We start from the raw sequence: 45,429 nt of genomic DNA on the forward strand, positions 1-45,429 counted from the left end.
GTCGGTGAGTTCGACGCGCACATCCACCATGGGGTATCCGGCCATCACGCCGCTCTCCATTGCGCCCTTGATTCCAGGCTCGATGGAGGGGATGTATTCGCGGGGAATCGAGCCGCCGGTGATCTTGTTCTGGAACTCGAAGCCCTTCCCGGGCTCGTTCGGCTCGACGTTGAGCTGGACGACGCCGAACTGGCCGGAACCACCGGTCTGTCGAACGAACTTGCCCTCGACCTTCTCGACGCGCTTCTTGATCGTCTCCCGGTATGCCACCTGCGGTTTACCGACGTTCGCCTCGACGCGGAACTCGCGCTGGAGCCGGTCAACGATGATCTCGAGGTGCAGTTCGCCCATGCCGGCGATGATCGTCTGCCCTGTCTCCTCGTCCGTGAAGGTCCGGAAGGTCGGGTCCTCCTCGGCGAGCTTCGCGAGGGCGGCCCCGAGCTTGTCCTGGTCCGACTTGGTCTTCGGCTCGATCGCCACGTTGATCACCGGCTCGGGGAACACCATCTGCTCGAGGAGGACCTGATTGTCCTTGAGACAGAGCGTGTCGCCGGTGGTCGTGTCCTTGAGGCCAACTGCCGCGGCGATCTCGCCGGCCGCTATGCCCTCGCGCTCCTCGCGCGTGTTGGCATGCATCTGGAGGATGCGCCCGATGCGTTCCTGCTTGCCCTTGGTCACGTTGATGACCTGGGTACCTGCGGTGATCTTGCCGGAGTAGACACGGAAATAGGTGAGCTTGCCGACATGCGGGTCGGTCATGACCTTGAATGCCAGGGCGGAGAAGGGCTCGTCCTCGTCGGCGCGGCGCTCGACGGGCTCGCCTGTCTTGGGGTGGGTTCCCTTGATCGCGGGCACGTCGAGTGGCGATGGCATGTAGTCGATGACCGCATCCAGCAGCGGTTGCACGCCCTTGTTCTTGAAGGCGGATCCGCACAGCACCGGGTTGAAGGCGTTAGCAATGGTACCGACGCGGATGGCGGCCTTCAGCTGGTCGACGGGGATCTCCTCGCCGCTCAGGTACAGCTCCATGATGGCTTCGTCGTGCGTAGATACTTCCTCGAGCAGCTTTTCGCGGTACTCGGCTGCGAGCTCGGCGAGGTCGTCGGGGATCGCGACCTCTTCGAATTCGGTTCCATCATCATCGTTGTAGTGGATGGCAACCATCTTCACGAGGTCGACGAGGCCCTGGTACTGGTCCTCGGCGCCCCACGGCAGCTGGATGGCAATGGGGTTGGCCCCAAGGCGATCGCGCATGGTCTGCATCGACATGTAGTAGTCGGCGCCCATGCGATCCATCTTGTTGACAAAGGCAATCCGCGGGACGTTGTACTTGTCCGCCTGGCGCCATACGGTCTCCGACTGCGGCTCGACGCCGGACACGGAGTCGAACAATGCCACGGATCCGTCGAGCACGCGAAGTGAACGCTCCACCTCGACGGTGAAGTCCACGTGGCCGGGGGTGTCGATGATATTGATGGTGTGGCCATCCCAATGCGCCGTGGTGGCTGCAGAGGTGATGGTGATGCCGCGCTCCTGCTCCTGGACCATCCAGTCCATGGTCGCGCCGCCCTCATGCACTTCGCCGGTGCGGTGGATACGGCCCGTGTAGTACAGGATGCGCTCTGTCGTGGTGGTCTTGCCGGCGTCGATGTGCGCCATGATGCCGATGTTGCGGACCTTGTTGAGGTCGGTGGTGATGTCGACAGCCACGTTGGTGTCTCAGTCCCTTGCGAATGATTGATGGGGCGCGAGTTTGTCGGAGATCGGCGGCGTACGGCGACGGGCAAGCCGTCGGCGTACGCCGCACACGATCACCAGCGGTAGTGGGCGAAGGCCTTGTTGGACTCGGCCATCTTGTGCGTGTCCTCACGCTTCTTCACAGCGGCACCGAGGCCGTTGGAGGCGTCCAGGATCTCGTTCATGAGGCGGTCGGCCATCGTCTTCTCACGACGGTCCGCGGCGTAGCCGACGAGCCAGCGCAGGGCGAGCGTGGTCTGACGGTTGGTCTTGACCTCGACCGGGACCTGGTAGGTCGCCCCACCGACACGGCGGGACTTGACCTCGATGGCCGGCTTGACGTTGTCGAGAGCGCGCTTGAGCGTGACGACCGGGTCGCTGCCGGTCTTCTCGCGGCAGCCTTCGAGGGCGGTGTAGACGATGCGCTGGGCAACAGCCTTCTTGCCGTCCTGGAGGACCTTGCTCACGAGCTGGGTGACGACCTGCGAGCCGTAGACGGGGTCGACGACGAGGGGGCGCTTGGGAGCGGGACCCTTGCGAGGCATTACTTCTCCTTCTTCGCGCCGTAGAGGCTGCGGGCCTGCTTGCGGTTCTTGACACCCTGGGTGTCGAGCGTGCCGCGAATGATCTTGTAGCGGACACCGGGAAGGTCCTTCACCCGGCCGCCGCGCACGAGCACGATCGAGTGCTCCTGCAGGTTGTGACCGACGCCCGGGATGTAGGCCGTGACCTCGACGCCGCTGCTGAGTCGCACGCGGGCGACCTTGCGGAGGGCGGAGTTCGGCTTCTTCGGGGTGGTCGTGTAGACCCGGGTGCAGACGCCGCGGCGCTGCGGGGATCCCTTGAGGGCAGGCGTCTTGCTCTTGGACACCTTGTCCTGGCGGCCCTTGCGGACCAACTGATTGATGGTGGGCACCGAGTGGTTCCCTTTCTTTTCTGTGATCTCTCGCAACGACGCTCTGTCGAGGCGGGGTCTTCGGGAACATCCTCCGTGAGGTGGTGGTGCCCGACTGCGCACTGCGCAGGTCTGTGTCTGGCTGGTTTCGGGGCAGGCCTGAAGGCAGGCCAAACACGAGGAGTCAATCTACCGGGGGGCCCACGGACGGTCAAAACGCCGAGACAGCAGCCACCCGCTCGCTCACACCGGGGTCTCCTGCGCGGACGGATGTGGATAGAGCTGCGCGAAGGTCACCCCACGGGCCCGGGCGAACAGCAGGCTCGCCAGGGCGATCCCCGCGATCGTGAGGAGGCCGCCGAGGACCAGGGTCCAGCGGGCACCGAAGGCCTCACCGATCCAACCGATGACGGGCGCCCCGACGGGCGTGCCCCCCATGAAGATCATCATGTAGAGCGCCATCACCCGGCCGCGGACCCCGGCATCGGTGTTGAGCTGCATGTAGGCGTTGGCGCTGGTGATCAGGGTCAGCGCCGAGATGCCGATCAAGGGCGTCACCAGCGCGAAGGTCAGGTAGGACGGCATCAGCCCCGAGATCGCCACCAGGGCACCGAAGACCAGCCCGGAGATGATCACGAGTCGTTGCCGGACGTGCTCGCGTCGGGCGGCCAGCAGGGCGCCGCTGAGCGAGCCGACCGCCAGGAAGGAGCCAAGGAGGCCGTACTCCCGCGGGCCCTTGTCGAAGATCTCGGTGGCCATCAGGGCGCTCGTCATCTGGAAGTTGAGGCCGAAGGTCCCTGCGCTGAACACGATCGCGAGGATCAGCAGCAGGTCGGGCCTGGCTCGCACGTAGGCGAAGCCTTCCCGGATCGCGCCCGGGCCGCGATGGGTCAGCGCCGGGGAGTCCAGGCGACTGGAGTCCATGCCCCGCAGCGTCAGGATCGGCGCGGCGTAGGAGACCGCGTTGAGCAGGATCACCCACCCCGTCGCCACGGCTCCCCCACCGAAGGCCGCGATCAGCAGGCCAGCGACAGCGGGTCCGACCAGGCGGGCGGCGTTGAAGCTGGCCGAGTTGAGTCCCACGGCGTTGGTGAGGTCGTCGGTGTCGACGATCTCGGAGACGAACGACTGCCGGGCCGGGGCGTCGAAGGCGGCGGCGACACCGAGGGTGAACGCGAGGACGTAGACGTGCCAGATCTGCGCCGACCCGGTCACGGCGAGCACCCCCAGGATGCCGGCCGGGACGGCCATGCCGAGGTTGGTGAGCTGGAGCAGTCGCTGCTTGGGCACCCGGTCGGCGATGAGCCCGGAGAACGGACCGAGCAGCAGGAACGGCAGGAACTGGAGCCCGGTGGTGATGCCCAGGGCCGAGCCGGAGTTGGCAGTGAGCTGGAGCACCAGCCAGTCCTGGGCGACGCGCTGCATCCACGTGCCCGTGTTGGACACGAGCCCGCCTGCGGCGTACAGGCGGTAGTTGGGGTTGCGCAGCGAGCGGAAGGTCGGACTCAAGTCTTGGTCAGTGCTCCTGGGTTCAGTCGGCCTGGGACAGGCGATCGAGGATGGGGGCGGCGCGGCGCAGGGTGGCGCGCTCGTCGGGGGTCAGGTGGGCGAGCTGGACCGCCAGCCAGGCGTCCCGGCGCGAGCGGTCGGCAAGGACCACCTCACGACCGCGCTCGGTCAGAGTGACGACGACCACGCGTCCGTCGGTCTCGTGGGGGCCGCGGGCGACGTGGCCCAGCTGCTCGAGGCACGACACCGTGCGCGTCATCGAGGGCGGCTGGACGCGCTCGAGACGTGCGAGCTCGCCGATGGTCAGCTCGCCTCGACGGAGCAGCAAACCGAGCACGGCCATCTGGCCGAGGCTCAGGTCGTTCTCGGGGTGCCGTTCCAGCGCGAGGCGCCGGCGCAGGCGCATGACACCGACCCGGAGCTCGGCGGCGAGGCCCGCGTTGGTGCGTACAACTGCTTCTGTGGTCGGCATGTCACTGACCGTAACTCGTTAGCCCCGCTAAGCATTCCCACCTGTGCGCTGCGAAATCACTAGGGTGAAGCGTTTCGTACCTACCAGCATGGAGGCCCCATGTCCCCGCAAGACCCGTCCCCTGATCACTCGCCGACCGGTGAGCCCGAACCCACGCCTGCCAGCGGGTCTGCCGCGAAGCCCCACGGCCCCACCGGCTCCTTCGACGCCTCCTCGGTCGAGCGCAGCGACTGGATCGTCCTGGGGCTCGCCTTCGCGCTGCTCGTCTGCAGCTTCCTGCCCTGGTACACCGTCAGCGTCGAGGTCCTCGGCTTCGACGGTGGGTCGTCGTCCTTCAACGGCTGGAACGAATGGTGGGTGTTGATCCAGCTGCTCGTGCTCGCCGTCCTGGGCCTGAAGGCCTACGAGGTGTTCGCCAAGCAGACGCTGCCCGTGCCGCCCATCGTCCTGCCCGCTGCGGGCGCGGCCATCGTGGTCCTGACGCTCATCGCGCTGATCGACGGGCTGACGAGCGGGAGCGGGGTGGACGGTGTCGACGCCGGCCCCGGCTTCGGGTTGTGGCTCGCTCTCCCGCTGTCGCTGGCACTGACCTACTTCCTCGCGCTGGACGCGCAGAAGAAGGGCGCCAAGCTGCCCGTGCGACTGCCCGGAGCCGGTGCCTGACCGCTCCGCAACCACAGGACACCACGATCCCGTCACCCTCAGGGTGGCGGGATCGTGTCGTCCGGGGTGTCAGCTCAACTGGTCAGCAGGCGGGAGATGGGGCTGATAGCGAAGTAGAGGACGAACATCGCCGCCACCACCCACATGAGGACGTGGACGTCGCGAACCTTGCCGCGCACGACCTTGATCAGCACGTAGGCGATGAACCCGGCGCCGATGCCCGCCGAGATCGAGTAGGTGAACGGCATCAGCACGATCGTCAGGAAAGCCGGGATGGCGATCTCGAGGTCGTCCCAGTCGATGCCGCGCACCTGCTGCATCATCAGGAAGCCGACCAGCACGAGGGCCGGGACCGCCGCCTCGTTGGGGACGATCACGACCAGCGGTGCGAGCAAGGTGGTCAGCAGGAACAGCACGCCGGTGACGACCGAGGCGAGACCGGTGCGCGCGCCTTCACCGACGCCGGCGGCGCTCTCGATGTACGACGTGTTGCTGGAGACGCTGGCGGCGCCGCCCGCCGCCGCGGCGATGGAGTCGACGATCAGGATGCGCTTGGTGTTGGGGGGGTTGCCGTCCTTGTCGAGCAGACCCGCCTCGGCGCCGATCGCAGTCATCGTGCCCATGGTGTCGAAGAAGTCGGCCAGCAGCAGGGTGAAGACGAGCAGCACGACGGTGACGACGCCGGCGTTCTCCCAGGAGCCCAGCAGGTCGAAGTTGCCGAGAAGGCTGAAGTCGGGGACGTCGGCGACCTGGTCGGGGAGTGCGGGGACGTTGAGGTTCCAGCCCTTGGGATTGACACCGTCCTCGGTGAACGTCGGGCCGACCTGGGCGAGCTTCTCCACGATGATCGCCACGATGGTGGTGACGACGATCGAGATCAGGATGGCGCCCTTGACATGGCGCGCGTAGAGGGCGATGACGAGGACCAGCCCGAACACGAAGACGAGGGTCGGCCAGCCGGCGAGCTGGCCGGCGATCCCGAGCTCGACGGGGACGGGCCCGACTCCGGTGCGGCGTACGAAACCTGCGTCGACGAGACCGATGAGGGCGATGAACAGCCCGATCCCGACCGAGATGGCGATCTTGAGCTGCGCCGGCACGGCGTGGAAGACCGCCTCGCGGAAGCCGGTGAGCACGAGCAGCAGGATGATGAGGCCCTCGATGACGACGAGGCCCATCGCGTCGGCCCACGTCATCTGACTGGCGACCGAGAAGGTGACGAAGGCGTTGAGGCCGAGACCCGTGGCAAGGGCGAGCGGGTAGTTGGCCACCACGCCCATCAGGATCGTCAGCAGACCTGCGACGAGGGCCGTGGCTGCGGCGATCTGCGGGAAGGTGCCGAGGACGTCGCCGTTCATGTCCTTGCCCTGGAGCAGGATGATCGGGTTGAGGACGATGATGTAGGCCATCGTCAGGAAGGTCACCACCCCGCCGCGGATCTCGCGCGCCGGGGTGGAACCCCGCTCGCTGATCTTAAAGAACCCGTCGATGCCGCCGTGGGTCGAGGACGTGGGGGCAGTGGTCTTGTTCGTCACGCGCGTGATTGTGACAGATTTCGGACCCGCGGGTCTTCGGTGGAGCCGACCGGACCAGACGGGTAGCGTGGCGGCATGGAGCTGAGGGACGACCAGACGACCCAGCACGCGATCGGCAACCGGACCTACATCGTCGCCAACGTCGAGCCGTTGGATGTCGACGGGGTGCGCACCAGCGAGGTCGGCGCCGCCATCTGGCTGGTCGCCTTCCTCGCCCTGCTGCCCTTCTACGGCGCCCTCGAGGACAGCGGGCGGACGTGGTGGCTGTGGACCTGCCTGGCCGGGTTCGGCATCGGCCTCTTCGGGGTCGAGTACTGCCGGCGCCGCCGCAAGGCCCGCGCCGAGCGCGAAGCCGCGTGACGCTGCCACCGACCCGGTGGGAGCTCGCCGGTGAACGCAACCGCGCCTATGCCGAGAGCTTCGCGACGCGGGTCGCCGACGGCTCCGACATCGACGGGGAGGCCCGGCTCGCCGACGCGATGGCCCCCCGTGGTGCCCGCATCCTGGACGTGGGCTCCGGCATGGGCCGGGTCGCGGCCGCGCTGGCGGCCCGGGGTCACGACGTCGTCGCCACCGAGCCGGACGCGGCTCTTCGTGAGCAGTCGCGGGCGACGTACCCCGATCTCGAGGTCTTGTCCCATCAGGCGCTGGACATCCCGGAGCTCCCCGGCTTCGACCTGGTCCTGCTCATCGGCAACGTGCTCATCTACCTCGGTCAGGACACCGAGCGCGACGTGCTCGCCCACCTGAGGTCCCTCCTGGCCCCGGGCGGACGCGTGCTGGCCGGGTTCCACCTGCACGGCACCAGGAACGGCAGCCGGGTCTACCCGGCTGACGAGTTCGTCGCGGACGTCGAGGCGGCAGGACTCAGGGTCGACTCACGGTTCGGGAGCTATGAGCTGCACCCGCCCAACGACGAGTACGCCGTCTGGGTGCTCTCCGCGGCTGCCGCAGAACAGGCCTAGAGCGACACGAACTCGTCGTCGGTCAGCGTGTCGAAGGCGTGGTCGGGGACCGGGATGGGCTGCTGCTTGCGAGCAAGCTTGACCTCGGAGTGCGCCCCGCAGCCGTGGTCGAAGGACACGACCCGGCCGTCGTCGTTGGCGTTGCCGTTGGCGCAGACACCGAACGTGTCGGCGAGGTGGCCGGAGATGCGCACCAGGAAGCCGCACGACCAGCAGGACTCAGGCGCGTTCTTCGCCAAGGGAGACTCGGGGCCACCGTCGCCGTCGTACCAGCGTTCGGCCGCCATGTCGGTGCCCTCCGTCGAGAGGGTGCGGACGCGACCGAGGCCGAGGTCCTGGGCGACCTGGCGCACCTGCGCCTTGGCGTCGCTGTCGAGCGGATCGTCGCCGAACGAGTAGGTCGGGACCAGGCGAGGGTCCTCGTCCTCGACCGGGAGCAGGTCGCCGGGCGAGAGGTCACCCGGCTGGAGCCGCTCCTTGTAGGGCACCCACGACGGCGCCACGATGGCTTCCTCGCCGGGCAGCAGCACGGCCTCGTTGACGGTCGGCACGTCCGAGTCGGCCGCGCGGCTCAGGGTCACCGACCAGCGCCACCCGAGGTAGCCGAGTCGGGTGCAGGCGAAGAGATGGGTGGCGACGAGCTCACCCTCGCCCTCGACACCGAGGTGAGCGCCCACGTCGGCGGCACCCGCCAGGTCGAGCGCGGCGGCGCGCGCGAGATCGGCTGCCCCGGCCAGGACGGGGTCGGGCGAGGTCTGCGCTGCGTCGATCACACCGCCATCATCACAAACCCGAGTGGCCGTTGTCAGGTCGCCCTCACATCCGGCGCGACCGGAGCCGCCCTGCTGCGCGCCCTGGGCCCACCCACACGGCAGGATTGACCCATGACCTCCGAGCGTCCGCCGAGTGCCACCCATGCGCGCGACCGGCTGACCGGCGCCGGCCGTGGCGTGCGGGCTGCCGGTCGTGGCGCGGGTCGGGGAGCCAAGGCCGCCGGCCGCGGCGTCGGTCGCGGGGTGTCCGGCGCGACGCGCGTCACGGGACGGGCCGGTCGCTACACCGTGCACCAGGCCGTGCGAGCCGCCCGGGCCGAGGGGGCAGGCGACTCCGGCCTCTCCCGCTTGATCGGACTCCACGCCATCAACGCGGCCGGTGACGCAGCCATCGCGATCTCGCTCGCCGGGACCCTCTTCTTCCAGGTCCCGACCGGCGAGGCCCGTGGTCAGGTGGCGCTCTTCCTCGGCCTGACGATGCTGCCGTTCGCGATCGTCGCGCCCCTGATCGGCCCATTCCTGGACCGCTTCAGCCACGGACGCAGGTGGGCCATCGGCTCCACGATGGCCACTCGAGCGTTCCTCTGCTGGGTGCTGGCCACCGCCGTCGCCACCGAGTCCCGGTGGTTGTTCCCCGCCGCCCTGGGCTGCCTGGTGGCTTCCAAGGCGTACGGCGTGACGCGGGCCGCGGCCGTACCCCGCCTGCTTCCCCCGTCGCTGACGCTGGTCAAGGCCAACGCGCGGGTATCGCTGGCGGGGGTGGTGGGTGCCGCGGTGTCGGCGCCGATCGCCGTCCTCGCCTCGACCGCGGGCTCGGACTGGTCCCTGCGCTACGCGTTCGTGGTCTTCGTGCTGGCCACCGTCTGGGCGATCCGGCTGCCCGCGCGGGTCGACTCGAGCGTCGGCGAGGGCACCTTGGTCCTGATGCCGGCCGCCCGGGACCGTCGCCCCGACACACCCGGCAAGCGACCCAGGACCCGGATCCCGGCTGCTGTCGCCTTCGCTCTGCGGGCCAACTGCGGGCCACGGTGGCTGTCGGGCTTCCTCACGATGTTCATGGCGTTCCTGCTGCGTGACAACCCGATCGGCGACTGGCAACCGGAGGTCCTGCTCGGGCTCGTCATCGGAGCGGCGGGCCTCGGCAACACACTCGGCATCACGCTCGGCTCGGTGCTCAGACGCATCGACCCGGCCATGACGGTCGTCCTGGCGCTGGTGGCGGACGCGGTGGTGGTGCTCGTCGCGGCCCTCTTCTACGGCCTGGTCCCGCTCATCGTGCTCGGCCTGACGGCCGGGCTCGCCCAGTCGCTGGCCAAGCTGTCCCTGGACTCCACGATCCAGCGCGACGTCCCCGAGCGCATCCAGGCCAGCGCCTTCGCGCGATCCGACACCACCCTCCAGCTGGCGTGGGTGATCGGCGGGTTCGTGGGCATCGCGATGCCGTTGATGCCGCGACTGGGGCTCGGGATCGCCTGCGGCGTGCTCGCAGCGTGGGCGATCTACGTCTTCCTCAGCCGACCCTCCCGGATCGGCGCGTCGCCGGGCGGCGCCTGACCAGGCAGCGTCGGGCTCCCGCTCAGAGCTCGAGCTCGTCGGCCAGCGCGCGCAGGAGCTTGGCCGTCGGTGCGGCGGTCTTGGGCTCCGGGTGGCGGCCGTGCCGATAGGTCTCGCCGACGCCGTCGAGCAGGCGGATGAGGTCCTCGACGATGGCCGTCATGGTCTCGGGGTCCTTGCGCTGCGAGTTGCGTTGGTTGCGAGCGACCGACGCCGGTGCGTCGACCACACGGACCTGGAGTGCCTGGTCACCGCGACGCCCCTGGGCGATCCCGAACTCGACGCGGGTGCCGTTCTTGATCGTGGTCATCCCGTCGGGCAACGCGTCGGCGTGCAGGTAGACGTCCGGCCCGCTGTCCTGGGACAGGAACCCGAATCCCTTGTCGGCGTCGAACCACTTCACCTTGCCAGTGGGCACGGTCTGACCTCTTCTTCTACAACGTCTCGGTGCGACGGCGTTCGCGATCGCGGGCAAACTCTAGGCCGCCCGGACATCCCCTAGCCAACCGATTGGCTCCGGTGGACCTCACTCGGTGGGCCTACTCGGCGGACGGGGCCTCGTTGAGCGAGCCCGACCGGAAGCCTCGGGGGTCCACCGCCGCGCGGTCGAACCCGGAGGCGAGCACAGCGCGGCGTACGGCCTCAGCGTTCGGCGAGCCCGGTGCCAGAGGCCCGTCGAGCAGCGCAGCATCCACCTCGATCGAGGCCTGCTCGCCCAGGTCTCGGACACGGAGGTCCCGCACCGGGATGGCGGACTCCGCCAGGACGGCGCGTACGGCGACTTCCGCGCGCTCCACCCGTCCCAACCGGTGCGGCGTCACCTCCAGGCCGTAGGCGATCCGCGAGGATAGGCAGGCCGCCGCCGGCTTGTCCCAGGTCGGCAGTCCCCAGCGCCTGGACGCGCGGCGCACGTCGTCCTTGGTGAGGCCGGCGTCCAGCAGGGGCGTGACCGCCCCCCGTTCGGCCGCGGCCCGGATGCCGGGCCGGAACCCGGCGACGGCGTCGTCGGCGTTGGTGCCGGTGGCAACGTGGTCGATGCCGCGTCCGGCGGCGAGCGGCCCCAGCGTCTCGATCAGCTCGGCCTTGCAGAAGTAGCAGCGCTCCCCCGAGTTGGCGCGGTATCCCGCACGCTCCATCTCGTGGGTCCGCGGCGTGAGCAGCTCGACACCGAGCGAGGCCGCGAAGTCGCGCCCCGGGTCACGCTCGACGGCAGGAAGGGACTCGGAGTAGCCGGTGGCCGCCACGACCTTGTCGGAGCCCAGAGCGCGTACGGCGGCCGCGAGCAGCAAGGCACTGTCCGCACCGCCGCTGAAGGCGACCATGACCGAGCCCAGCTGGCGCAGCCTCGTCTCGAGCGCGTCGAGCCGCAGGTCGAGGACGTGCTCGTCGAGCCACGCGGGGAACTCGAGCAACGAGTCGAGGACGACGTGGGTGCCGGCGTCGAGGAGCTGCTCGCGACTGGAGCCCCCGGTGAGCACCGAGACGCTGAGGACGCCTGCGGCAAGTGCGCCGTCGACGTCGTGGACGTGGTCGCCGACGTAGACCGATGCGCCCTCGCTGCGCAGGACGTCGGCCTTGCCGAGGCCCCAGACCTTGCCCTCGAGGTGGTCGATGTCGAGGCCCAGGTGGTCGACGTGGCGCTGGGCGTTGGGCCCGAACTTCCCGGTCACGACCACGACGCGGCCGCCGTGGCGGCGTACGGCAGCGATCGCCTCGTGGGCGCCGGTCAGGGCGGACACCGGGATGATCGAGTGGTCCACGTAGAGCTCGCGGAACCGGTCGATCGCCGGGGCGACGGCTTCAGGGGCGAGGTGCGGGGTGAGCATCAGGTCGAGCGGCGGGCCCAGGTTGTTCGCCAGCTCGAGCACCGGGAAGCTGACCCCGAGCTCGAGGCCGAGAGCCTCCAGGGTGGCAGTGAACCCCGGCACGGTGTCGATCAACGTCATGTCGAGGTCGAAGCCCACCACGAGCGCGGGGGCAAGAGAGGACATGCGGAACAGCCTAGGTCCCCGCGGCCAGCCCTTTGATTCCTCGGGTCCGCCTGACACCATGGACGGTTGGGCATCACTGAGCGACAATGACCGGCCCTGCCCCGCGAACCGCGCACCACACCGAGGAGCGATCGTGACGACGACCCGCACCGTGCACCGAGCGGCCCGCGTCATGCTGCCCGGAGTGGTCGCCGGGGTCCTCGCAGCGAGCGCGCTCGTCAGCTCGCCAGCGCTCGCCGCCGACGAAGAGGTGCCGGGGCTGCACCTCATCACGTTGACCGGTCCAGGCACGTCGGCGACGCCACCGGGGACCGGCGCCCCGGACGCGCATGCCGTGCTGCTGGCGCGCCAGGATGCTGTGCTGGCCAGCATCGGCGCCCCTGCCACGACCTATCGCTGGACCACCGCCCTCAACGGGTTCGCCGTCGAGCTCACCGCCGATCAGGTGAGCGCACTGGAGACCAACGCCGACGTCGCCGCTGTCGAGGCCAACACGGTGCGACCGATGGCGGGACATGTCGACCTCTCGGACGTCCAGTTCAGCCGGTCCTCGGACCGACGTGCACCCGAGGGAGCGGGCGGCGCCGGGGTCGTCATCGGAATCGTCGACTCGGGCATTGCACCCGACTCCCCGCTCTTCAGCGACGTGCGCGGACTGGGTGCGACAAGCGCTGGTTTCGCCGGCAGCTGCGCGCCCGGCGAGGGGTGGCCCGCATCCACGTGCAACCGCAAGGTCGTCGGTGCCGGCTGGTGGGTCGAGGGCTTCGGGTCCGACCGCATCCGGTCGTCGGAGAGTCTCTCGGCGCTCGACGTCGTCGGCCATGGCACCCAGGTCGCCTCGGTGGCGGCCGGCAACTCCGACGTCTCGGTCCTGATGGACGGTCGGACGATGACGAGCTTCAGCGGCGTGGCACCCCAGGCGAAGGTCGCGCCCTACAAGGCCTGTTGGGCGGCCCCCGACCCTGCCGACGACGGCTGTTCGACGGCCGACCTGGTGTCCGCGATCGACCAGGCCACCGCTGACCGCGTCGACGTCCTCAACGTGGCCGTGGCGGGCCCGACCGAGACAGACACCGTGGAGCGCGCGCTGCTCGGCGCGGCCGAGGCAGACATCGTCGTCATCGGCGCCGCAGGCAACGGTCGCTCCGCCTTCGCCGCGCACGCGTCGCCCTGGGTGACCACGGTCGGCGCCGCCCGGGGCAACACGCTGCGCGGACGGGTGTCGGTCGTCGGCGGTCCCGCCTACACCGGTGCCAGCCGTTCGCGCCGTCAGCTCGGACCGGTGCGGCTGGTGCTCGCCTCCGACGTCGCCGCCGCCGAGGCCCAGCCCCAGGACGCCCGCCGGTGCCTGCCCGGTTCCCTCGATGCCAGCCAGGTCGCCGAGCGTGCGGTGGTCTGCCTCCGTGGCGGGATCGGTCGTGTCGACAAGTCCGAGGCCGTCGCCCAGGCCGACGGGGTCGCGATGGTGCTGCTCAACGACCGTCCCGGTGCCCTGAGCGATGACTTCCACACCGTGCCGACGGTCCAGCTGTCCGTCGCCGACGGGACCCGCCTGACTCGGTGGATGCGCCGCCACGACCGCACCACGGTGCGCCTCGCAGGCGTCGGTGTCGAGAAGGATGCCTCGGAGGCGGCGCGGTGGTCAGCGCCGGGCGACGACCGCGCGACCCTCCTCAAGCCGGACGTCGTGGCTCTCGGCGAGGGCGTCCTCGGCGCCGTACCCGACGCCTGGGCGTTGTTCTCGGGGACCTCTGCAGCCAGTGCCCGCGCGAGTGGCGTGGCGGCGCTGTTGCGCGCCAAGCACGACGACTGGTCCGCCTCGGTGGTCCGGTCCGTCCTCACGACCACGGCCAGGCCGCTTGCCGACACCTCCACCCTCGTCCAGGGGGCGGGTCGGGTCAGGGCGTCCCTGCCCAGGCCGGGGCTGGCCCTCGACATCGCGCCGACTCGCTATCGGGACGCCCTCGAGGACCTGTCGTGGGAGGACCTCAACGTCTCCTCCATCATCATGCGGGGCGGCGGCACGACGACCCGGCGGGTCACCAACCTGGGCACCCGCGCTGAGTACTTCTCGGTCCGCAGCCTGGGCTTCGGCAGGCACCGCGTCAGGACGACTCCGGTGGCACTTCGCCTCGGACCCGGCGAGTCGGCGGCCGTGCGCATCACGATCACAGGGGGCGGCAATCCCGGCCGCTTCGACGACGGCTGGATCGTGTGGCGCGGGGCCCGAGGTTCGCACACCCGGATCCCGGTCGCGATCAGTCGTTGAGCCGCCTCAGGACTCGCGGCTGACCGTCATCTGTCGGTCACCGAACGACACGGTGTCGCCCTCGACCAGGGTCGCCGGCTTGCCTGGGGCCAGCGGCTTCGTCACGCCCTGGCGGATCAGGACCGACCCGTTGGTCGACCCGCGGTCCATCACGACCAGCACACCGTCGGTCGCCGGTCCGAACTGCGCGTGCGTCTTGGAGACCGACATGTCGGCCGATGCCAGGGGCACCAGGTGGTGGACCTGCTCACCCGACCGCGGCTCGGGTCGTCGGCCCACCAGGGCCAGGCCCTCGACCACGAAGGTCTCGCCGTTGTCGAAGGTGACCCGCCATCGCGGCCCCGCCGGGACCCCGGGCTTGGGACGGACGACCGTGCGACCGTCGTCGGCACGCGGTCGTTGCGAGTGCGCAGGCGGAGGCGGAGGCGGAGGCGGGGGCTGGAACTGGGGTTGGGGCTGGGACTGTGGGTGGGGCTGAGTGGGCGGCGGCGGCACGACAGGCTGGGGGGCGACTGGTCGAGCCGGCGGAGCCTGCGGCACGTGTGCGCCGGATCCGTTCTGGGGGTCGGGCGGGACGACGGTCCTTCGCACCGACTGCTCCGTGGTCGTACGGCGCGACGGAGTCGGAGCCTCCACGGGCGGCGCCGGGATGAGTCGCATCGCCGTCAGGTTGACGACGTGCCGAGGGGAGTCGTCCACCTCTTCGACGTCCAGGTCCACGGGGCGTACGTCCACCACCACGGAGTGGGCGAGGTGGTCGTGCCAGCCCCGGCGTTGCCGGCCGCGGTCCTCGACAGCGGTCCAGGCCAGGGTCACCAGACCCAGGGCGAACGTCGGCAGGGTCGCCAGGGCCAGCACGGTCGATCGCAGCAGGGCGCGCCCGACCCCGATCGGCGTCCCGGTGCCGTGGTGGACGATGCGGAGGCCGGTCATCAACTTGCCGGGCGTGCTGCCCGTGAGCCCCACGAGGACCGCGAGGGCCAACCACAGGACCACCATGACGACCGCGGCGACGCCCATCGCCTGCCAGGCATCCTCGAGCAGGAACCAGCCCCCGACGCCCGCCAGGGCCACCAGCAGCGAGGTCAGCAGCCGGTCGATCGCCAACGCGTAGAAGCGCCGTTCGAGCTCGGCGACGGGATAGGTCGTCGCAGCAATCGGGGCGTGGCTCACCTGCTGACCTGCTGCACTCACGGGTTGGTCGTCTGGATGGTCACACCGTCGCCGAGGTCCAGGATCGCCCCCGGGATCAGGGCAACTGCCATGCCCGCCTGGAGGTCCTCGGGCGGGAGGCCGGGCTGCACCAGGACGGTGCCGTTGGTCGAACCCATGTCGGTGACCACGGCCATCCCGTGGTCGGCGCCCGCGCCGGGTCGGATCTCGAGGTGCGTGGACGAGATCTCGTGGTGGGGGCTCGCCACCGTCACCAGCCGCGGCTGGTCGCTCGAGGCGAAGGCGCGAGCCTCGGGGGCACGACCGAAGAGGATCACCCGGTCCACGTCGATCACCTCGCCGGTGGACACCATCAGCTTGGCGACAGGGTGGGCCACGACCGACGGAGCCAGTTCTTGTCCCGGGACGCCAGCGACCGGTCGAGCGAAGTCCTCGACCGGGGTGCCCACGGTGGTCTGGCCGTCGTGGTCGGGCGCGGTGTACGGCGAGGCGTCGACCACCGCCGGCTGCTCCCCTGTCGTGGCCGGGTCATCGGCCAGCGGCGAGCCGAACGACAACGGTTCGGAGTCGACACGCTCGGTCGCAGGCGCGGGATCCGGCGCGGGGGCAGGTGCGGGCTCCGGGTCCGGCTGTGCGGGTGCGGGGGCTGGTGCGGGCTCCGGGTCCGGCTGTGCGGGTGCGGGCTCCGGGTCCGGCTGTGCTGGTGCGGGCTCCGGGTCCGGCTGTACGGGTGCGGGCTCAGCCACCTGTGCGGGCCACGGCGCCGACTCCGGCGCCTCCTCGTCGGTCGGCTCCGGCTCGTGCAGGGGGGCCACGTGTGCTGGCTCGAGCGTCTGTGCCCCGTCGGCCCCGAGTGCCCGCTCGCCGAACTGGACCGCGCCGGCGCGAGCCACGCCGGCCACCAGGGCAAGGTCGGCCTCGAGGACGGCGTCACCCACGGTGATCCGGCCACCCGTCACGCCGTCGAGGGTGCGGTCGGCCCACATCGAGTCGGCCTCGTGGGCCATCGCGACCTCTCCGTGGGCTGTGCTGAAGGTGGCAGCGACGTCGCCGCGGACCAGCACCCGGGTGCGCTCGCCGTGACCGACGAGCGCGAAGCCCTCGAGGCTGCTCAGGCCACCAGCGAGGAGGCCGTCGAGGACCGCGTCGAAGGACCCGCCACGGTCCGCGATGTCCCAGAGCTCAGCCACCCGGGATCGCGCCCCCGGCGGCACCAGCACGGTGACGTCCTCGCCCACGACGGCATACCAGTCGCCGGCAGCGAAGGTCCTCTTGTGCGCGGCCTTGTCACTCACGGTCGAGCCCCCAGCTTGTCTTCGAGACTCGCCCGCTGGCGCGCGGAGTCATAGGAATCATCGTGAACCAATCCCACCACATCGACGACCACGGCGGTCGCGTTGTCGACGCCACCGGCATCGAGGGCGGCCTGCACGAGGGCGTCGGCGGCATCACGAGGGTCGTGGACGCGGTCGAGGATCTCGGCGATCGTCGCGTCGTCGATCATGCCGGTGATCCCGTCGCTGCAGAGCAGAAGACGCTCCGCGGCAGTCAGGGGCAGCAGGAAGAAGTCGGGGCTGACCCCCTCCGGGCTGCCGAGCGCTCGGGTGATGACATGGCGCTCGGGATGGGTCGTCGCCTCCAGCGCCGTGATCTCGCCGGAATCGATCAGCTCCTGCACCACCGAGTGGTCCACGCTGACCTGGTGGAGCTCCCCGCCGTTGAAGCGGTAGATCCGGGAGTCGCCGAGGTTGACCAGCAGCCACGACGTGTCCTCCTGGTCGGCGACCAGCACCGCGGCCACGCAGGTAGTCCCCGCGTGCCAGCGCGGGTGCTCGCCGCGCTGCGCCTCGCCGTAGTCGATGATCCGGGCCTGAGCCCGTGAGAAGGCCCCCGCGACGTGCTCCGCTCCACGGCGCGGGTCGTAGCCCTCCTCGGCGAGCCGGCCGAACTCCTCGACCACGATCCGGCTGGCGACGTCGCCGCCCGCGTGGCCACCCATGCCGTCGGCGACGACGAAGACCGGCGGCGCGACCAGGAAGGAGTCCTCGTTGACCTTGCGCACGTGGCCGATCTCGGAGGCGGCACCATGGTGCAGATCAACCGGCTTCATGTGCCTGCCTCGTGTCCGTCGACGATGAGCCACGGCGTGGGCCCGGCGAGTAGCGTAGAAGGGATGTCGAGCAACGAACAGGCGCCCCCGCGGACGCTGGCAGACCAATTGCGCCGCTGGCCGGATGACCGCCTCGCGGCGCTGCTCGGCATGCGTCCGGATCTGGCCACTCCTGCACCTCATGACTCGGCGCAGCTGGCGTCGCGTGCTGCAACTCGTTCCTCTGTCCTCCGGGCGCTCGACGACCTCACTCGGCTCGAGCTCTCAGTGCTTGATGCCCTCGTGGTCGCAAACCAAACCAGCGAGGCCGAACTCGTCGAGATCGTGCATGCCGACGCCGGCGCCACGCGAGCCGCGATCGAGCGCCTGACGGACCTGGCCCTCGTCTGGGAGTCACCCGGCGGGCTCCGTGCCCTCAGCGGCGTCGCCGACGCGCTACGCGGCGACGAGTCCGCGGGAGTGAGCGGGCTGCGGCCGATGTCGCTCGACCCGGCCCCGGCCGTGGAGGGCCGGCTGGCCGCGATCAGCCCCCGGGCACGAGCGCTGCTCGACCACGTCCTGGCCAACGGCGGCGAGGGCACGACCGGGACAGCCAGGCGGACGGTGTCGCCCGCCGACGCCACCACTCCGGTCGAGGAGCTCATCGCCCGTCGCCTCCTCGTCCCCCGTGACGGCGGCCTGCTCGTGCTCCCGGGCGAGGTCGGGATCGCGCTGCGGGGCGGGCACACCACGACGACCCCACGCGACCAGGTCCCCTCCCTCGCCACGACCGCACGCGAGCAGTCGCTGGTCGACCGCACCGCAGGCGGTGCAGCGTTCGATGCCGTACGCCGCACAGAGCTCCTGCTCGACCACTGGGGCCTGCAACCACCCAGCATGCTGCGCGGTGGCGGACTCGGCGTCCGCGACCTCAAGGCGGCCGCGGCCGAGCTCCAGGTCTCCTTGCCCGAGGCGGGGCTGATCATCGAGGTGGCTACTGCTGCCGGCCTCCTCACCTCGGCGACCGATCCCGAGGGCAGCGAGGTCTGGTTGCCGACCGACTCGTTCGACACCTGGGCCGCCGGCTCGACCGCCGAGCGGTGGGTCGCCCTCGCGCTGGCCTGGCTCGACACCACCCGGTTGCCCAGCCTGATCGGCACGCGTGACCCGGCAGGCAAGTCGTGGAACGCCCTCGCACCCGACCTGTCGAGCACGATGGCGCCCGACGCCAGGTCACTCGCGCTCGCGCAGCTCGTGGGACTGGCCGAGGGCTCGGTGCTTGCGGCCGGCACCGGCGTGCCCTCCCTCGTCGAGCGGGTCGCCTGGCTCCGTCCCCGACGCCCGTCCGTCCACCGGGACCTCGTGGCCGCCGCCGCGCACGAGGCCGGGTTGCTCGGACTCGTCGGAGCCGGTGGCTTGTCCAGCGCGGGCAGGGCGATCGTGGCCCACGACCACGACGCCGCCCTGGTCGCCATCACCCCGCACCTCCCGCACCCGGTCGACCACGTGCTCCTGCAGGCTGACCTGACGGCCGTGGCGCCGGGCCCCTTGGAGACCGAGCTCGCTCGCACGCTCCACCTGCTGGCCGACGTGGAGTCCCGCGGTGGCGCCACCGTCTATCGCTTCACCAACGGGTCGGTGCGACGAGCCTTCGACGCCGGCTGGTCGGCGCTGGAGGTCCACGACTTCATCGGCTCGGTCTCGCGCACGCCGGTCCCGCAGCCGCTCACCTATCTGGTCGACGACGTCGCCAGGACCTTCGGCACGATCCGGGTCGGGCACGCCGAGTCGTTCCTGCGGGCCGACGACGAGTCCGCCCTCACGGAGCTGATGCACCACCCGAAGGCGACCAGCCTCGGTCTCCGCCGGATCGCGCCAACGGTGCTGATCTCCACCGTGCCCCTCGACGTGCTCCTGCCCAGGCTGCGTGAGCTGGGGACCGCCCCCGTGGTCGAGGCTCCGGACGGCAGCGTGCGGGTCGCACGCCGGGACCTGCTCCGGGCGCGCCGGCCGCGCACGTCGCGCACCCGAGGAGCGGCACAGGCCCGCGCCCAGGCAGGAGTCGCCTCGGTCGTCACCGCCATCCGCAGCGGCGATCGTGCAGAGGCCAACCGACCCGCCTCACCGGCGATCGCGACCACCCCCTCCAGTGCCCTCGCAGCGCTCCGCGAGGCCATCGAGGGCGGCGAGACGGTGGTCATCGGCTACGTCGACAACCACGGCGCCAGCTCCGACCGGGTCGTCGAGCCGCTGCGACTCGAGGGTGGCCAGCTCAGCGCGCACGACCACCGTAGTGACGACGAGCGGCTGTTCGCCGTACACCGCATCACCACCGTCACTCCACTCGCATCGCCCCAAACGTAAGGTGGCCAGGTGGACTTCATCCGGTATGCCGAGTCGTCGGCGGCGCTGCTCAACACCGAGCTGCCCGACGTCGACGCGCTGCTGAGCCACCTCACCCCGCGCTCGTGGCTCCAGACGCAGGTCACGGAGCAGGACCTGTCGGCGCTACAGGCCTTCCAGTCCCAGCTGCGTCCGGTCTTCGAGGCCTCGGACCGAGGCGACGTCCGAGCGGTGGTCACCACTCTCAACGACCTCCTCATCCAGCACCCGGTCACGCCGATGATCAGCGACCACGACCCGGACGACCTCCACATGCACGTGGCCAACCGCGCTGCGTCGGTCTCCGAGCTGCTGATCAGCGAGGCGCTGATGGGTCTGGCCAACCTGGTGTGCGACCTGGGGGCGACCCGCCTCGGGACCTGTCAGGCGGTGAAGTGCGACCACGTGTTCGTCGACACCTCCCCCAACCAGTCGCGGCGCTACTGCTCGGACCGCTGCTCATCTCGGGCCAACGTCGCTGCCTATCGCGCCCGACAGAAGGCTGCGGCGGCGAGCTAGACGCGTACGCAGCTCTGAGGTGCTCGGAACGCAGACGCTCGCTACGCGGGGTCATCGGCGTGAGGATGCTCCAAGCAACCGTCGCCCTCGTAGTGGACCATGCGCAGGTTGGTCGCGAGGTCGTTGATGGCGCGGTGGAGCGGGATCTGCGCTTGCTCGCCCTCATCACCGAAGGCCAACCATCCCTGCACCGCGGCTTCGTGGGTCACTTCGTGTGCCAGTCGCTCCACCAGGCGAAGGTAGTCGAGTTCGGACAGACGCTCTCGGCCCCGCATGGAGGTCACGCTACGCGGGCCGGCCGCCGCGTCCGGATGCCGGCGCTCTCAACGGATCAGCATCTTTGCGTCCCGCGCCTCGACGAACGAGGTCAGCGATAGCCCTCCTCCCAGCGATACGGCTCGCCTGCGTCCCGTTGGGCCATGAAGTCACTGAACGACGCCGCCTGGGGCAGCCCTTCGTGCCAGCCCGAGCAGACCATGTTGACCATGACCACAGGCGATTGCGACTGGCGGAAGTCAAGCGCAAGCGACTCGCCGCCGCCGTCAGACCCAATCGCGACGTAACCCGGCAGGCGCTCCTCGGGCTCGGATGCTCGCGTCAAGGCGACGACGTCTTCGAGCGAGTACAACATCAAGAAGACCTCGCCGAAGGACGCCTCGATGCCGTTGACCGACAGGAGCCACTCGCGATAGTCCTCTGGGAACGCCACCCCAAGTTCCAGCTCGGCAGCGTGGATGTCGTCAGGACTCGATGCTTCTGCGCCTGCCACGCTTTCCATCATGCTCGATCAGGTCTGGGAACTCACGCACATCCCGCAATGCGCTCGCCTTACTGCGATCAGCTCGCAACATAGAGTGGGCGCATGGCCACTGGTCCGATCCGCGGCGGATACGTCGGCCACGACTTCTATTGTGACGTGGCGATACCCGATCTATCGGCGCTGGATGTGGTGTACGACGACGAATCGGTCCTCGCCTTCCACCACACGCGGCCATTCTGGGAAACACACATCGTGGTGGTGCCCAAGAAGCATGTGGACTCGCTGACCACCGTCGGAGCAGATGACGCAGACCTCATGCGTCGACTTTTCGTCGTTGTCCAAGCGATCGCGCGAGACGTCGAAGAGCGCGCTGGAGCTGCCGCAGTCCTTACCAACTTGGGTCGCTATCAAGACTCGAAGCACTTGCACATCCACGTTCACAGCGGTGGCCGTCTGACGACTGAGTGAGCGCCGCGGCCGCGCACGCACCCGCCGCTGATGGCGCGCGGAACAGGCACGATCCCTGCGGGGCGCACCGGAGTGAGCCGCACGGTCGCGTCCCGAAGAACACCAATCACTCGAACTGATCCTCGGCGGCCTAGGTGCGCCTGGTGAAGCGGTAGTCACCGTTGGGCAGTCGTTGCGTCAGGTAGCGGGCGTCGTGGGCCCGATGGTGGTGATGGCTGCAGAGGAGGGCGGCGGTGACCAGATCGGTCTTCCCGCCCTGACTCCACGGGTGGTCATGATGGGTCTCGCACCAGGCTGCCGGGACGGTGCACCCGTCTCCTTGGCACTGACGGTGTAGCAGCCTGATCGCCTTTCGTTGCGCCGCGCTGTGGAACCGGCGGGCGCGCCCGAGGTCGAGGAGCTCGGACTTCCCGCCGAGGACGGCGGGCAGGATCTTGGCCTGGCAGGCGAGGCGCCGGGCCTGGCCGGCGGTGATGACGTCGCCGGTCTCGAGAATCGCGACCCCGGCCTCGGCGAGGTCAGATGTGAGCTGGCCGAGGTCGAGGTGCACAGTCACGGTGGTCGCGGTCCCGCCGTGGGCGGGAAGGACGTCGGCAGGCAGGGCTTCCAGGAGGTCGGCGAGAGCCAAGCCGTGGAGTCTCGGGGTGGGGATGCGTTCTCCGTCCGACTCGATGGCGGTACGGCGAGGAGAGGCGAACGCTTCGAGGTACGTCCGGAGCCGTGCTGCGGACGCGTCTGGAAGGCGGCCGCTGAGGCGGGTGGTGCCGGTCCCCGAGCGGTGTGAGCGTCAGCCTCGTGTGTTCGGCTGCGAGCTGTTCCTCGCGTTCGAGGGCTTTGCGTTCTGCTTCGTCGCTGACCTCGGGTGCGACCACCTCGAGGACCTTCCGCGCGAGACGTCTCAGTGGGGTGGGCGCCCAGTCGTCAGCAAGGTCGATCAGGTGGAGCTCGGCCCGCTCGCGGACCGCCAGCGTGATGTCGTCGGCGGGGAGGTCGTCGAGGGCGTGCGCGATGACGTGCGCCTGGTCGAGGTTGACCCGCCCGTCTAGGACGGCCGCCCTCAAGTGCGGGTAGTGCTGGTCGAGGGACCGAGCGAGGCGGTCGAGGCCCTTGGCGGGCTTGTGGTCGAGGCGGGTCGCTGCGGCATACCAGTCACCGGCAGACCTGGCACCCGCCTCGTCGGCGACGTCACCGGACACGGCCAGCACGGAAACGAGCAGGCCTTGGGCCCGGGTGACGATGGCAGAGAGCTCACGGAGGGCCACTGCCTTGTCGGTGGTCGGCACAAAGGTCGGGTTGAAGGTGGCCGCCTTGTCGAGCTCACCGGCGATGTTCGCGACGGCGTCCAGCAGCGGGTGCTGGTGGCTGTCGCGGGTGATCTCCATGGCCAAATTCTACGGCTTCAGAAGGCATATAGGAACACATGTTCGAGATATCCACAGGTTGATTCCAGACTCCTATCAGCGCTGGTCGCAAGGGGTCTACGCGCCATGCTGATCACGTCGTGGTGGAGACGAGCGTGGACGCAAACGGCTCACGTCGGGTCAGGCGAGATGTCGCAGCGGGCGAGAGCGTGAGGCGCTGTCCCCATGGTCTACTGCACGTGTTTGCGAAGTAGGGATGGCAACTCAGGCTTGGACAGGGCCAGCGGTTCAGACGGCGCGAGAACGAGGCTTCGAACAGATTGACCTCGACGACCTGGTCGGAGAACCTCCATCGGCTGTCCGGGTCGGTCTCGATTGCGTGCAATCCGTTGCCACCCTGATGAGTGTTGAGGACCGAGCCCTCCTGCGAGCGTCCTTGATCATCCCGATGGACGTCAGGGAGCGCTTGGACCTCACACGCCCGGATATGTCGCTGCTCCTCGACCAACCATGGGCCTACGGGCCAGGACGTTCGGTTCCAGGGGTATACGTCACTCGGATGGACCATCTGCACTGGGACGAGGTGGATGAGGAGTACCGCTGCCAGGTACGAATGCCCATCGCTGGTTGGTATGCCGAGTACCGCACCTGGCGGAGACAAGACGAAGCTACAGCGGGTTGGGAGTTCGATCGCGCCATGTACGTCTGGCCGAACGATTGATGCCGCGAGGTCGCTCTTTCCATGCGGAGCGCCGACGTGTGACCAAGGGTCGGCGCAGCTCTCGAAGGCAGAAGCCTGCCCCCGAGGCCCCGCCCGTAGGCTGGGTCGGTGAATGACGGCCCCCTGATCGTCCAGAGCGACAAGACGCTGCTGCTGGAGATCGACCACCCGCTCGCCAGCGACGCCCGCAAGGCGATCGCGCCCTTCGCCGAGCTCGAGCGTTCCCCCGAGCACATCCACACCTACCGCCTGACCCCGCTGGGGCTCTGGAACGCGCGAGCCGCGGGCCACGACGCCGAACAGGTCGTGGACGCGCTGCTGACCTTCAGCCGCTACGCCGTGCCACACGCACTGCTCGTCGACATCGCCGAGACGATGGGTCGCTACGGCCGCCTGCGCCTCGAGAAGCACCCGACCCACGGCCTCGTCCTCTCCTCCACCGACCGGCCGGTCCTCGAGGAGGTGCTGCGCGCCAAGAAGATCGCCGGCATGCTCGGGATGCGCCTAGACGACGACTCCGTGGTGGTGCACGCCAGCGAGCGCGGCAACCTCAAGCAGGCGCTGCTCAAGCTCGGGTGGCCGGCCGAGGACTTCGCCGGCTACGTCGACGGGGAGGCCCACCCGATCGCGCTGCACGAGGACGGGTGGGCGATCCGGAAGTACCAGCAGGAAGCGGTCGAGTCGTTCTGGCACGGCGGCTCTGGCGTGGTGGTGCTCCCCTGCGGCGCGGGCAAGACCATCGTCGGCGCAGCGGCCATGGCGCAGGTGCAGGCCACCACCCTGATCCTGGTCACCAACACCGTGAGCGCGCGCCAGTGGAAGGACGAGCTGGTCAAGCGGACCTCGCTGACCGAGGACGAGATCGGCGAATACTCCGGATCCGTCAAGGAGGTCCGGCCGGTCACCATTGCGACGTACCAAGTGCTGACGACGCGGCGCAAGGGCGTCTACACGCACCTCGAGCTGCTCGACGCCCGCGACTGGGGCCTCATCGTCTACGACGAGGTCCACCTGCTGCCCGCGCCGATCTTCCGGATGACGGCCAACCTCCAGGCACGCCGGCGGATCGGACTGACCGCGACGCTGGTGCGCGAGGACGGCCGCGAGGGCGAGGTCTTCTCCCTCATCGGGCCCAAGCGCTACGACGCCCCCTGGAAGGACATCGAGGCGCAGGGCTGGATCGCCCCCGCCGACTGCGTCGAGGTCCGGGTCACCCTGCCCGAGGGGCAGCGGATCGCCTACGCCACCGCCGAACCCGAGGAGCGCTACCGTCTCGCCTCCTGCACCCACGCCAAGATCGATGTCGTACGCCGCCTCGTCGAGCAGCACCACGGGCAACCCACCCTCGTGATCGGTCAGTACATCGACCAGATCGACGAGCTCGCAGAGCTGCTCGACGCGCCCGTCATCAAGGGCGAGACACCGGTGAAGGAACGGCAGCGACTCTTCGAGGCCTTCCGGTCCGGGGAGCTGTCGCTGCTCGTCGTGTCCAAGGTCGCCAACTTCTCCATCGACCTGCCCTCGGCCGAGGTGGCGATCCAGGTGAGCGGGTCCTTCGGGTCCCGCCAGGAGGAGGCGCAGCGGCTCGGCCGACTGCTGCGACCCAAGGCGGAGGGCAAGACGGCGCACTTCTACACCGTCGTCTCCCGCGACACCGTCGACGCCGACTTCGCCCAGAACCGCCAGCGGTTCCTCGCGGAGCAGGGCTACGCGTATCGCATCATCGACGCCGCTGACCTCGACGTCGCTCCCTGACCGCTCGGCCGCGGCTCAGCGGCGGCGGCGGAGATAGCTCGCGAGCTCGTCGTACGAGCCGGACTCGTTGCCGTACAACGCGTAGTTCTTGGCCATCTCCATCCACTCGCCGATGCTGGGCCGGACCGAACGTGCCGCGTCGACCAGCTGGCGCTGGGTGATCGGACGCAGGTCGCCGGAGTCGAGGGAGCTCATCATCGCCGACTCGGTCGCCTGCTCGCAGACCAGCGCGAGGTCGGCCCCCGAGTAGCCGTCGGTGCTCTTCGCGACCTTCGCCAGATCGAGACCCTCCTGCGGCCTCCCCGCCAGGTGATGGGCCAGGATCGCCGCACGCGCGGTCACGTCGGGCGGCAGGACGAGGAGCCGCCGGTCGAAGCGTCCCGGACGCAGGAGCGCGGAGTCGATGTCCCACGGGTGGTTGCTGGCGGCCAGCACGAACAGGCCCTCGTTGTCGGAGCTGGCGCCGTCCAGCTCGGTGAGCATCTGGTTGACCACCCCACGCATGGCCCCGCTGTGACGCAGCTGCGAGCGCTTCTGCCCGAGGGCGTCGATCTCGTCGAAGAACAGCAGACAGGGGCGGCTGCGCCTTGCCGTGTCGAAGATCGACTGGAGGTTGCGCTCACTGTTGCCGACGTACATGTCCAGGACGTCGGAGAGCCCCACCTCGTAGAAGTCGGCCCCGAGCTCGCCGGCGAGCGCTCGGGCGATGAACGTCTTGCCGCAGCCCGGGGGTCCCCAGAGCAGGAGCCCGCCCCGCAGGGACTTCTTGAACTGCATCGTCAGCTCGGGATTGCGCATCGGCGTGAGGAACGAGGTCGTCAGGCGCTGCTTCACCTCAGCCAGTCCGCCGACGTCGGCCAGGGTCATCGTGGGACGGCTCAGGTTGCCGATCTCGGGCTCCGCGGGCGCGTCGGTGTCGGCCCACCCGCCGATGAGCTCCTCGGCAGTCTCGGGAACAGTCCCCGAGGAGGTTGCGGCGAGACGAGCCTCCGGCTCCAGCGACGCTGCGAGTCGTGCGTACGCCGCAGCGCGACCCACCTCGCCCGCGGCCATGGAGGCACGCTCGGCCAACCGCAGGGCGGCGAGGTCGTCCGGAGCGACGGCGAGCACCTGCACGAGCTCGTCGAGAGCCTCCTGCGGCCGGTCGGCGTCGAGCAGCACGCTCGCGAGGTGCCGGCGAAGACCGAGGTCTCCGGGGTTGGCGACGAGAGCCGCTCGAAGGGCATCGATCACGCTGTCCGTCGCCATCCGCGCGACGCTACCCGACATTCGACGGCTCGGCCCGGAGCCCGAACCAGCCACTAGGGTGGCGTCACCTTCGGAGAGGAGCGGGAATGTCGCAGGCATCCCCATCGGTCGCGCGGGGCGTCGCCCTGCTCGACCTCGGCCGCGCCAAGGAAGCCGAGCAGTCCTTCCGCGACGCGCTTGCGGCCGACCCCTCCGACGACCAGGCGCTGGCCTACCTCGCCCATGCCCTGCTGGAGCAGGACCGATTCGTGGACGCGCGCTCCGCCGCCCGCAACGCCTTGGCTGCCGACCCCCACAATCTGACCGCGCTGACGGCGCTGGCCTCTGCTCACGCAGGGGTGGAGGAGTGGAAGGAGGCACTGGAGACGATCGACAACGCGCTGGCCCTCGCGCCGGAGTTCGGCGGGCTGCATCGCCAGGCCGGTGCCATCCTGTCCATGCAGAAGAGGCACCCCGAGGCCATTGCCGCACTGCAGCAGGCGGTCCGTCTCGATCCCGAGAGCTCCTCGACCTGGTCCACCCTGGCCCGCGCCCTCCACGCAGCGCGCCGGCAGCCCGAGGCCGAGGCCGCGCTCGAGCGCGCGCTGCAGCTGGACCCGCAGAGTGCCGACGCCCACCAGGTGCGCAGCGTGTTCCTGCTGAAGCAGGGCGGCGGCGCCCGGGCGGTCAGCACCAGCCGTGAGTCGCTCAGGCTCGATCCGACGAGCGAGGCAAACCGCGAGATCTACGCGTTGGCACGCAAGTCCCGCAACCCGTTGTACGGCCTGTTGCTGCGATTCAGCTTCTTCCTGGAGAGCAAGCCTCCCGGGGTCCGCCTGGCCCTGCTCCTGCTTCCCTTCTTCGCGAGTCGCCTCCTGCGGCCCTATGACGACGCCCTGTGGGCCCGGGTGCTGATCGGCGCCCTCATCGCGATCGTGGTGCTCACGTGGGTCCTCGAGCCGTTGATGAACACGTTGCTCCTGACGACGCGGGCGGGGCGCGGCCTGCTGTCACCCCTGACCAAGCGCGCGACGTACGCCTTCCTGATCTACGCGGCCGCGGCACTCGGCTTCGGGGTCGCCACCGCCGTGGACGCTGCGGCCGGCTTCGGACTGCTGGCGCTCGGTCTGGCTCTGTGGGCCGTGACGGCGGGTCACATCCACGGCGTGGACGCCCACCGGCTCCGGACCAACCTGGGGCTTCACGCCGGTGGTGCGGCACTGTCGGTCGCCGCCGTCGGTACGGCGCTGACGGGAGCCGGCGCCGCCGATGGCTTTGCCGCGCTGCTCGTCCTCAGCGGGGTTGCCATGACGTGGTTGAGCGCCCTGACCTGAGCACGACCGGGACTAGGGTCGAGACGTGACGTCGCTTCAGGACCGCTGGCCCTTGGGGGCGCTGCACGACGTCCGCGACGAGCTGCTCGTCGCCTGGGACCGGCCGGGCTACCACGACCTCAGGCACCTGGGCGAGGTCCTCGACCGTCTCGACGACCTCGATCGCGACGGTGCGGTCTTCGACCGTGTCCCGGTGGTGCTCGCAGCCTGGTTCCACGACGCCGTCTACGACGGGCAGGCCGACGCCGAGGACAGGTCGGCCCAGCTCGCCGAGGCACGACTCCCCGATCCTCCTGCCTCGGAGGTGGCCCGGCTGGTGCGCATCACCGCGCACCACCAGGCCTTCCCGGACGACCTCAACGCAGCAGCACTCAGCGACGCCGACCTGGCCATCCTGGCGGCGGGCCCGTCGCGATACGCGAGCTACACCCGCGACGTACGCCGCGAATATGCCCACGTCCCCGACGCCGACTTCCGCGCCGGGCGAGCCAAGGTGCTCACCGACCTCATGGACGGCCCGTCGCTCTTCCGTACGCCGCAGGGCCGGGCTGCGTGGGAGGAGCAGGCCCGCGCCAACGTCAGCGACGAGATCGCTCGTCTCGTCGGAGGCTAGACGTGATGACCAGGCCTCGGGCGTCAGACAGGGTCGCCGAGCTGGACGTGCATGATGAACCGGTCGTGCCGGAAGGTGCTTCGAGAGACCTCGACGACCATGTCGCCGCACAGCGCGCGACGCGAGAGGTGCAGCACGGGGGCGCCGGGCTCGATCTCGAGCTGCGCGGCCTCCTCGAGCGTGGCGGCGTCTGCCGAGATGGCGTCCTCGGCCCAGGTCGGGCGGAGCCCGCGCTCTCGGAGCGCCTCGTAGAGACTGGTGGGCATCCCGGTCTGCAGGAAGCCCGGGAGAAGCACCTCGTTGAGGTAGGCGTCCTCCACGCAGACGACCTGCTGGTCACCCCGGCGCAAGCGCTTCCAGTGGATGACGGCGTCACCGGGTGAGATGCCGAGGGCGCGAGCGACCCCAGGGCCTGCCTGCTCGCGGCGCGCGAGGAGGGTCTGCGACTCGGGCAGCTGTCCGCGCCGCTTCATGTCCTCGGTGAAGGACGAGAGCAGACCGACGCTGCGCCGGGGCTGCGTCACAAAGGTGCCACGACCCGGGATCCGCTCGAGCAGGCCGTCGCCGACCAAGGCGTCGAGCGCCTGGCGCACGGTCATGCGGGCCACGCCGAAGCGCGCGACGAGCTCGCGCTCGGAGGGTGCAGCGGAACCGGGAACGGCCTCGGCGATGAGCCCCCGGACGTATTCGCGGACCTGCACGTGCTTGAGCTCGCTCTCGGCGCGCTTCGCGATCACGGTGTCCACCACAGGAGAAGATTAGGCCCCAAACGCGCGCCCGTGTTGATTTTCTCGAAGCGCATGGTAAAGGAAATATTGTCGTGGTTTGAACTACTCGGCGCCGATCGCCCTGAGGACGTCCAACTTGGCAGCACGACGCGCCGGCAGGATGGCCGCCAGCACCCCGATCACGACGGAGACGACCAGGAAGGTCACGAGCTGGCCGAAGGGCACGGAGATCACCTCGAGGCCCTCCTCGCGGAGAGCATGCATGAGGGCGATCCCGAACCCGATGCCCAGCACGACCCCCAGCACGGCACCCAGCACGGCGATGACCACCGATTCGAGGGTCACCATCCGACGCAGCTGCGGCCGGCTGACGCCGATGGCGCGCAGCAGCCCGATCTCCCTGGTCCGCTCGATGATCGAGAGGGCCAGGGTGTTGACGATGCCCAGCACGGCGATCAGCAGCGCCAGTCCGAGCAGGGCGAAGATCATCAGGACCAGCTGGTCGATCGGCTTGCGCTGCTCGGCAGCGAGCCCTTCCTGGTCCTTGACGGTGACGATCGGCGAGTCCTTCACGACCGCCTCGAGAGCGCTCTTGACCCCGTCTCGCCCATCGCTGTCGATGATCAGGAAGTTGTCGGAGTCGCGATGCCCTGCTGCGATCAGGGTCTGGGTCGTCGTGACGATGGGAGAGAACAGAAGAGGGTTCTCGGCAAACACACCGACCACCCGCATCGTGTGGGGGCCATCCGCGAGCCCGACCTCGAGGTCGTCGCCCACACCGAGGCCCTCGTCGTCGGCATACTCCTCGTCCAGCAAGACGGTGTCGCCGCCGAGGTCGGCCAGGTCGCCGTCGACGAGGTCGACGTGCAAGCCGTCGCGCATGACCGCCGGCTCGGCTGCGGCGATGGCCTGCCCTTCGCCGTCCAGCTGGGTGTAGACGAACCGCTCCGCCCAGACGCTCTGCACCCCAGGCACCGCCGCCATCTCGGAGCCAATTCCGGTCGAAAAAGGCTGTCCAACCAGGCTGCTGACAATGTAGTCAGCGACGAAGTTCTCCTCGATCGTCTTGTCCACGCTGGCCTTCGCGGAGTCACCGACGATCGCCATCGTGCACGCGAGCGAGAGGCCGATCATCAGGGCCGACGAGGTCGCAGTCGTCCGACGCGGGTTGCGGAGTGAGTTCTGGCCGGCGAGCGCCCCGATCGACCCGAACATCTTGGAATAGGCCCAGGCCGCCGCAGCGAGCAGCGGGTAGCTGATCACCGGGCTCGCGGACGCGACCCCGAGCAGGATTGCCAGGATGCCGGCGCCGACGAAGTAGCCCGGCCTCGGAACTGCGCCCGTCAACCCTGCTGCGAGGGCACTGCCGCCAGCCGCTAACAGCACCAGACCGATCAGCAGGCGGCGACGCAGCGACGAGACCGGCATGGCGACGTCGTCACGCATGGCCTGGACGGGTGCGATCCGGGTCGTCCGGCGGGCGGGGAAGAAGGCCGCGGCCATGGTGACGAGGACGCCCACGGCGTATGCCGCAAACACCGTCCTCGGCGCCATGATCAACGGCTGTCCGGACAGGTCGAGCCCGAACTGGGCGAACAAGGTGCGGATCCCCATCGCAAGGAGGACGCCGAGACCCAGCCCGATGGTCGAGCCGAGGAGACCGAGCACGAAGGCCTCGAGCAGCACCGACCGGTTGACCTGCTTCTTGCTCGCTCCCAGGGCGCGCAGCAATGCCAGCTCACGGCTCCGCTGGGCGACCAGGATCGAGAAGGTGTTGACGATCAGGAACGCTCCGACGACCAGGGAGATGCCGGCGAAGATGAGGAGGAAGGTGGTGATGAAGCCGACTGCCTCCTGGATGGGAGTGGCCGCCTCGTCGGCCACCTCGTCGCCCGGCACGGCCTCCACTCCGTCGGGCAGTTCTGCGGCGACGGCTGCAGCCAGATCTTCTTGGCTGGTGCCGGGCTCGGCCGTCACCCAGATGTCGGTGTAGGCGTCCTGGCCGTCGAGGAAGAGGTCCTGGGCGGTTGCAGTGTCGAAGGCTGCGAGGGTCGCGCCGTTGAACGAGCCGCCGTCGGGGAAGCCGATGATCCCCACCAGCTCGGCGGTGAGCGCACCCCGATCGGTGGCGGTGGCGAGATTGACGTCCTGCCCTATGACATAGCCCGCTTCGCTGGCGGTCCTCGAGTCCAGAGCGACCTCGTCAGCCTTCTCCGGCGCGCGCCCAGCGATGATCGCGGTGCCCTCGAGGTCGTGACCCGCCGGCGCGTCGGTCCAGTTGGCGCCGAAGCTCGGCGGACCGTTGCCGCCGATCAGCTTGCCGTCCTTGCCGATGACGTAGACGCCGGCAGACCTCACGTTCCCGTCGACGCGTGCAACACCCTTCACGTCGCCGAACGCCTCGACCAGCCCGGGGTCGACCGTACGAGTGCTGGGCTCGTTGGCAGCGTTGCTGTCCGTCGGCCGGACGACGACGTCGCCCACGCCGGAGGCTACGAGCGCGGTGAAGCTCCGGCTCAGGGTGTCGCTGAACACGAACGTGCCGACGACGAAGGAGACCCCGATGACGATGGCGAACGTGCTCATCAGGAGGCGCACCTTGCGCCCGAGCAAGCTCTTGAGCGCGGCCCGGAACACGCTCAGACCTCAACGGGTGCAGAGACGCGGACCATCACTTCAAGCACCGAGTCCCGATCAGGGTTGCGCAGCTCGTCGACCACCCGACCGTCAGCGAGGAAGACGACGCGATCGGTGTAGGACGCAGCCACGGGGTCATGAGTGACCATCACGACGGTCTGGTCGTGGTCGCGGGCGCTGCGCCGCAGCAGGTCGAGGACCTCGGCCCCCGAGTGTGAGTCGAGGTTGCCGGTGGGCTCGTCGGCGAAGACGATGGTGGGCCGGCCGACAAGTGCGCGGGCCACGGCGACCCGCTGCTGCTGACCGCCCGAGAGCTGATTGGGCCGGTGCCCGAGACGGTCGCGAATGCCCACCGTGTCGATCACCGTGTCGAACCACTCGGGGTCCGGCTTGCGTCGGGCGATCGACTGCGGCAGCACGATGTTCTCCCGTGCGCTCAGGGTGGGCACGAGGTTGAAGGACTGGAAGACGAAGCCGATCTCGTCGCGCCGCAGCCGCGTGAGCTCCTTGTCCTTGAGCCCGCCCAGCTCGCGATCGCCGATGAAGACCTCGCCTGAGGTCGCGGTGTCGAGGGCTGCGCAGCAGTGCATCAGCGTGGACTTGCCCGAGCCGCTCGGGCCCATGATCGCGGTGAACTCACCCGCCGCCAGCTCGAGCGTGACCCCGTCGAGCGCCCGCACCATCGCGTCGCCCTTGCCGTATGTCTTTCTCAGATCCCGCACCCGCGCGGCAACGGCCGCGTCCCCCACCCCAGTGATCGCCATGGGGCAACGATCCCGCACCCTGCCAAACCACCGCTACCGGGATGTCCCCTAGGGAAGCCCCCGGGGGTTGTCTCGAACGCGTGTTCGATTTAGGCTCGTGCCCGTGGACTTCCAGTCGACCCTCTTCGCGCCCGAGGTCCCCGACGCGCGCGGGACCGATTCCGTGCTCGCGCCCGAGCGGACAACGCTGTCCGACGGCGCGTGGATCGACGTCCAACGCAACTGGCTGGCCGGTGCGGACGACGTCTTGGCGACCATGGTGAGCGACGTGCCCTGGCGTGCCGAGCAGCGCCAGATGTACGACCGCATCGTCGACGTCCCCCGCCTCCTGCACACCTACGTCCTCGGCGAGGCGCTCCCGCACTCGGCCCTCGAGGACGCGCGCGACGCGCTGAGCGCGCACTACCTCCCCGAGCTGGGCGAGCCCTTCGTCAGTGCCGGTTGCTGCTACTACCGCGACGGCCGTGACTCGGTCGCCTGGCACGGCGACACGATCGGTCGGGGCAAGACCCGGGACACGATGGTCGCGATCGTATCGCTCGGCGACCCGCGCAAGCTCGCGCTCCGGCCGCGAGGGGGCGGCGAGGCCATGTCGCTGATGCTGGGGCACGGTGACCTCTTCGTGATGGGCGGTTCGTGCCAGCGCACCTGGGAGCACGCGGTGCCCAAGGTGGCCTCCGCCGGTCCGCGCATCAGCGTGCAGTTCCGCCCGCTCAACGTCTTCTGAGTCCGGCCGACCCGGACGTGGCCCGTCGTCGACCCGGTGACGGTCAGCCTGCGTAGGCCTCCTGGTAGAGACCTTCGAGAAGCTCGTCCTTGGGCCCACTGAGCCCGCAGACCGACACCTCCCCGTCAAGGCTGCTGATGAGGTAGGTCTGCCCCTCCTGGAAGTCCACGGCCAGGATGAGGTCGGACATGTCCTGTCCCGGCACGTCGACCGTCACGGAGGCGGCCGGCGCGCCGGCATACATCTTGGTCACCTCGAGGGTGGCTTCCTGGTCGGTCATGGCGGTGACGGTGCCCTCGAACGCCGTGTCCTGCACGCGGAGGTTCACGACGCTCGGCGGCATGCAGCGACCGCTCGACTCTGCCGGGAGGGTGAGCTCGGTCGCGGTCGCCTCCACCGTCTCTGTCCCAGCTGCCTGGTCATCGGCACCCGGGTCATCGGCGCCTCCGCAGCCAGCGAGCAGTCCACCGGTCGCCACCACAGCTGCCACCCACGTCCAGCGCGACATCTTGTTCCTCCAGCATCGGGTGGAACCACTGTTCCACACGAATCTGACGGCCCGGAGCGCGCCGCCGTTCCACCGCTCAGCGCCGGAGCAGGCGCCTGAGGACTTCGAGGACGATCAAGCCGCCCAGCACGGGCTTCCAGTAGAGCTTGGCCAACACGGGCAACGCCGCTGCGCCGATGTCGAGCGCCTCCGGCTCGGGTCGCGACGGACGCCTCGGCGGAGCGACCCGGTCGGCCGCCGACGCCTGCGGGCCGCCGACCGGGACGTTGGCGGCGTCGGCATCGTGGTGCGCCGTGTCGGACACGTCGTCGACGGGTACGCCGCCACCGGTCAACCGTTCCTCCAGGCAGGCGACGAACTGACCCAGCAGCTTGTCGGAGACGTCCTGCATGACACCACGTCCGAACTGGGCGGGCTTGCCGGTGATCGCCAGGTCCGTGGCCACCGACACGTCGGTCGAGGCGCCCGTCTCGGTCATCGTCACGACGACGTGGGCACCGGCCGTTCCGTTGCCCCGCTTGTCGGTACCCTTCGCCTCGACCACGAAGCGCTTTGCTGCCGCGTCCTTGTCGACGAACGTGCCCGAGCCGTTGTAGACCAGCGCGATGGGGCCGAGCTTGACCTTGACCGAGCCGGCGAACGAGTCCCCTTCGGCTGAGGTCACCTTGGCCCCGGGGAAGCACTCGGCCAGCCCGACTATGTCGTCGAAGTGGCCCCATGTCTCCTCGATGCCGGTCGGCACCGTGAACTGGTGGCTCAGCTCCATCGGCTACGCCCCTGCAGCGGCGAGGACCGCCCGACGGGTCAGGACCTTGGCGAGGTGATGGCGATAGTCGGCGGCGCCGTTGAGGTCGGAGGGCGGGTTGGTGCCGTCGGTCGCGTGCACTGCCGCTCTCCCCACTGCCTCCTCCGTCGCGGGTTGACCGATCAGTGCCTCCTCGACGCTACGGGCGCGGATCGGGATCGAGCCCATGTTGGTCAGCCCGACCCGGGCTTCGCTGATGGTGCCGCCCTCCACCCTCACGGCGGCCGCGACGGCGACGATCGACCACTGGTGAGCGACCCGGACGAACTTCTCGTAGCGCGCTCCCCACCCGGTGTGCTTGGGCACTCTGATCTCGGTCAGCAGCTCGCCCTCGGCGACGGCAGTCTCGAACAGGTCGACGAAGAAGTCGTCTGCCGCCACGGTCCGCGTCCCGCTCTGGCCCGCGATCACGAACTCCGCGCCCAACGCGAGCGCCGGCGCCCCCAGGTCACCCGCAGGGTCCGCGTGTGCCAGTGCCCCTCCGAACGTCCCACGGTGCCGGATCTGCGCATCGGCCACTTCGTGCTCGGCCAAGGACAGCAGCAGTGCGTGTTCCTTGACCAGAGGATCGTGGAGCACGTCGTGGTGCGTGGTCATCGCCCCGATGACGAGCGCGTCGCCGTCCTCGCGGATGCCGCGGAGGTCGGCGATCCCACTCAGGTCCACCACCACTTCTGGCGCATTCAGACGCATGCGAAGCACCGGCAGCAGACTCTGGCCACCGGCCATGACCTTGGCGTCGTCGCCGTGCTCAGCGAGGGCCGCCAAGGCTTCCTGGACCGTGGTGGGAGCGAGGTAGTCGAACTTGACGGGGATCATCAGGACGCTCCATCCGTGCGGTCGGTCTGGCCCTGCATACCGGTTTCCTCACTGAAGTGCGGAGCCGCCGCACCCACGGTCTCGGCCTCGCCGTCGTTGGCATGGATCGCGCGCCACACACGTTCGGGCGTGCACGGCATCTGGATGTCGTTGACACCGAACTGTCGGACGGCGTCGACGACCGCGTTGACCACGGCCGGTGTCGAGGCGATCGTGCCCGCCTCACCGACGCCCTTCGTGCCCAGCGTGTTGGTCGTCGAGGCAGTCGTGGTGTGGCCCACGTCGAAGTTGATGGTGTCCGCGGACGTCGGCAGCAGATAGTCGACGAACGAGCCCGAGACCAGGGTCCCGGAGTCGTCGTACACCGCCTCCTCCCACAACGCCTGCGCGATCCCCTGGGCCAGCCCGCCGTGCACCTGACCCTCGACGATCATCGGATTGATGATGGTGCCGATGTCGTCGACGCAGACGTACTTGCGCATCAGCACGCCGCCCGTCTCCGTGTCGACCTCCATGGCACACAGGTGAGTGCCGTGCGGGTAGTTGAAGTTGACCGGGTCGTACGTCGCATCGCTGTCGAGGCTCGGCTCCACCCCGTCGGGGAGGTTGTGGGCCGCAAACGTGGCCATCGCGATCTCCGCCATCGCCAATCCCTGGTCGGTGCCACGGACGCCGAAGCGACCGGCACTGAACTCGATGTCGTCGACGCTCGCCTCCAGCAGGTGAGCCGCAATCACCTTCGCCTTCTCGATCACCTTGTCGGCCGCCTTGACGATCGCTTCGCCACCGACGACAAGTGACCGCGAGCCGTAGGTGTCCAAGCCCTTCGGGCCGATCTGGGTGTCCCCGTGGAGCACCTCGACGTCCTCGAAGGCGACGCCGAGCCGGTCGGCGACGATCTGGCTGAACGCTGTCTCGTGGCCCTGGCCGTGGGCGGTCGCACCCGTCACGACCTCGACCTTCCCGGTCGCGAGCATCCGCACGCTGGCGTGCTCCCACCCGCCCGCTCCGTAGTTGAGCGAGCCCAACACACGTGAGGGCGCAAGACCGCACATCTCGGTGAAGGTGGAGATGCCGATGCCGAGCTGGACCCGGTCCCCGGACTCACGCCGTCGCTTCTGCTCGGCCCGCAGCTCGTCGTACCCGAAGGTCTCCCTCGCCTTCGCGGTCGCCGCCTCGTAGTTGCCGGAGTCGTACTCCAGCCCGGCCACGGAGGTGAAGGGGAACTCCTCGTGCGTGATCCAGTTCTTCTCGCGGATGGCCAGCGGGTCGGCACCGACCTCGACCGCGATCTCGTCCATCAGTCGTTCGATGGCGTACGTCGCCTCCGGCCGCCCTGCGCCGCGATAGGCGTCGGTCCAGGTCTTGTTCGTGAGGACCGTCTGGCAGCTGAAGTGGTAGGCGGGGAACTTGTAGATCGCGTTGTACATGAACGCGCCCAGCACCGGCACGCCGCCACCGATGATGGCGACGTAGGCCCCCAGGTCCGCCAGCAGCTCGACCTTCAGGCCAGTGACCGTGCCGTCCTTCTCGGCGCTGAGCGTCAGCTTCTGCCACTGGTCGCGGCCATGGTGCCCGGCCATCAGGGACTCGGAGCGGGTCTCGGTGTACTTGATCGGCTTGCCGAGCTTGCGCGCCACCGCGAAGGTAATCATCTCCTCCGGGGTCTGTTGCAGCTTGCCGCCGAAGCCGCCGCCCACGTCGGGTGCGATGACCCGGATCTTCGACTCGGGAACCCCCGTCGTGGCGGCGATGGCGAAGCGCAGGATGTGAGGGATCTGCGTGGCGCTCCACACGGTGATCTGCTCGCCGGTCGGGTCGACCACCGTCGAGCGCGGCTCCATGAAGGCAGGGATCAACCGCTGCTGACGGTATTCGCGTTCGATCACGATGCCGTCGCCGCGGGCCTTCTCGATCGCCTCGTCGGCGCTCGTGCCGGTGCCGGCCTCGGCGGAGTCGAAGACCCACAGGGCGCTCTTGTTGGTGCCGAGGTCGGGGTGCGCGAGGACTGCGTCGGTCGCGGCAGTCTTCAGGTCGAGCGCGGCCGGCAGTTCGGCATACTCGACCTCGACGAGCTCCGTGGCGTCCCGTGCCTCTGCTGCGGTGCGGGCGACGACCACGGCGACTGTCTCGCCGGCAAACGCGACGCGGTCGGTCGGCATGGGCACGTGAGCCGGGGTGACCTGGTCGGTCGTGATGGCCCAGGCGTTGATGCAGGCACCCTGGGCCTCGCCGAGGTCGGAGCCGGTGAACACGGCGACGACGTTGGGCGACTGCTTGGCCGCCTCCGTGTCGATGCTGACGATCGTCGCGTGGGCGTGGGGGCTACGGACCATCGCGAGGTGGAGCATACCCGGCAGGGCCAGGTTGTCTGTCCAACGCGTCCGCCCCGTGATGAGACGCTGGTCCTCCTTGCGGCGGCGGTCGCGACCGATCTCGAGGTCGGGCTTCTCGACGGTCGCGGTCACTTCGTGCCCCCCGCGGCGTGGAGGACCGACTTGACGATGTTGTGGTAGCCCGTGCAGCGGCAGAGGTTGCCCTCCATGCCCTCGCGCACCTCGTGCTCGGTGGGGTGCGGGTTCTCGTTGAGCAGGTCGACGGCCTGCATGATCATCCCCGGCGTGCAGAAGCCGCACTGCAGTCCGTGACACTCGCGGAACGCCTCCTGCACCGGGTGCAGGTCCTCGCCGTCGGCGAGCCCCTCGATCGTGGTGACCTCGCGACTGTTTGCCTGGACCGCCAGCACGTTGCAGCTCTTCACGCTACGGCCGTCCAGGTGCACCGTGCACGCGCCACAGTTGCTGGTGTCGCAACCGATCACGGTGCCGGTCTTGCCGAGCTTCTCGCGGAGATACTGCACCAGCAGCATCCGGGGTTCCACGTCGTCAGAGACCTTTGCTCCGTCAACGGTGAGTTCGATCCTGGCCATCGAGATCCTGCCTTCGCGTCGGAGTCGCTGTGATGTCCGTCACGCTAGGCCGATCAGGTTGGCCGATGGTTGGCGTCGTCACGCGCGTGACGCTGCGAGTCGTCCCTTCAGGAGCGGGACGGCCGGGTGGCTGCTTGCCCCGAGCGCCACGAGGCAGGCCTCGATCACATGCGTGTCGTACGGCGCCAGCTCGCTGTAGCGCAGCACGGCGTCCGGATCGGGGTTGGCCAGGAGGGCCTCTCGCACACTGACGGCGAGGTAGTCGGCCATCTCCACCAGGGCAGGCGCATCGGTCCCGGGCAGCAGATCACCGCCGTACGCCGCCAGCGCCCCGGTCACGTCTCCTGCGCGGAGTCGTCGTTGCACCTTGTCGATGTCGGTGGTCACCGGCAACGTCAGGCGGTAGGGCCGCGAGGACAGCTGACCCTTGAGCGATGCGCGGAGGTGGGAGACCTCGGCCTTGAGGGTGGAGGTGGTGACCGCGGAGTCCCCGTAGAGCAACGAGTGCAGCTGCTCGACCGAGAGCCCTGAGGGGTGCAGCGCCAGCAGGGCCAGGATCTCGGTCTGCCGTCGGTTGAGCAACAGACGCTGACCGTCGAGCCACACCTGCGCCGTCCCCAGCAGGGTCAGGGCCAACCCGGGCTGATCGGTCGCCATCACTCCGGCCGTGGGTGAGCGCTGAGAGGTCGGCAGCGCGGTCTCGACCAGACGGGCCATCAGTCGCGCCGTGGCGAGGCCGATCGGGTGAGTCCGGTCCCAGGTGGTCGACAGATCGATGACCCCGAGGACCAGACCCGAGGCCGGGTCGTGCACCGGCGCCGCCCAGCACACCCAGTTGTGGACGACCTCGGCATAGTGCTCGGCACTGAAGACCATCGACGGCGCGTCCGCGCGGCCGGCGATGGCCAGCGCATTGGTGCCGACGCTGGCTTCGTCCCATCGTCCACCCGGGACGAAGTTGACCGTCTCGGCCTTGCGACGCATCACACGACCGCCGTAGGTCCACAGGATGCGGGTGTCCGCGTCCGTCACGGCGATCACGAGGTCGCCGTCCTCGGCGGTTCGCTTGAGCTCGTCCTGGACCCGGGAGACGGCCCTCTGCAGCGGCGAGTCGCGCCAGAACTCCGCGGTCGCGGCCTCGTCGGCCAGTGGTGCCTCGGTGACCGTCGGAGAGACCCGTCCCGACATCTCCCAGCTGCGTAGGATCTCCGGGCGGACGGCTGGCTCGGCGCCATCGCCGAGCGTGACGAAGCTGGTCCACGCGCGCACGGCGTCGACACGGCGAGAGTGCAGGTCGTCGGTCGTCATGCGCAGCTCCTGGAGTTGCTCGCCACGGTAGCCCCGGGCTGGTCACCGCGACAGGGGTCACTCGCGGACGGTGGCGGTGGTGCCGTCCTCGCCCTGCTGCTCGTCGATGCGCCGCTTGATGCGGCCCAGTCCCGGGAGCTTGGCCAGCATGTCGTTGAGCTCCCGGGAGACGGCAAGCAGGTCATGGAGGTCCGGCGCCACCGAGCCGAGGGTCGCCATCACGGGCAGCACGTCGTTCTCGATCCTGGCGGTGAGCTCCGGGAGGTGATCGACGAGGCGGACCAGTGCGGCGACCTCGTCGGGATGGGTCGTGTCGGCGAGTGCTTGCAGGGTCGGCTGCAGCGTGGTCAGCGGTGGTTCGAGCCCGTCCAGCAGGGGGGTCAGCCGGTCCACCTGCGCCTCGGCGCGATCCACGACCAGGCTCGTCCGCGCCACGACGCCGGCCGCCGCCCCGCTCACCACCTCGACCTGGTCGATCGCCGCCGCAGCGCGGGTCGACACCACCTCCACCTGCCCGATCACTGCCGTGGCCCGCGCCACCAGCTCTTCGGCCTGGTCGAGCAGGGCGATCATGCGGGGGCCGGCGCCGAGCAGCGCGTCGACCTGGTCGGCACCCTTGCCGAGCGCAGCGATCAGGTCACTCGGTCCGGGCACGGGAAGGCGCATGTCCCCTTGCTATCACGCGGTGCCTCACCCGACGTCGTGATGGATCCGTCCGGCCGTGCCGGCCAGTCGCTCGCCGGTGCCGCCCCAACGTCCCGCAATGATCTCCGCCGCGATCGAGACCGCGGTCTCCTCCGGGGTGCGCGCGCCGAGGTCCAGCCCGATCGGGGACGACAGCAGGGCGAGCTCGTCATCGCTCAGGCCGGCCTGCCGCAGGCGCGCCATCCGGTCGTCGTGGGTCCGCCGCGAACCCATCGCGCCGACGTAGGCCGGCTTGGCATCTCCCCTCAGGCGCAGCGCGACCTCCAGGAGGGGTACGTCGAACTTCGGGTCGTGGGTCAGCACGGCCACCACGGTGCGTTGGTCGAGACGGCCGCCGTCGACCTCGGCAGTGAGGTAGCGGTGCGGCCAGTCGACGATGACCTCGTCTGCCTCGGGGAAGCGGCTGGTCGTTGCAAACAGCGGCCTCGCGTCGCAGACGGTGACGCGATAGCCGAGGAAGCTTCCCACCCGGGCCACAGCGGCGGCGAAGTCGATGGCACCGAAGACCAGCATCCGCGGCTTGGGCGCAAACCCCCACACGAAGATCCGCATCCCTTCACCGCGACGCTCCCCGTCGGGACCGTAGGTCAAGGTGGCCGACTGGCCGTGGGCGAGCAGACCCAGGGCGTCGTCGCGGACGGCATCGTCGGCGCGGGCCGAGCCCAGCGATCCGGAGAGGACTGCGTCGGGGCGGATGACGACGCGCCGACCCAGCCAGGCTGGGTCGGGATGCTCGACAACGGTGGCCAGCGCAACCGGGCGACCCGCCTCGACGTCTGCGGCGACCTCGCCCAGCTCGGGGAAGGTCTCGCGCGAGATCTTCTCGACATAGACGTCGAGGATCCCGCCGCACGTCAGTCCGACCGCGAAGGCATCGTCGTCCGAGACGCCGTAGCGCGTGAGCACCGGTGACCCGGACGCCACGACGGCCTGCGCCTCCTCGTAGACCGCTCCCTCGACGCAGCCGCCCGAGACAGAACCGACGGCCCTGCCGTCCGGACCGACGAGCATCGAGGCACCGGCGGGCCGAGGTGCCGACTGGAAGGTCGCGACCACCGTGCCGACGCCTACGGTGTCGCCGGCCTCCCACCACGCCAGGAGCTCCTTCATCACGTCACGCACGACCGACAACCTCCACGAGCTCCTCGAAGGTGGCCAGCGAATGACCGGCGACGAAGTCGTCGACATACGGCAGGGCCGCCGCGATCCCCTGCTGCACCGGCTCGTAGCCGGACTTGCCGCGATGGGGATTGACCCAGATGACGTGATGGGCGATGCGCTGCAGACGGGCCATCTGCTCACCGAGCAGCTCGGCGCCCCCTCGCTCCCATCCGTCGCTGAAGACGACCACCACCGAGCCTCGCGCCATCCCGCGCTGGCCCCAGATGTTGAGGAAGACCAGCAGCGTCTCGCCCAGCCGGGTGCCACCTGACCAGTCGGGCACGGCCTCGCCCGCGGCGATGAGCGCCCGGTCAGCGTCACGGTGTCGCAACGCCCGGGTGACGTGGGTCAGCCGGGTGCCGAGGGTGAACACCTCGGCGCGAGGCTGGGTGACGACGAAGCGGTGCGACAACCGGAGCAACGCATCGGCGTAGTCGCTCATCGAGCCACTGACGTCCACCAGCAGGACCACCCGCCTCGGCCGGACACGCTGTCGACGCCACGCCAGGTCGCCGGGCTCGCCCATCCGGCGCAACGAGTCGCGCATCGTGCGTGAGGCATCGAGACGACCGCGATGCCAGCCCTCGTGTCGAGCAGTACGCCGCACGGGTGCCGTCGGACGCAGGAGCGCGAACATCGCGGCGAGCCGTTGCCGCTCGGCGACGTCCAGGCTCGCCACGTCCCGATGACGAAGCACGTCGGTGGTCGAGGCGGCCGCGCGCAGCACGTCACCGTCGGTGTCGCCCTCGCCATCGGCCTCGCCGTCGACGCTGGACAGGGCAGGCGACGCGGGCATCGGTATGCCTGACTCGCGCCGCCGGGGCAATTCGTCGCGGGGGTCGAACCACGCCTCGAAGACCTGGTCGTAGCGGGCGAGGTCGTCAGGGCTGGCGCACAGCGTGGCACGTCCGGCCCAGTAGGTCGCCTGTTGGTCGTCCAGCCCGACGAGAGAGGTGGCCTCGACGAACCCGTGGGCACGATCCGGTGTCACGGGCACACCCGCCGACCTCAGCGCTCGGGCGAATCCCAGCAGCAGCGGCAACGGGTCGATCGCGCTGGATCCGGGGGTGGTCATGGCGTGAGCATCCGGTCCAGCGCCTGCCGCACCCGGTCGGCGTCCTCGCGATACTTCACCAGCGCACCCAAGGTGGCCGCGGCCGCGGCAAGATCGAGGTCGGTGGTGCCGAGGTGGGTCAGGGCTCGCGCCCAGTCGAGCGTCTCGGCCACCCCGGGCGGCTTGAGCAGGTCGTCGCGATCTCGCAGCTGTTGGACGACGCCGACGACCTGGCGTGCCAACGCGTCCGCCACCTCGGGCGCGCGCGAGCGGAGGATCGCGACCTCGCGGTCGAGCCCGGGGTGCTCGATCCAGTGATAGAGGCAACGTCGCTTGAGCGCGTCGTGAAGCTCCCGGGTGCGATTGGAGGTCAGCACGACGTAGGGCGGCGTCGCTGCGCTCACGGTGCCGAGCTCGGGGATGGTCACCTGCCAGGTCGAGAGCACCTCCAGCAGGAATGCCTCGAACTCGTCGTCGGCGCGGTCAACCTCATCGATCAGCAACACGGCTGGCGACTGCTGCAGCGCGGCCAGCACCGGGCGGGCGAGCAGGAAGCGCTCGTCGTACAAGCTCTTCTCCGCCTCCTCGACCGAGCCGTTCGAGCCGGCGGCCTCGAGTGCGCGCAGGTGGAGGATCTGTCGTGGAAAGTCCCAGTCGTAGAGCGCCTGGGTCGCATCGATGCCCTCATAGCACTGCAGTCGGATCAGGGGCAGGTCGAGACTCTGGGCCAACGCCTCGGCCAGTGCGGTCTTGCCGGTGCCCGGCTCGCCTTCGAGCAGGAGTGGTCTGCCCATCCTCATCGTCAGGAACACCACGGTGGCCAGGGAGTCGTCGATGAGGTAGCCGGTCGCCTCGAGGCGCGCGGTGACGTCCGCGGCGGAATGCATCGCAGGGTCGATCCCGGGGTCCATCCGGTCAGGCTACGACGAGCAACGTTGGTGAGACGTTGGCTTCATCTGTGGTCGATGTCGACCCCGGTCGCAAGGTCTCCGCACTCGACCAGGGTGACGTCGTGGGCATCGAGGTAGGGGCGTGCCCCGACGTCACCGTGGACGGCTGCGATCAACGGCTCGACGTGGCCCTGCCCGATGAGCACGGGGTGGCCCGGTCGCCCGTCGTAGGCCGCGCGGGCCAGTTCGTGCTGCACGGCCAGCACCCTGGCCACCACGTCTGGCCCGACGTCCGGCAGGTCGACGAGTGACACGAGCACGCTGCCGTCGGCACCGACGGCCGACAGGCCTGCCCTCAGGCTGGCTCCCATGCCCTCGGCCCAGTCGATGGCGAGCACGGTCTGGGTCGAGAGACCGTCCAGCAGTGACACCGCCTCTGCAGCCGCAGCGCCCAGGACGACGTACACCTGGTCACAGCCGCCCTCCGTCAGCGCCTGCACCGCCCGACGCAGCCACGAGGTGCCGTCGGCGTCGTGCACCAGTGCCTTCGGGGTGCCCATGCGACGCCCGGCACCGGCGGCAAGGAGGAGTCCGGTCGTGCACACAGAGTCATCATGACCCTCATCCGATCCAGTCGCTGCCCCGATGGCCGTCTTCACAGTCGGCCCGCGGCAACTGGCGGCATACGACCTCGAACCAGCCCACCGAGTTGTCGTCCGCCGCCACTTGAGCCGGCCGAGTTGTCGTCCGCCGCCACTTGAGCCGGCCCGTCTGTCATCCAGCCTCGATACCGATGCAGCGCAGGAAATGCAGCAGGGCCACGGTCGATGACCGGGGCCCTGCGTGTGGTGCGTGGAGCTGGAGGGACTGGACTCAGAAGTCCATGCCGCCCATGCCGCCCATGTCGCCGCCGCCACCCATGGCAGGCGCCTTCTCGGGCTTGTCGGCCACCACGACCTCGGTGGTGAGGAACAACGCCGCGATCGAGGCAGCGTTCTGCAGGGCAGAGCGCGTCACCTTGGCCGGGTCGATGATGCCCTCGGCGATCATGTCGACGTATTCGCCCGTGGCCGCGTTGAGACCGTGGCCCGGGGTCAGGTTGCGCACCTTCTCCGAGACGACGCCACCTTCGAGGCCGGCGTTGATCGCGATCTGCTTGAGCGGGGCCTCGATCGCAACCTTCACGATGTTGGCGCCAGTGGCTTCGTCACCCTCGAGCTCGAGCTTGGCGAAGGCCTCGGTGCCGGCCTGGACCAGCGCGACGCCACCTCCGGCGACGATGCCCTCCTCGACGGCGGCCTTCGCGTTGCGAACGGCGTCCTCGATGCGGTGCTTGCGCTCCTTGAGCTCGACCTCGGTGGCTGCGCCCGCCTTGATGACGGCCACGCCGCCGGCCAGCTTGGCCAGCCGCTCCTGCAGCTTCTCCTTGTCGTAGTCGGAGTCGCTGTTCTCGATCTCGGCGCGGATCTGGTTGACCCGCCCGGAGATGGCGTCGGCGTCGCCGGCGCCCTCGACGATCGTGGCCTCGTCCTTGGTCACGACGACCTTGCGGGCCTTGCCGAGCATGTCGAGCTCGGCGGTCTCCAGCTTCAGGCCGACCTCCTCGGAGATGACCTGGCCGCCGGTGAG

At 69.6% G+C, this 45,429-nt stretch carries 42 protein-coding genes and 2 pseudogenes; 12 read left to right on the forward strand and 32 right to left on the reverse strand.

All coding sequences use genetic code 11. The features are described from left to right. From fusA to VNJ48_RS10400, 5 genes are all read right to left on the reverse strand, one after another. On the reverse strand, positions 1 to 1,710 hold a 1,710-nt coding region (gene fusA, locus VNJ48_RS10380; RefSeq protein WP_325601768.1), incomplete at its 3' end, for an elongation factor G. A 101-nt stretch (positions 1,711 to 1,811) separates the two neighbouring features. Further along, the gene (gene rpsG, locus VNJ48_RS10385) at positions 1,812 to 2,282 is read right to left on the reverse strand and encodes a 30S ribosomal protein S7 (protein WP_297738100.1); all 471 of its coding nucleotides are present in this window, start codon (positions 2,280 to 2,282) and stop codon (positions 1,812 to 1,814) included. After that, complete coding sequence (gene rpsL / locus VNJ48_RS10390) at positions 2,282 to 2,653, reverse strand: 30S ribosomal protein S12 (protein ID WP_325601771.1); 372 nt, start codon at positions 2,651 to 2,653, stop codon at positions 2,282 to 2,284. Before rpsL ends, rpsG begins: the two co-directional genes overlap by 1 nt. 222 nt (positions 2,654 to 2,875) lie before the next feature. Continuing rightward, complete coding sequence (locus VNJ48_RS10395) at positions 2,876 to 4,141, reverse strand: MFS transporter (protein WP_325601773.1); 1,266 nt, start codon at positions 4,139 to 4,141, stop codon at positions 2,876 to 2,878. A gap of 22 nt (positions 4,142 to 4,163) precedes the next feature. Continuing rightward, the gene (locus VNJ48_RS10400) at positions 4,164 to 4,613 is read right to left on the reverse strand and encodes a MarR family winged helix-turn-helix transcriptional regulator (protein WP_325601775.1); all 450 of its coding nucleotides are present in this window, start codon (positions 4,611 to 4,613) and stop codon (positions 4,164 to 4,166) included. Positions 4,614 to 4,712: 99 nt separating this feature from the next. Between VNJ48_RS10400 and VNJ48_RS10405 the strand changes: the two genes are divergently transcribed. After that, positions 4,713 to 5,276, forward strand: a complete 564-nt coding sequence (locus VNJ48_RS10405; protein ID WP_325601777.1) for a hypothetical protein — start codon at positions 4,713 to 4,715, stop codon at positions 5,274 to 5,276. Positions 5,277 to 5,350: 74 nt separating this feature from the next. Here the strand turns inward: VNJ48_RS10405 and VNJ48_RS10410 are convergent, their stop codons facing one another. Then, entirely contained in the window at positions 5,351 to 6,811 is a 1,461-nt protein-coding gene (locus VNJ48_RS10410) for an NCS2 family permease (RefSeq protein WP_325601780.1), read from the reverse strand. A 75-nt stretch (positions 6,812 to 6,886) separates the two neighbouring features. Between VNJ48_RS10410 and VNJ48_RS10415 the strand changes: the two genes are divergently transcribed. Continuing rightward, a complete protein-coding gene (locus VNJ48_RS10415) occupies positions 6,887 to 7,171 on the forward strand; it encodes a DUF2530 domain-containing protein (RefSeq protein ID WP_325601782.1) in 285 nt (94 codons plus the stop codon). Continuing rightward, entirely contained in the window at positions 7,168 to 7,776 is a 609-nt protein-coding gene (locus VNJ48_RS10420) for a class I SAM-dependent methyltransferase (protein WP_325601784.1), read from the forward strand. The genes VNJ48_RS10415 and VNJ48_RS10420 overlap by 4 nt, the downstream gene beginning before the upstream one ends. Here VNJ48_RS10420 and VNJ48_RS10425 read toward each other — a convergent pair. Beyond that, positions 7,773 to 8,549 carry a DUF3027 domain-containing protein gene (locus VNJ48_RS10425; protein ID WP_325601786.1) on the reverse strand — a complete coding sequence of 259 codons (777 nt, stop codon included), beginning with the start codon at positions 8,547 to 8,549 and terminating at the stop codon, positions 7,773 to 7,775. The two genes, VNJ48_RS10420 and VNJ48_RS10425, sit on opposite strands and share 4 nt — an antisense overlap. A gap of 111 nt (positions 8,550 to 8,660) precedes the next feature. Between VNJ48_RS10425 and VNJ48_RS10430 the strand changes: the two genes are divergently transcribed. Next, positions 8,661 to 10,103, forward strand: coding sequence for an MFS transporter (locus VNJ48_RS10430; RefSeq protein WP_325601788.1), 1,443 nt, complete (start codon positions 8,661 to 8,663; stop codon positions 10,101 to 10,103). A gap of 22 nt (positions 10,104 to 10,125) precedes the next feature. Here VNJ48_RS10430 and VNJ48_RS10435 read toward each other — a convergent pair whose 3' ends face one another. Then, complete coding sequence (locus VNJ48_RS10435; protein ID WP_325601790.1) at positions 10,126 to 10,521, reverse strand: cold-shock protein; 396 nt, start codon at positions 10,519 to 10,521, stop codon at positions 10,126 to 10,128. 121 nt (positions 10,522 to 10,642) lie between these two features. Further along, positions 10,643 to 12,094: a haloacid dehalogenase-like hydrolase gene (locus VNJ48_RS10440; protein ID WP_325601792.1), complete on the reverse strand. Its 1,452-nt coding sequence runs from the start codon at positions 12,092 to 12,094 to the stop codon at positions 10,643 to 10,645. Between the two features lie 133 nt (positions 12,095 to 12,227). Here VNJ48_RS10440 and VNJ48_RS10445 point away from each other — a divergent pair, with 133 nt between their 5' ends. Continuing rightward, on the forward strand, positions 12,228 to 14,363 hold the full coding sequence (locus VNJ48_RS10445) for a S8 family serine peptidase (RefSeq protein ID WP_325601794.1): 2,136 nt from the start codon (positions 12,228 to 12,230) through the stop codon (positions 14,361 to 14,363). Between the two features lie 6 nt (positions 14,364 to 14,369). Here VNJ48_RS10445 and VNJ48_RS10450 read toward each other — a convergent pair whose 3' ends face one another. From VNJ48_RS10450 to VNJ48_RS10460, 3 genes are read right to left on the reverse strand one after another with little or no spacing between them, the layout of a single operon-like run. Then, entirely contained in the window at positions 14,370 to 15,557 is a 1,188-nt protein-coding gene (locus VNJ48_RS10450) for an RDD family protein (protein ID WP_325601796.1), read from the reverse strand. After that, complete coding sequence (locus tag VNJ48_RS10455) at positions 15,554 to 16,831, reverse strand: FHA domain-containing protein (RefSeq protein WP_325601798.1); 1,278 nt, start codon at positions 16,829 to 16,831, stop codon at positions 15,554 to 15,556. Before VNJ48_RS10455 ends, VNJ48_RS10450 begins: the two co-directional genes overlap by 4 nt. Next, the gene (locus VNJ48_RS10460; protein WP_325601800.1) at positions 16,828 to 17,646 is read right to left on the reverse strand and encodes a PP2C family protein-serine/threonine phosphatase; all 819 of its coding nucleotides are present in this window, start codon (positions 17,644 to 17,646) and stop codon (positions 16,828 to 16,830) included. Before VNJ48_RS10460 ends, VNJ48_RS10455 begins: the two co-directional genes overlap by 4 nt. A gap of 63 nt (positions 17,647 to 17,709) precedes the next feature. Between VNJ48_RS10460 and VNJ48_RS10465 the strand changes: the two genes are divergently transcribed. Further along, entirely contained in the window at positions 17,710 to 19,989 is a 2,280-nt protein-coding gene (locus VNJ48_RS10465) for a helicase-associated domain-containing protein (protein ID WP_325601802.1), read from the forward strand. A gap of 9 nt (positions 19,990 to 19,998) precedes the next feature. Further along, positions 19,999 to 20,526 carry a CGNR zinc finger domain-containing protein gene (locus VNJ48_RS10470; protein ID WP_325601804.1) on the forward strand — a complete coding sequence of 176 codons (528 nt, stop codon included), beginning with the start codon at positions 19,999 to 20,001 and terminating at the stop codon, positions 20,524 to 20,526. A gap of 41 nt (positions 20,527 to 20,567) precedes the next feature. Here VNJ48_RS10470 and VNJ48_RS10475 read toward each other — a convergent pair whose 3' ends face one another. Together VNJ48_RS10475 and VNJ48_RS10480 are read right to left on the reverse strand one after the other, a co-directional pair. Beyond that, positions 20,568 to 20,801: a hypothetical protein gene (locus tag VNJ48_RS10475; RefSeq protein ID WP_325601805.1), complete on the reverse strand. Its 234-nt coding sequence runs from the start codon at positions 20,799 to 20,801 to the stop codon at positions 20,568 to 20,570. 92 nt (positions 20,802 to 20,893) lie between these two features. Next, positions 20,894 to 21,295: an SMI1/KNR4 family protein gene (locus VNJ48_RS10480; protein WP_325601806.1), complete on the reverse strand. Its 402-nt coding sequence runs from the start codon at positions 21,293 to 21,295 to the stop codon at positions 20,894 to 20,896. A 93-nt stretch (positions 21,296 to 21,388) separates the two neighbouring features. Between VNJ48_RS10480 and VNJ48_RS10485 the strand changes: the two genes are divergently transcribed. Then, positions 21,389 to 21,754: an HIT domain-containing protein gene (locus VNJ48_RS10485; RefSeq protein ID WP_325601808.1), complete on the forward strand. Its 366-nt coding sequence runs from the start codon at positions 21,389 to 21,391 to the stop codon at positions 21,752 to 21,754. 130 nt (positions 21,755 to 21,884) lie between these two features. On the opposite strand, the pseudogene VNJ48_RS10490 reads toward VNJ48_RS10485, so the two are convergent. Then, positions 21,885 to 22,466 (reverse strand): annotated as a pseudogene (locus VNJ48_RS10490) (DUF222 domain-containing protein); the annotation flags it as partial. Positions 22,467 to 22,629: 163 nt separating this feature from the next. After that, a pseudogene (locus VNJ48_RS10495) lies at positions 22,630 to 23,136 on the reverse strand (DUF222 domain-containing protein); the annotation flags it as partial. 808 nt (positions 23,137 to 23,944) lie between these two features. Between VNJ48_RS10495 and VNJ48_RS10500 the strand changes: the two are divergent. Next, positions 23,945 to 25,591, forward strand: coding sequence for a DNA repair helicase XPB (locus VNJ48_RS10500; RefSeq protein WP_325601810.1), 1,647 nt, complete (start codon positions 23,945 to 23,947; stop codon positions 25,589 to 25,591). 15 nt (positions 25,592 to 25,606) lie between these two features. Here VNJ48_RS10500 and VNJ48_RS10505 read toward each other — a convergent pair whose 3' ends face one another. Next, positions 25,607 to 26,839 (reverse strand): AAA family ATPase, encoded by a 1,233-nt coding sequence (locus tag VNJ48_RS10505; protein WP_325601812.1) that lies wholly within the window; start codon positions 26,837 to 26,839, stop codon positions 25,607 to 25,609. An 86-nt stretch (positions 26,840 to 26,925) separates the two neighbouring features. Here VNJ48_RS10505 and VNJ48_RS10510 point away from each other — a divergent pair, with 86 nt between their 5' ends. Continuing rightward, the gene (locus VNJ48_RS10510) at positions 26,926 to 28,152 is read left to right on the forward strand and encodes a tetratricopeptide repeat protein (protein WP_325601815.1); all 1,227 of its coding nucleotides are present in this window, start codon (positions 26,926 to 26,928) and stop codon (positions 28,150 to 28,152) included. A 25-nt stretch (positions 28,153 to 28,177) separates the two neighbouring features. Continuing rightward, on the forward strand, positions 28,178 to 28,765 hold the full coding sequence (locus tag VNJ48_RS10515) for a hypothetical protein (RefSeq protein WP_325601817.1): 588 nt from the start codon (positions 28,178 to 28,180) through the stop codon (positions 28,763 to 28,765). Between the two features lie 23 nt (positions 28,766 to 28,788). On the opposite strand, the gene VNJ48_RS10520 is transcribed toward VNJ48_RS10515, so the two are convergent. From VNJ48_RS10520 to VNJ48_RS10530, 3 genes are all read right to left on the reverse strand, one after another. After that, complete coding sequence (locus tag VNJ48_RS10520) at positions 28,789 to 29,514, reverse strand: GntR family transcriptional regulator (RefSeq protein WP_325601818.1); 726 nt, start codon at positions 29,512 to 29,514, stop codon at positions 28,789 to 28,791. Positions 29,515 to 29,595: 81 nt separating this feature from the next. After that, positions 29,596 to 32,079, reverse strand: coding sequence for an ABC transporter permease (locus tag VNJ48_RS10525; RefSeq protein WP_325601820.1), 2,484 nt, complete (start codon positions 32,077 to 32,079; stop codon positions 29,596 to 29,598). 53 nt (positions 32,080 to 32,132) lie between these two features. Further along, positions 32,133 to 32,894 (reverse strand): ABC transporter ATP-binding protein, encoded by a 762-nt coding sequence (locus tag VNJ48_RS10530; protein ID WP_325601822.1) that lies wholly within the window; start codon positions 32,892 to 32,894, stop codon positions 32,133 to 32,135. A gap of 103 nt (positions 32,895 to 32,997) precedes the next feature. Between VNJ48_RS10530 and VNJ48_RS10535 the strand changes: the two genes are divergently transcribed. Beyond that, entirely contained in the window at positions 32,998 to 33,621 is a 624-nt protein-coding gene (locus tag VNJ48_RS10535; protein ID WP_414689940.1) for an alpha-ketoglutarate-dependent dioxygenase AlkB, read from the forward strand. 43 nt (positions 33,622 to 33,664) lie between these two features. Here VNJ48_RS10535 and VNJ48_RS10540 read toward each other — a convergent pair whose 3' ends face one another. From VNJ48_RS10540 to VNJ48_RS10595, 12 genes are all read right to left on the reverse strand, one after another. Next, positions 33,665 to 34,129: a hypothetical protein gene (locus VNJ48_RS10540; protein ID WP_325601824.1), complete on the reverse strand. Its 465-nt coding sequence runs from the start codon at positions 34,127 to 34,129 to the stop codon at positions 33,665 to 33,667. Positions 34,130 to 34,205: 76 nt separating this feature from the next. Next, positions 34,206 to 34,895: an SRPBCC family protein gene (locus VNJ48_RS10545; protein ID WP_325601826.1), complete on the reverse strand. Its 690-nt coding sequence runs from the start codon at positions 34,893 to 34,895 to the stop codon at positions 34,206 to 34,208. A 3-nt stretch (positions 34,896 to 34,898) separates the two neighbouring features. Next, complete coding sequence (locus tag VNJ48_RS10550) at positions 34,899 to 35,753, reverse strand: xanthine dehydrogenase family protein subunit M (RefSeq protein ID WP_325601828.1); 855 nt, start codon at positions 35,751 to 35,753, stop codon at positions 34,899 to 34,901. Next, complete coding sequence (locus VNJ48_RS10555) at positions 35,753 to 38,221, reverse strand: xanthine dehydrogenase family protein molybdopterin-binding subunit (protein WP_325601830.1); 2,469 nt, start codon at positions 38,219 to 38,221, stop codon at positions 35,753 to 35,755. Before VNJ48_RS10555 ends, VNJ48_RS10550 begins: the two co-directional genes overlap by 1 nt. Next, entirely contained in the window at positions 38,218 to 38,682 is a 465-nt protein-coding gene (locus VNJ48_RS10560; RefSeq protein WP_325601832.1) for a (2Fe-2S)-binding protein, read from the reverse strand. Before VNJ48_RS10560 ends, VNJ48_RS10555 begins: the two co-directional genes overlap by 4 nt. 78 nt (positions 38,683 to 38,760) lie before the next feature. After that, entirely contained in the window at positions 38,761 to 39,990 is a 1,230-nt protein-coding gene (locus VNJ48_RS10565; RefSeq protein WP_325601833.1) for a transcriptional regulator, read from the reverse strand. Positions 39,991 to 40,047: 57 nt separating this feature from the next. Further along, positions 40,048 to 40,656 carry a hypothetical protein gene (locus VNJ48_RS10570; RefSeq protein WP_325601835.1) on the reverse strand — a complete coding sequence of 203 codons (609 nt, stop codon included), beginning with the start codon at positions 40,654 to 40,656 and terminating at the stop codon, positions 40,048 to 40,050. 24 nt (positions 40,657 to 40,680) lie between these two features. Further along, positions 40,681 to 41,817 carry an XdhC family protein gene (locus VNJ48_RS10575; protein ID WP_325601837.1) on the reverse strand — a complete coding sequence of 379 codons (1,137 nt, stop codon included), beginning with the start codon at positions 41,815 to 41,817 and terminating at the stop codon, positions 40,681 to 40,683. After that, the gene (locus tag VNJ48_RS10580; protein WP_325601839.1) at positions 41,810 to 42,931 is read right to left on the reverse strand and encodes a vWA domain-containing protein; all 1,122 of its coding nucleotides are present in this window, start codon (positions 42,929 to 42,931) and stop codon (positions 41,810 to 41,812) included. Before VNJ48_RS10580 ends, VNJ48_RS10575 begins: the two co-directional genes overlap by 8 nt. Further along, positions 42,928 to 43,821, reverse strand: coding sequence for a MoxR family ATPase (locus VNJ48_RS10585; protein ID WP_325601841.1), 894 nt, complete (start codon positions 43,819 to 43,821; stop codon positions 42,928 to 42,930). The genes VNJ48_RS10580 and VNJ48_RS10585 overlap by 4 nt, the downstream gene beginning before the upstream one ends. A 41-nt stretch (positions 43,822 to 43,862) precedes the next feature. Continuing rightward, on the reverse strand, positions 43,863 to 44,405 hold the full coding sequence (locus VNJ48_RS10590) for a nucleotidyltransferase family protein (RefSeq protein WP_325601843.1): 543 nt from the start codon (positions 44,403 to 44,405) through the stop codon (positions 43,863 to 43,865). A 268-nt stretch (positions 44,406 to 44,673) separates the two neighbouring features. After that, positions 44,674 to 45,429, reverse strand: a 756-nt coding sequence (locus VNJ48_RS10595; RefSeq protein ID WP_325601845.1) for a TCP-1/cpn60 chaperonin family protein, incomplete at its 5' end; no start/stop codon positions are given.

The organism is Nocardioides sp. (assembly GCF_035576065.1).
GTDB lineage: Bacteria > Actinomycetota > Actinomycetes > Propionibacteriales > Nocardioidaceae > Nocardioides.

Coding starts and splice junctions, on each gene's coding strand:
- rpsG (WP_297738100.1), bottom strand. CDS start 2,282: ATGCCTCGCAAGGGTCCCGCTCCCAAGCGCCCCCTCGTCGTCGACCCC.
- VNJ48_RS10400 (WP_325601775.1), bottom strand. CDS start 4,613: ATGCCGACCACAGAAGCAGTTGTACGCACCAACGCGGGCCTCGCCGCC.
- VNJ48_RS10405 (WP_325601777.1), top strand. CDS start 4,713: ATGTCCCCGCAAGACCCGTCCCCTGATCACTCGCCGACCGGTGAGCCC.
- VNJ48_RS10415 (WP_325601782.1), top strand. CDS start 6,887: ATGGAGCTGAGGGACGACCAGACGACCCAGCACGCGATCGGCAACCGG.
- VNJ48_RS10430 (WP_325601788.1), top strand. CDS start 8,661: ATGACCTCCGAGCGTCCGCCGAGTGCCACCCATGCGCGCGACCGGCTG.
- VNJ48_RS10440 (WP_325601792.1), bottom strand. CDS start 12,094: ATGTCCTCTCTTGCCCCCGCGCTCGTGGTGGGCTTCGACCTCGACATG.
- VNJ48_RS10460 (WP_325601800.1), bottom strand. CDS start 17,646: ATGAAGCCGGTTGATCTGCACCATGGTGCCGCCTCCGAGATCGGCCAC.
- VNJ48_RS10465 (WP_325601802.1), top strand. CDS start 17,710: ATGTCGAGCAACGAACAGGCGCCCCCGCGGACGCTGGCAGACCAATTG.
- VNJ48_RS10475 (WP_325601805.1), bottom strand. CDS start 20,801: ATGCGGGGCCGAGAGCGTCTGTCCGAACTCGACTACCTTCGCCTGGTG.
- VNJ48_RS10485 (WP_325601808.1), top strand. CDS start 21,389: ATGGCCACTGGTCCGATCCGCGGCGGATACGTCGGCCACGACTTCTAT.
- VNJ48_RS10505 (WP_325601812.1), bottom strand. CDS start 26,839: ATGGCGACGGACAGCGTGATCGATGCCCTTCGAGCGGCTCTCGTCGCC.
- VNJ48_RS10510 (WP_325601815.1), top strand. CDS start 26,926: ATGTCGCAGGCATCCCCATCGGTCGCGCGGGGCGTCGCCCTGCTCGAC.
- VNJ48_RS10525 (WP_325601820.1), bottom strand. CDS start 32,079: ATGAGCACGTTCGCCATCGTCATCGGGGTCTCCTTCGTCGTCGGCACG.
- VNJ48_RS10530 (WP_325601822.1), bottom strand. CDS start 32,894: ATGGCGATCACTGGGGTGGGGGACGCGGCCGTTGCCGCGCGGGTGCGG.
- VNJ48_RS10540 (WP_325601824.1), bottom strand. CDS start 34,129: ATGTCGCGCTGGACGTGGGTGGCAGCTGTGGTGGCGACCGGTGGACTG.
- VNJ48_RS10545 (WP_325601826.1), bottom strand. CDS start 34,895: ATGGAGCTGAGCCACCAGTTCACGGTGCCGACCGGCATCGAGGAGACA.
- VNJ48_RS10550 (WP_325601828.1), bottom strand. CDS start 35,753: ATGATCCCCGTCAAGTTCGACTACCTCGCTCCCACCACGGTCCAGGAA.
- VNJ48_RS10560 (WP_325601832.1), bottom strand. CDS start 38,682: ATGGCCAGGATCGAACTCACCGTTGACGGAGCAAAGGTCTCTGACGAC.
- VNJ48_RS10565 (WP_325601833.1), bottom strand. CDS start 39,990: ATGACGACCGACGACCTGCACTCTCGCCGTGTCGACGCCGTGCGCGCG.
- VNJ48_RS10570 (WP_325601835.1), bottom strand. CDS start 40,656: ATGCGCCTTCCCGTGCCCGGACCGAGTGACCTGATCGCTGCGCTCGGC.
- VNJ48_RS10580 (WP_325601839.1), bottom strand. CDS start 42,931: ATGACCACCCCCGGATCCAGCGCGATCGACCCGTTGCCGCTGCTGCTG.
- VNJ48_RS10585 (WP_325601841.1), bottom strand. CDS start 43,821: ATGGACCCCGGGATCGACCCTGCGATGCATTCCGCCGCGGACGTCACC.